The organism is Rhodococcus sp. C26F (assembly GCF_053345925.1).
The window spans coordinates 519,178-575,815 of record NZ_JBKFBA010000001.1 but is presented as its reverse complement, the minus strand read 5'-3'; the positions used below and the strand labels follow the sequence as shown (position 1 = coordinate 575,815).

The following is a 56,638-nucleotide window of genomic DNA, read 5'->3' as shown; positions in this document are numbered from 1 at the left end:
CGAATCGCGCAGCGCCCCGATCCAGATCGGCGGGTGGGGCTCCTGCCACGGCCGGATGTGGGTCCGGACGTCGTCGAGTTTCCAGAACCGGCCGTGAAAGGTCACCTCGTCCCGGGTCCACAGCAGGCGCACGATCTGCAGGGCCTCGTCCATCATCGCGAACCTCTGATCGAAATCCACTCCGAACGCGGCGAACTCCTCGCGACGGTATCCCGCACCTACTCCGACGACCAGTCGACCGCGGGTGAGGATGTCGAGGGTGGCCAGTTCCTCGGCGAGCGCCACCGGATGGAACAGCGGCGCCTGCACGACCATGGTGCCGATCCGCACCCCCGGATCCAACTCGGCGGCAATCCGAGCCAGCGTCGGAATCGGCTGCAACCAGCGCAGATTCCCGTACAGGTAGTGGTGCCCCATCACGATGTACCGCACCCCGTTACGTTGCGCTGCATCGACCTGTCTCAACAGGCCGTCGAGATGCTCGCGTGGTGACAGCGTGGTGTGCACGTCCCCGAGGATCACGCCGAGTTCCATATCGCTCCTCTATCTCGCAGGTGCCTCCACCTCGTCGGCCAACCGGGCACGCAGCCGCGCCTTGGCGATCTTGTTCAGCGTCGAACGCGGCAGCTCGTCGACGAACAGGACCCTTCGTGGCCGTTTGAAGTCCGCCAGCATGCGGACGCACATCGCGTCGATGTCGGATGCGAGGCGGCTCTCGTCTTCCGATCCGGCGGCGATGACGAAGGCGACCGGCACTTCACCGAGCATGCGATCCGGTGCCGCGACCACCGCGACCTCCCGCACCCCGAGCACCGTCGCCACAACACGCTCGACCTCCGCCGCAGCGACGTTCTCGCCACCGACCTTCAGCATGTCCTTGGCCCGCTCGACGTACCGGAACCGGCCGGTGCGGTCCTGACACACCCGGTCACCGGTGCGGAACCAGCCGGACTCGGTGAACGCATCGCGGGTGGCCTCGTCGTTCCGGTAGTACCCGGCGAACAGCGACACCCCTGCCACACCGCGGACCCACAGCTCCCCGACCGCGCCGGGAGGAACAGGTCGCCCATCCTCGTCGACCACCGCCACCGCATATTCGGGTGCCTGAACCCCCATCGTGCCGTCCGGGTCCGGGTGGGCGAGTTCGCTCACCACAGGATGCGACACCGTCTCGGTCATCCCGAACCAGCCGGTCGTGCGGATGCCCGTCGGCCCCCACGACACGGCGGCGCTGCCCGACCAGTGACGGTAGCGGTGCTCGTCCGGAACGGGTCGATCGACGAGGGCGCGCAGCATGAACGACACGACCGACACCCATGTGCAGCCGTGACGCACCGACACGTCCCAGAAGCGCGACACCGAGAAACCCGGAGTGAGGACGATGCTCGCACCCACCCACAGCAACCCGAGGAACGAATAACCCAGTGCATTCGTGTGGAACAACGGCAGCGTGATCAATCCGGTGTCGTCGGAACGCAATCCCGCATGGGCCGCATTGGTCCGCGCCGCCCACAGACAGTTCGTGTGTGTCCACACCACCGCCTTGGGCCGAGCCGTGGTGCCCGAGGTGTACTGGATCGTCGCCGGGGCCATCGGGTCGATGCTCACCGGGGTCAAGGTCTCCGCGACGGTGGTGAGTTCACCCAGCGCACCGTCGCGGCTGTCCCCGAATGCATCGGTTCCGGTGCTCGACACCGTCCACGACAGACCGGGCATGGCCGTAGCGACCGTTTCCGCGAATCCGGCGCCGACCAGAGCGGCGCGCGGTGTGGCGTGTTCGTCGAAGTAGGTGAGCTCGTCGGCGCTGCTACGCGTGTTCAGGCAGACCGCGACCGCCCCGATCGAGACGATCGCCGACCAGCAGGCCAGGAAGTCGGGACAGTTGTCCATCAGCAACACGACGCGTTCACCGGGGGTGATTCCACGCGCCTGCAGGCCGGCAGCGAGCCTGTCCACGACGACGCCGAACTCCTCGTACGTCCACGATCGGGCCGCGACCCCCGTGTGAGGTTCCCAGGTCAGGAACACCTTGTCGGGAACGGCGGTACGGTACCGGTCCAGCAACCACGGCACGGTGCGGTCCCCGAACGACGCGCGGATCCCGTCGCCGTCCGTTCCCCCGATGATGATCGGATATGGCGGAGCCACAGCGGGGTTCACGACGACACCTGCCAGTTCAGGTGCTTGATCCGGAAGAACTCCGCGAACCCGTCCTCCCCCATCTCGACACCTGTTCCGCTGCTCTTGGACCCGCCCCAGGGCACATCGGGGCGCATCGGCCCACCACCGTTGATCGCGACGGTGCCGCTGTCGAGGCGTTCGGCCACGGCCGATGCTTCGTCGTGATCACCGAACACACTTGCATTGAGCCCGTACGGCGAATCATTGGCGATGGCGACGGCCTCGTCGACGGTTCGATACGGCAGGACCACCGCGACGGGAGCGAACAGTTCGTCGCGGCAGATCTCGGCGTCGTTGCAGACCCCGGTGACGAGTGTCGGCGGTAGGAACCAGCCGGGCCCTGCAGGGCGATCCCCGGTCACCGCGACACGCCCTCCTGCCGCGACGGTCCGATCGAGGTAGCCGCGAACCCTCATGAGATGTTCCGCCGAAATGAGCGGACCGACCTCGGTGCGCTCGTCGAAAGGGTCTCCGGTGGGCACGAATTCGTCGATGAAGGTGGCTGCCCGAGCCAGGAAGTCGTCGAGCCGATCTTCCGGCACCAGGATCCGGGTGGTGGCACCGCACCCCTGACCTGCATTGCGGCAGAAGCGCAGCACCGAGGGCCCGACCGCCGCGTCGAGATCCGCGGACGGCAGCAGGATGTTCGGCGACTTGCCGCCGAGCTCGAGCACCACCTTCTTGTGTGTTGCCGCCGCCTGCGCCATCACTGCGGAACCGACCGCCGACGAACCGGTGAAGCTCACCATGTCGACATCGGGGTGCGAGCTCAGCACGGCGCCGGCCTCGGGGCCCCCGAGGACCAGACCGAGCACGCCCGGAGGCAGGCCGGATTCGTCGGCGATTCTCATGAACTCGAGAGCGGTGAGCGCCCCTCGCGGCGAGGGTAGGAGCACGACGCTGCACCCGGCCGCCAGAGCCGGCGCGACCTTCCAGGAGACCATGTTCAGCGGGTAGTTGTACGGCACGATCGCCGAGACCACCCCGATCGGTTCGCGCACCAGCACACTCTCCGACGAGACCGGACCGCGGATCCCCGGCAGTCGTTCGCGGTACCCGCCCCGGGGGCCGCGCTCGGCGGCATCCGCGAACCACCGGAAGTTCACAGCAGGCTGTCCGACCTGCAGAGCCCGCGTGAGAGTGATCGGCGAACCGACCTCCCGCACCACGAGGTCGGCGAGGTCGTCGGCCCGCTCGTCGATCAGATCGGCGATCCGGCGCAGCACCTCGGCACGCCGAGCGGGCGCGGTCGCCCGCCACACTCCCGAGTCGAAGCTGCGCCGGGCCGCTGTCACGGCCGCGACGACCTGGTCGGTGTCGGCCTGATTCCACCGGGCGAGCAACGTCTCGGTGGCAGGATCGACCGAGTCGACAGGCTCACCTCGGCCGATGTCCCATCGACCGTCGATGTACACCGATGCGACGGTCATGAGCGCGCCTGCCTCTCCGGCAGGTCGATGGCGAGGATCAGGGACTGATAGGCCTTGCCGTGAGGATCGACCCGCAGGGACATGGACACACCCCCGGCCAGAGCTTCGGTGAGAACGAAGTTGAGGCAGCAGTTGACCGGGACCTCGTAGCGCGTCACGGTGCCTGCCACGAGGTCCCCGAAGGCCTTCGCGACCACCTCTGCGGTGAGCACCTCCCGCAACCACTCGTAGTCACCGTCGTCGTGGGGAAAGACACAGATGTTGCTGACATCGCCCTTGTCCCCGGAGCGGCTGTACGCCACCTCGCGCAGTTTCATGCCGAGATCACCTCCACCGACAGCGGCACCTCGCTGCGCGGCAACAGTGCCGGGGTGACCACGATCGCGGGCACGACCGAGGTCACCACGCCACCGCCGCCCGCCGGCCCGAAATACAGATATTCGATTTCGTAGGCCGCAGCCTTGGCGACGTCGGGGTCGAGGGCACGAGCGGCGAGCCGCAGCCGTACTTCCGCGGGTTCTCCTGCGGGCATCCGGTCACCGAACAGAGTGTTCACACCGTGCAGTTCGATGCGCAGTTCGTCGATGCAGTCCCGGATCGGCTCGAGCCTTCTTCGCACGACCTCCTCGGCTCGACGCGCCCGATCGACACATCCCGGTCCGCCGTAGGAGATCTCGGCGACGGCCTTGTAGCCGAGGTCCACTCCGACGAGCACCTTCAACGTCTCGGGCCGGTGCGTGCCGCGTGCGCCGGACAGACGCACCCGATCGGATCCGACCTCCTCGATCCGTACACCACTGAAGTCGGCAGTGACGTCCGGGGTGAGATATCGAGTCGGATCGTGTATTTCGTAGTAGAGCTGTGTGCGGGTAGTGCGTACGTCCACCGCACCGCCGGTGCCGTCGAGTTTGGTGACGACCAGTTCTTCGTCGTCGATCTCGGCGAGCGGGAAACTCAGGTGGTGGGGGTCCGGCACCGTCCGGTACGGAGGATCCTCGAAATTGCCACCGGTGCTGTGCACTCCGCACTCCAGTAGGTGCCCGGCGAGGGTGGCGACGGCGACCCGGTCCCAGTCGTCGAGCGACCATCCGAGTTCGTGGCAGATCGGTCCTACGAACAGCGATGGATCCGCCAGACGACCGCCGAGGACGATCTGTGCGTCCTGCTGCAGACATTCCACGACCGGGTCGGCCCCGATGTAGGCGTTGGCGGAGACGATCCGCTCCCCGAGCGCACGACTGGTGGTACCCAGCTCGGGCAGGTCGAGATCGTGCGCGAGCACGGTATCGCGGACGTCGTCCCCGCGGATGATGCCGATCCGGGTACCGGTGATACCGAGGTGAGTGAGACCGGTAGCGAAATCCGCTGCGGCCGCATCGGGGTTGGCCGCACCGAAGTTGCCGACCACCCTGCCACCGGAGACGAGGAAGTCCTTCAGGACGGGGACCAGGGCGCCGATCCGCTCGTCCTGACCGGAGTCCGGGTCGCGCATCCGACGGATCTGGGCGAGGGCCATGGTGCGTTCGGCGAGGCAGTCGAACCCCATGTAGGTGACGCGTCCGCTGTCCGCCATCGCTGCTGCGGTGTCGAGTCGGTCGTTGGCGTAGGCCGATCCCGATCCGATGTTCAGGCGCATCTTCCTACCTTCCTGGTGCGGCGGCTACTGCATCGGGGCACGTTCGAGTACCGGGNCGACCCGGCGTTCGATGTGCGGCGCGCTACGGTGCGCTGATCACCTCGGCTGCGGCGAGCGCAGTGAGGTCGTCGGTGGTCAGGCCGAGACGCTCGGCGAGTACCTGGTGGGTGTGCTCCCCGATGGTGGGCACACCGTCGTAGGTCGGCCCGTCGTAGCTCTCCAGATGCAGGACCGGACCGGGCATGAGCGCGCCCTTCATGATCTCGTTGCCCGTGATCTCGACGAGGGTGCGTTCCCGGAAGTGAGGATCGGCGATCACATCGGCGGCGTCGTTGACGGGCGCCGAGACCACCTCGAACTTCTCGAGGGTTTCCAGCACACTCGCGCGCGGCATCGAACCGACCCACTCCTCGACCAGGGCCTGGACTTCGTCGTTGTGCTCGAGTCGGGCTGCGTTGGTCGCGAACCGCGGATCGTCGATGATCTCCGGCTTGCCCATCGCCGCGAACAGGCGCTTGGCGATGCCCTGGTTCGACGCGGCGATGGACAGGAACCGTCCGTCCTGCGCCTCGTAGATCCCTCGCGGCGAAGCCGCCCCCGTCGCGTTGCCGATACGCTGCTGGATCTCCCCGAGGGCGGTGTAGCGCAGGAACATGTCACCGATGATGAACATCAGCGGTTCGTACAGGGCGACATCGACGACCTCGCCCTGCCCGGTGCGTTCCCGCTTGTACAGGGCCATCGCCACCCCCATCGCTGCCGACAGGCCGGCGATGGAATCGGCGAACCCGAACGGTGGCGAGGTGGGCGGCGAATCGGGCCAGCCGTTGACGTGTGCGAAACCGCTGGCCGTCTCCGCGACGGTCCCGAATCCGGGGAGGGTCCGGTTCGGTCCCGTCTGGCCGAAGCCCGACACCCGGGCGAGGACGAGACCGGGGTTCTCGGCGCTGAGCACCTCGTAACCCAGGTCCCATTCCTCGAGCCGGCCGGGTCGGAACGATTCGACGACGACGTCGACCTCCGCCGCGAGCTTGCGCACCAACTCCCGCCCCTGCTGCGAGCGCAGGTCGATACCGAGTGACTTCTTGCCGGCGTTGAGTCGCGAGAAGCCCAGCGACAGGCCTTCCTTCTGCGGAACCCACTGGCGGGCGAAGTCACCGGTCGTCGGGTCTTCGACCTTGACGACCTCCGCACCGAAGTCGCGCAGCATGCGCCCTGCGGTGGGTGCCGCGTACATCGTTCCCAGCTCGAGCACCTTGATGCCCGCGAGCGGGCCCACACCGGATGCGTTCATGGTCGTCTCCCAGCCTTCTCGTCGACTGTCGTCTCGGTGTCCGTCGTCGACTGTCGTCTCAGCGTCGAATGATGTTCGGACGGATCAGATCCGCCACTGGATGTGCTTGACCTCGAGGTACTCACGCATACCCCACTCCCCGAGTTCGCGGCCCACGCCGGACTTGCCGTAGCCACCGAAGGGAGCATCCGGACGCATTGCGCCGCCCCCGTTGATCCACACCGTGCCGGCGCGGATGCGCTCGGCGACCCGACGCGCCTCGACCGGGTCGTCGCACCACACGTTCGCGGCGAGACCGTACGCGGTGTCGTTGGCGAGACGGATGGCTTCCTCGGTGTCCTTGAACGGCAGGATCACCGCGACCGGACCGAAGATCTCCTCCTGGACGGCACGCGCGTCGTGCGGGAGATTCCCCAGCAGAACGGGATTGACGAACCAACCTCGCTCGGGCAACGGCTTTGCGACCTCGAGCAACTTCTTGCCGCCCTCTGCGATCGAACCGTCGATGTAGCCCTGCACCCGCGCCTGATGATCGGGACGGATCATCGGACCGATGTTCGTGGCACGATCCCACGGGTCACCGACCACCATCTGGTCGAAGGCGGATGCGCCGGCCTCGAGGAATTCGTCGTAGACGGCCTCGTGGACGAGCAGCCGCGCCAGGGCCGCGCAGCCCTGGCCGCCGTTGCGAGACCAACGCAGGTGCATCTCGACGGCGATCTTCTGCACGTCCACACCGGGCAACACGATGTTCGGCGACTTTCCACCCAGCTCCAGGGTCACACCCGCGAGGTTCGCAGCAGCCTGCTCCATGATCTTCGCACCCACTCCGTCGGAGCCGGTGAACGAGACCCGGTCGACACCGGGATGCGACGACAACCGCTTACCCACGTCTGCGCCACCGATGACGACGTTCATCACGCCTGGAGGCAGGCCCGCTTCACGGATGAGATCCCCGAGGAACAGGGTGGTCAGCGGTGTGCGCGGGGACGGCAACAGCACCACCGTGCATCCGGCGGCAAGGGCAGCGCCGAACTTGAAGATCGCCAGGTTGAGCGGGTAGTTGTAGCCGGTGATCGCCGCGACGACCCCGACAGGTTCGTACACCACGTCGCTCATCGTGGGGACCGGCTTGTCGTATTCACCGAGGTGGATGGTGCGGTCGGTCTTCGCCGCTTCCGCCGCCCACCGCAGATGCTCGTCGACAGCCATCTTGACCTGGAGATATTCGGCCAGGGAGACGGGGGTGCCGACCTCGTTGACGATCGAGGGCAGCAGCCGGTCGGCGGCCTTCTCGAGTACGTCCGCGAAACGGTGGATGTACCGGGATCGTTCCTCGCCGCTCAGCGCCGACCAGGCCGGGAAGGCTTCCCGCGCAGCGGCGACCGCCTCGTCCACCTGATCGAGGGAAGCGCCGCCGACGGTGGCGATGACCTGCTCGGTGGCCGGGTTGTACACGTCCCAGGTCTCACCGGCGGGTTCGACCTCGCGATCGCCGACGAGCAGGGTACGGGTCTCGGGAACCCAGTCCTTCAAAGGGAATTCGGTCTCGGCTGCTGCAGTCATCTCAGGCACCTTCCTCGGTGGTGGGGCGCTTCATCATCAGCCCGACACGTTCGAGCAGGCAGACGAGTTCGTCGCGCTGGTTGAATCCCTTGTGTTCGAACCACACGATTCCGCTGTCGCTGCGGCTCTCGGATTCGCGCTTCTTCAAGATCGTGGTCTCGGCACGGAGCGTGTCGCCGTGGAAGACCGGATTGGGGAACTTCACCTTGTCGTAGCCGAGATTGCCCAGGGTGGTTCCCATGGTCAGCTCGGGCACGTGGAACGCACCGATCAGAGCGACGGTGAACAGGCTGTTGACCACGCGCTGCTTGTGGATGGTGGTCTTGCAGAACTCCTCGTCGAGGTGCAAGGGCTGGATGTTCATCGTCAACGACGTGAACATCACATTGTCCATCTCGGTGACGGTGCGGGTCATCGCATGCTTGTAATGCTTCCCCACTTCGAACTCCTCGAAGTACAACCCGCGCATCAGCGTTCACCCTTTCTCAGGATTGCCTCGGCCCGCTCGAGCCATTGGATTGCCTTGTCGTAATGGGCCTTGTCGATGTGGAGTCCGCGATAGCGGAGCGCGCCGACGCCCTCGGCTTCGGCCTTCTCGTAGGCCTCGACCATCCCCCGGTAGAACTCGAGATCCTCACGTGACGGGCTGAACACGTCGTTGACGGTCGCCACATGTGTCGGATGAATTGCGATCATCCCACGGAATCCGAGTTGTCTTCCACGAACCGCGAATTCACGCAGACCGTCGAGATTCTCGAGGTCCTCCCACAGTCCGGTCAACGCGTGGATGCCCGCTGCGCGGCAGGCCAGCAGCACTCGGCTGCGCAGGTACAGGGTTTCGAGCCCCTCGGGGGTCCACTCGTAGCCGACCTCACGGGCGATGTCGGCGTGTTCGGCGGACGGACCGATCATGGCGCCGACCCGCGGGGACGCCGACGCGATCTTCCGGCTGTTCTGGATCGCCCTGACCGTTTCGACCGGCACGATGTACTCGAGCCCCTCGACCCCGTTGCGCATCTCGAAGTGGTCGAGCAGCGCATCGTATTGCAGAACGTCGGTGGCCCGTTCGATCTTGGGAGCGAAGATCCCCGTCAACCCCGGAACGACGACGGATTCGAGGTCCGCACCGGTCAGGCGGGTCGCGAGCGGATTGACCCGCACGAACAAGCCGACCTCGCCGTTCGTCTCACGCACGCGGGTGATGGATTCCGCCACGGTGGTCCTGGCCGTTTCCTTCTCCGCGGCCGGCACCGAATCCTCGAGGTCGAGAACCACGCAGTCGGCTCCTGCCGCGATGGCCTTGTCCACCCAACGTGGCCGGTGTCCCGGCACGAACAGGATCGAACGATAGGGCTGCACGAGTTCCTCCTAGTAGCTGCGGGGCAGGCCGAGCACGTGTTCGGCGGTGTAGTTGAGAACCATTTCCTGGCTGATCGGGGCGATCCGCATCAACCTCGCCTCCCGGAAGTACCGTTCGACGTGGAACTCCTTGCCGTAACCGAAACCGCCGTGCGTCTGCAGGGCGACATCGGCGGCGTAGAAACCGGCCTCGGCGCAGAGGAACTTCGCGGCGTTCGCCTCGCGGCCGCACGGCAGTCCCTGATCGACCATCCAGGTCGCCTTGTCCAGCACCGCCTGGGCGGCGTCCAGACGGATCCGTGCCTCCGCCAGCTGGAAGGCGATCCCCTGGTTCTGTCCGATCGGTCGGCCGAAGACCTCGCGTTGCTTGGCGTAGTCGACCCCCCGACGCAATGCTGCTTCGCCGATGCCGAGGGCGGCGTTCGCGGAGATGACCCGTTCGGCGTTGAGACCGCCGAGGATGGTGCGGAAGCCGTGGCCGACCTCGCCGACGACGTCCTCGTCGGCGACGAACAACTCGTCGATGAACAACTCGTTGGTGTCGACCGCGTTGCGTCCCATCTTCGGGATCGGTCGGATCTGCACCTTGCTGCGGTCCATCTCGGCGAACATGAGGGTCATGCCGGCGGTGCGCTTGGCGTTCTCGTCGCGCGGGCTGGTGCGGCACAACAGGAGCATGCGCTCGGCCTCCTGCGCCTTCGTGATCCACACCTTCTTGCCGGAGACGAGCCATCCACCGTCGACCTTCTTCGCGAAGGTGCGGATGTTGGTGGTGTCGGTACCGGCATCCGGTTCGGTGACGGCGAAGGAGGTGTGCAGCTCGCCGGTGACGACGCGCGGCAGGTACTTGCGCTTCATCTCTTCGGAGCCGTGGTGGATGATCGGCTCGAAGCCGAAGATGCCGATGTGGACTGCGCTGCAGCCGCCCATGCCTGCGCCCGAGGCCGCGATCTCCCGTTCGACGATGGCGGCTTCGGTGACACCGAGTCCGCCACCGCCGTATTCCTCCGGCACGGTCAGGCCCATCCAGCCGCCGTCGGCCATCGCGTTGTAGAACTCCCAGGGGAATTCATGGGATTCGTCGTGTTCGGCCCAGTACTCGTCGGGGAATCGCTTGCACAGATCGCGGATTCCCTGTCGGATCTCGTCGTGGGTCTCGTCGGTGGTGAAATCCATCGATAACGCCTTCCTCGGCTCTCAGACCGCCGGCACCGTGGCGCGGTGGGTGTCGCGAATCGCGGTGCGGTCGTAGGTGTCGGGGGTAATCCCCTCCTCGCGGAGGGCGGCCTTGCGCACCTTCTCCGACGGCGTCTTGGGCAGTTCGTCCACGAATCGCAGATAGCGGGGGATGGCGAAGGCCGGCACCCTGCCGTCGCACCATGCGAGGATCTCCTCCGGGTCCGGGGTCCCACCACCGTTGCACACGACGGCGGCGAGCACCTCGTCCTCACCACCTTCGACGTCGGCGGGCACACCGATCACCGCACACTCGACCACCGCGGGGTGCCCCAGGACCGCCTGTTCGATCTCGTAGGAGCTGATGTTCTCTCCCCGGCGTCGCAACGCGTCCTTGTAGCGGTCCACGAAGTAGAACCAGCCGTGTTCGTCCTTCTTCAGCGCATCGCCCGTATGGAACCAGAGGTTGCGCCACGCCTCGAGCGTCTTCTCGGGCATGTTGTAGTAGCCCATGCTGCAGGTCCAGGGCTGAACCGGACGGACCACCAGTTCACCGACCTCTCCGACCTCGACCTCCCGGTCGTTCTCGGGATCGACCAGGCGGATGTCGAACCATTGTGACGCGGCCAGGCCGGCGGCGCCCGGCGGGCGCGGGACGCCGTAGGGGGCGATGATGGGGGCGCACGTCTCTGTCAGCCCGAAAGCGTCGACGAATGCTTCGATTCCGTAGCGCTTCTTGAAATCCTCGACGATCGAGCTCGCCGTCGGCGCGGCGTAGACACAACGCAACCGGTTGTCGAGGTCGTTGTCACGCGGCGGTTGCTTCCAGGCGAAGTCCATCATCACACCGACGAAATTGGTGACGGTGACATCGTCGTCACGCACGTGGTCGATCCACCGGCTCGCACTGAACTTGGGACGCACCACGGCGCGGGCACCGGCGATCAGTGCCGGGTAGACCGCCATGAACTGGGCGTTGCCATGGAACAGCGGGGTCGTGGTCAGGTATGTGTCGTCCTTCGTCAGCCGCGTGAAGCAGACGACCTCCTGCGCGAAGAAGTAGAGCTGGGAGTGCGGCATGGCCACGCCCTTGGACGGACCGGTGGTGCCCGAGGTGAAGAAGATGGCACCGAGCTCTTCGGGTGTCGCTTTCGGCAGCTCGAGGATCTCCCCGACTTCGAGATCTTCCCACTCGTCGGCCTCCCAACCGTGAGATCGAAGCAGTTCGATTGCTTCCGTGCGGTTTCCGCTATCGCCGTCGATCACCCAGAACTTCTCGACGCCGCGCGCATGCTCGGCGATCGCCACGAATCGTCGGGCGTACGCGGCGTCGATGACGGCCCACCGCGGCTCGACGGTGACGACCTGATGACGCAGGAACTCCCCTTCGTAGTTCGTGTTGATGGGCACCTCGACCAGGTTGCCGACCGCAGCGGCGAACCAGGTCCGCACCAGCTCCGAGGAGTTCTGTGCCATGATCACGACTCGGTCGCCTGCCTCGGCGCCATATCGGTACCAACTGCTGGCGATCGTCTCGGCGGAGGTGAGGATCTGTGAGTAGGTGAACCGGCGGTCTTCTTCCGGGGTGACCAAGAACTCCGAATCCGGTTGGGCTGCAGCATACGTCCTCAGAACATGATCGAGAGTCCATGTCTGCGGATCCGGGAAGGTGGGGTGGAGATCGGCGTAGGTCTGCATCATGTCAACTCTCGGTTCGGTGCGATCGCAGTGATCGAGGGGACCACGTCCTTGCCGAGGCGCGCGATGGCGGCGATCGTTTCGTCCGCATCCATAGTCGGCCACTGCGGTCGCATCAGCAACGGATCGACGGGAAGGGTGGTCACGAGGTCGGTGAGCTGCGCGACGACCTGTTCGGGATCGCCGACGACGGCATGCCCCGACACAGCCTTCGCGAACTCGTTCTCGAGGTCCGTCCCCTTCATGACGTCGAGGCCCTTGTTCATGTAGGTCAGATAACGACCCTGCGCCACCCGCGCGTACTCCTGCATCGCCTGGTCTCGGGTGTCCGCGACGAGGACGTTGCGGCGCAGCGGCTGCGGCCCGAACTCCTTGCCGCGCTCTGCGAACAGATCACGTACCACGCGGAAGCGTTCGAGGACTTCCTCTTTCGGGGTCTCCGGCGGAGTCGCGTAGGCGTCGCCGTACTTCCCTGCGCGACGCACACCGGCCATCGCGTGTGCTCCGATCCAGATGGGCGGATGCGGATCCTGCACCGGACGCAGATGTGGTTTGACGCCCTCGAGTCGGAAGTACTTGCCTTCGAATGTGACGTCGTCCTCGGTCCACAACTTCTTCATGACCTGGAGGGATTCGTCGAACCGGCCGGCCCGTTCCTTGAACGGGATTCCGAGATAGTCGAATTCCTCGGGGCGGTATCCCAGACCGGCACCGAAGATCAGACGCCCTTCCGTGACCACGTCGAGGGTGGCGATCTCCTCGGCGAGCATCACCGGGTGATACAGCGGCGCGATCATGATCTGGGTGACGAGCTTGACGTCCGGCTCGACGTGCGCGGCCAGTCGCGCCAGCAGGGGGACGGGTTGCAGCCATCGCAGGTCTCCGTAGAGGAAGTGCTGGCCGATGGCGATGTAGGTGAACCCGTTCTCCTGTGCCGCGTCGACGATGCGCAACACATCCTTGAACTGCTGGGCAGGACTGACCGATTTCGGTACGTCGCTGAGCAGTAATCCGACCTGAACCATTGTGCAGCTCCTCCCGTTGGACCAGCGTTACTGTGCGGTGAGTCCGCCGTCGACCGGGATGGTCGTGCCGGTGATGTAACTGGCGTCGTCACTGTTGAGGAAGGCGATCACCGAAGCGATCTCCTCCGGTTGGGCACCACGTCCGAGCGGGATGGTCGCAACGAAATCCTTCGTGAGGGCCGAGACGTCCGCGCCGGGTTCACGACCGAAGAACTGCGACAGCATCGGGGTGACCACCTGCCCCGGGCAGATGACGTTCACACGGATTCCGTCCTTGGCTCCGACCAGCGCCAGCGAGCGGGCGAACGGAACGAGGGAACCCTTCGTCATCGAGTAGATGGGGCTGAACGGGGAGCCGATGAGCGCCGAGGTCGACGACGTCAGCGTGATCGAGCCCTTGCCGTCGGCCTTCTTCAGCAGATCGAAACCGAGAGTCGTGGAGTAGTAGGCGCTTTTGACGTTGACCGCGATGTTCTTCTCCCATTCCGCGTCGTCCACGTCGATTCCGCCGGGCCCGGGCATACCGACCTGGGCGTGCAGCGCATGCAGTACGCCGTGTTCGGCCTCGATCTTGCCGAACAGAGCGCGCAGGTCGTCCTTGTTCGTGGCGTCGACCCGGATGGGTGTGGCCGCTCCGCCGTCGGAACGGATCTCCTCGGCGACGGTGTTCGCGCCCTCTTCGGACAGGTCGGCGACGTAGACGTGACCGCCTTCCTGTGCGATCCGGTGGCTGATCGCCCGGCCCATTCCCGAACCGCCACCGATGATTGCGGCGATGCGTCCTTCGTATCGACCCAACATGTCGTTCACCTCGTTCTTCCAAGAAGTTCGGAATTGTGTGTGCGTTCTCAGGCGCGCTGATCGAATGTGCGGCCGAGCAGTTCGGAGACGATCCGGGTGCGCTGCATGGTCGGAGTTCCGCCGGCGAGCGCCCAACCGTGCGAATCCCGGTGCAGGCGTTCGATTCCGAATTCCTCGGTGTACCCGTTACCGCCGTGCAGCTGGATGGCCGTGTCCGTCACACGCTTGGCCATCTCGTTGGCCGTGCACTTCGCGAGGGAGACCTCGAGCGGATCGGGCAGTCCATCGACGATGTTGGCCACCGCCCGGTCGCGGAGCAGACGTGCGGCTTCGACCTGCAGGACCATGTCCGCCAACATCATCTGGACGGATTGGAATTCGACCAGCGGCTTGCCGAACTGGTACCGCTCCTGCACGTAGGAGACGGTACGGTCGAGTGCTTCCTGTCCGATCGCCAGGCTCATGGTCGTGTTGCCGAGGCGTTCGATGGTGAAGGCACCGAACAACTTCCTGAACGCGCCCGCCTCGGCGACCACGTTCTCCTCGGGCACGACGACCTGGTCGTAGAAGATGTCGGCGGACGGGATACCCCGGAAACCCATGAGTTTCTCTCGTGCCCCGAAGGACATTCCGGGGCGGTCGGCTTCGACCAGGACCGCGCCGATCGCCTTCGAACCGGGGGCGTCGCTCATTCTGCAGTAGGTGAGGTAGACGTCGGCTTCGCTGCCGTTGGAGATCCAACGCTTCATGCCGTTGACCACGACACCCTCGTCGGTGCGGGTCGCCTTGGTGGTCATGTCGGTTGCAGCGGAGCCTGCATCGGGCTCGGAAATGGCGACGGCCATCGTGATCTCGCCGGCGACGATCCGGGGGAGGAAGGTCTTCTTCTGGTGTTCGGTGCCCATGAGCGCGACGACCTGAGCGGGACCGGTATTGGATTCGAAGATCTGGAAGGCGGCGGGCCGGCAGACCTTGGCGAACTCCTCGATCACCGCGAGGGCATGCGACAGCGGTGCTCCCGAACCTCCGTACTCCTCGGGCAATGCGATACCGAGGTAGCCGAGCTCTCCGAGGAAACGGCGCTCTTCGTGCGGAAACGCAGTGCGATCAAGGTCCCACTGTGCCGCTTTCGGCGCGTAACGCTCACGTGCCACTCGGGCGGCGGCCTCACGAATTTCGCGGAGTTCGTCCTCCACTCCCGGATTCCCCATGACGCCACCTTTCCTGTTCATCATTAACCTAGAGATGCGGGTCGGTGTGGTCAAGGTCACTCACTCCGACGGGTGAATAGTAACCATGATAATGATTAGTCCGCAATTGCTAGGCTGTCGGCGTGTCATCCGCGACAGCTCGTCGCATCAGTACCCAGTTTCGGAGGCCTCATGCCGATCGACATCGACCCCGATCGTCTCGACACGCTCACCCGTCGCCTGGCGCGACTCGAGGATCGAGCCCGGATCCAGGACCTGATCGCCGCCTATGCGATCGCAGTCGACGACCGAGATCTCGACGCCGTGGTCTCGATGTTCACCGAGGACGGCGAATTCGTCCGCTCCGGCGTCACATCACGAGGCCGAGACACCATCCGCGCCTTCTACCGCGGTGCCATGGATCGATACATCCTCACACTGCACCAGCCACTGAGCGATCTGATCAGCCTCGACGGTGATCACGCCCGGGGGTTGCTCACCGGACGCGCCGAACTCGCACTCGACGGCACACTGGTGCTGGCGTCCTACAGGTACGCCGACGAGTACGTCCGACGCGGTGAGGATTGGCTCTTCGCCCGCCGCGACCTGCGTTTCCACTATGCAGTCCCCGTCGGCGAGCTGAACGACGGTGTTTGTGCGGACGAACGCATCCGCTGGCCCGGCACTCCCCCACGTGTCGGAGACCTGCCCTAGAGGCGGTGGCGCTATCCCCTTTGTGACCGGCGCCATATCGAGGCACGATCTGATCTATAGTAACCATCATCATTGATTCCCACTCCGGGAGGCTCCCCATGAATCGTGCCGTGATCGTCGACGCCGTCCGATCCCCTGTCTGCAAGGGCAAGACCACCGGTGCCCTTGCGGGCGTCCATCCGAACGACCTGCTCGCCGCCGTCCTCTCCGGTCTCGTCTCCCGCAACGACCTCGACCCCGGATCGATCGACGACGTGATCGTCGGCTGCGTCAACCAATCCGGCGAACAGTCGGCGACCCCGGGCCGACAGGCACTGCTGGCCGCCGGCTTCCCGGAACAAGTTCCCTCCGTAACCGTCGAACGCAAGTGTGGGTCCGGTCAGCAAGCCGTGGACTTCGCCGTGCAGGGCATCGAATCCGGCGCATACGACATCGTGGTCGCCGCCGGCATCGAATCGATGAGTCGTGTCCCCATGGGGTCCGCCGCCCTGGGGAAGGATGTCCACGGCAACGGCATGCGCAAGCGTTTTCCCGGCCTGGTACCGCAAGGGATCGCGGCGGAACTCGTCGCCCACAAGTGGGCACTGAGCCGCGCAGAACTGGACGACTATTCCGCCCGCTCCCACGAACGGGCGGCCCACGCGCAACGCGAGGGGTGGTTCGACTCCGAGATCGTTCCCGTCGCCACTCCCGACGGGACCGTCACGGCGGACGAGACCATTCGCGAAGGCACCACCGCCGATGCCCTCGCGGGTCTGCGCCCGGCATTCGCCACGGAGGAATGGCGCTCCCGGTTCCCGGATCTCGACTGGAAGATCACCGCCGGAAACTCCTCACAGATCTCCGACGGTGCAGCGGCCCTGCTCATCATGTCGGAAGACCGCGCCCGCGCACTCGGACTACGTCCACGCGCAGTGGTCCGCGCCGGCGCTGTCGTCGGAGACGACCCGACCCTGATGCTCACCGGCCCCGTCCCCGCCACCGAGAAGGTGCTGCACCGAGCCGGACTGTCGTTGCGGGACATCGATGCCTTCGAGGTCAACGAGGCCTTCGCCTCGGTTCCCCTCGCCTGGCAGCGGGAGATGGGTGTCCCGGACGAAGTACTCAATCCCGCGGGCGGCGCCATCGCGCTCGGCCATCCCCTCGGCGCGTCCGGGGCGCGCCTGATGACATCGCTACTCGCACACCTGGAACGAATCGACGGACGCTACGGCCTTCAGACCATGTGCGAGGCGGGCGGAATGGCCAACGCCACGATTCTCGAACGAATCCGATAACCGGAACAGACAGGAGCAATCATGGACATGACGCAGGGATCCGCCGTCGTCACCGGAGGAGCCTCCGGCCTCGGCCGGGCCACGGTCGAACGTTTCGTCGCGCAGGGCACACCCACGGTGATCGTCGATCTGCCGACCTCCGACGGGGAGGTGGTCGCGAAAGCACTCGGCGACCTCGCGATGTTCGCACCCGCCGACGTCACCGACCCGGAAGCGGTCGATCGCGCCCTCGACGCCGCCGAAGCGCTCGCTCCGATCCGGGCCGTGGTGCACTGCGCCGGTCGCGGCGGCACCGTCCGGGTCGTCGAGAAGGACGGCACCCCCGGCTCCCTCGACCTCTACGAGAACCTCGTCCGGATCAATCTCGTCGGTTCGTTCAACGTCCTTCGCCTGGCGGCCGCCCGCATGGTGCGCAACGAACCCGTGGACGGCGAACGCGGTGTCGTGATCCTCACTGCTTCCGTAGCGGCTTGGGAAGGTCAGATCGGCCAGATCCCCTACGCCTCCGCCAAGGCCGGCGTGGTCGGCATGACCCTGGTCGCAGCCCGCGACCTGTCGCGAAAATTGGTTCGCGTCAACAGCATCGCGCCGGGAACGTTCGACACACCGATCCTCTCCCGGTTCTCCCAGGAGATCCGAGACGGCCTCGCTGCCCAGACACCGCATCCGGCACGGCTGGGACAGCCCGACGAGTACGCCAAGCTCGCACTGTCGATCGTCGACAACGCCATGATCAACGGCGAGACGATCCGCATCGACGGTGCCATCCGCATGCAACCACGATAGGAACGACCATGAACACACCGGTCCATGTCGAACAGTCCGACGGTGTCCAGATCATCACGATCAACCGCCCCGAAATCCGCAACGCGATCGACACCGAGACGGCCGTGGCCATCGCAGCCGCGCTCGACGAACTCGACGACCGTGACGATCTCGTCGCCGGAGTCATCACCGGAGCCGGCAGGACCTTCTGCACGGGAATGGATCTCAAGGCCTTCCTGGCAGGAGAACGCCCCTCTGTCGAGGGGAGGGGATTCGCCGGCATCACCGAGAAGTCGCCCGCCAAGCCACTGATCGCAGCGGTGGAAGGACATGCCGTCGCCGGCGGTTTCGAGATCGTGCTGGCGTGCGATCTCATCGTCGCCTCCGAAACCGCGGTCTTCGGGCTACCGGAGGTCAAGCGTGGCCTGCTCGCCGGCGGCGGTGGTCTGTTGCGTCTGCCACGCCGCGTCCCCCACCAACTCGCCGTCGAATGGTGCCTTACGGGCGAGTTCGTCTCCGCCACCACCGCCTACGACGCGAAGTTGCTCAACCGCCTCGTACCCGAGGGCACGGCGTTGGAGGAAGCTCTGCAGCTGGCGCGGACCATCGCGAAGAACGGTCCGCTCGCACTACGTGCGACCAAGGAGATCATCGCTCAGGCGCGGGACTGGTCGAACGCCGAGGAATTCGACAGGATGCGCGAGATCTACGAGCCGGTACGTTCCTCACAGGACGCCCAGGAAGGTGCACGCGCCTTCAAGGAGAAGCGCGAACCGGTCTGGCAAGGACGCTGATCCGACGGTCCACCGACAACGAAAGGTCCCCCGAGAATCTCCTCGGGGGACCTTTCCGATGCAGTCGCTCAGGTCTTGGCGGGCTCCATCAGCACCACCTCACGGGTGCCGTCCCACTCGACCAGCACACCCGCGGTGCGCATGTCGTGGCCTTCGAAACCGATCGATCCCTGAGCACCCTCGAAGCCGTTCTCGAGGACGACTTCGAGACCACGCTGGATGTCCTGCCGTGAAGCACCACCCGCCGCCTTGATCGCGTGCGCAATCATCCATGCCGCGTCGTAACCTTCGGCTGCATAGTTCACGGGATCCTCGCCGTACTTCGCGCGATAGGCGGAGACGAACGCCTGAGAGGACGGGAACGGCTGGTCCACTGTGAAGTTCGTGGTCCAGAACATGCCGGCCCCGTCCGCGCCGGCCGGAGCGAGATTGCCGGTACCCGCCCCGGTCTGTCCGAGAACGGGGCCGTCGTATCCGGCCTGCCGCAGCTGGCGCATCGCGGTGGCGTTCTGCGCACCCACGATCAGCATCGCAACCGCATCCGGTTTCTCCGCAGCGATCTTCGACGCGGACGTGGCGAAGTCCTGGGTGGAGTTCTGCACCGCGGTGGCCGAGACGATCTCGAAACCGTACTCGTCCTGGCCTTCGACAAGGTTCTTCTCGGCCATCTCCGTCAAGGCCGGATTACCGGCGTTGTACAACACACTCAGCCGTCGGACACCGAGCTGCTGCAGGTGCGCCATCGAGGTCGCGACATGCGTCGTCTGCGGCGGCGTGGCGCGGAAGGTGTAGTCACCGATCAGCACCCCGTCGCTCGCCGACTGTGTGTAGATCGTCGGTAGTCCCGAGCGCTCCGCGAGGGGCGAGATCGCCGTGGCCTGTGCGCTGGAGATACCCCCGATCATGGCGCTGACGGAACGATCGGCGGTGGCCTCCACGGCCTGACTCACCGCGGTCTGGGTGTCGCTCGCAGCGTCTCGGCTGCGCAAGGAGATCCGCGAACCGTCGAGATAGTCCTGCTCGTTGATCTGCTCGACGGCCAACTCGATTCCGCGGAACTGTGGTTGTCCCCCGAACGCCGTCAACCCCGTCTTGTCCGTGACGGACACGATCTCGATCTCGGCGGGCATCTCACCGTCGGCGACCGGACCGCCACCGGAACCACACGCCGTGGTGAGGACGAGACCGGCGAGCGCGGCAACCGCGACCGGCAGATGTTTCTTCATGATCTTCAGCTCTCGACTCCGCTGTCCGACCCGGTCAGTGCAGCCTCTCCGAGGAAGGCCGACACGACCGAGGAATGTATCCGTGCTTCCTCGGCGGGTCCCGAATAGACCGACTCACCTCGATTGACCACGACGACGTCGTCCGCGATCTTCATGCCCGCTTCGGCGTTCTGCTCGACCATGAGCACACCGATACCTCGGTCCGCGATGGCGCGGACGCTGTCCATGACGCGGTCGACCACCGCAGGTGCCAATCCCATGGACGGCTCGTCCATCAGGATGTAGGAGGGTTGGGACATGAGGCTGCGCCCGAACGCGAGCATCTGCTGTTCGCCGCCGCTGAGCAGACCGGCGGGACCATCCTGTCGTTCCTCGAGGATGGGAAACATCTCGAACGCCCGGCGCATCGACTCCTCGCGGTCCTTCTTCGAAGCGATCAGACCACCGACCTTGAGGTTCTCCCCCACGGTCAGCGACGAGAAGACCCGGCGTCCCTCCGGCACCAGTGACACTCCGCGGGCGAGGATCCGGTGCGCCGGCCACCCTACGACGGACTTCCCGTCGACCAGGATCTCTCCGGAGGTGGGGGCATTCAGTCCGGCGACCGTGCGCAGAGTGGTGGTCTTGCCGGCCCCGTTCGCCCCGAGCACCAGGGTGACACGGCCGGGATGTGCGGTCACCGACACACCGCGGACCGCACTGACCTTGCCGTAGTCGACATGGAGATCACGAATCTCGATCATCGTTGTCCTGCTTTCCGAGATAGGCCTCGCGCACCGCCGGATCACGCACGACATCCGAGGGTGTGCCCGACGCGATCAAGCGTCCGGAGTTCATGGCGAAGAGGTGGTCACAGACGTCGACCATCATCTGCACGTCGTGTTCGACGATGAGCTGGGTGAGTCCCTCGGCCCGTAGATCGGCCATCAACTCCCCGATCTCCTCCCGTTCGAAACGGTTCATGCCCGCTGTGGGTTCATCGAGCAGGAGCAGCTTCGGTGACATCACGATTGCTCGGGCGATCTCGACGCGTCGTTGCAGACCGTAGGACAGCTGTCCCGGCCGTAGAGCCTCCTTGCCGGCCAGTCCGGTCCGTTCGAGTGCCGTCGCCACCGCGGCGTCGGTGGTCTCGCGGTCCGCCTTACCGGGACGGCGCCACCACGGCCGCGCCCCGGCGATCAGATCGTGTCCGAGTTGGACGTTCTCCCGAACCGTGAGGTCCTCGAGCAGCCGGACGGTCTGGAACGTCCGGCCGATACCGAGTCGCGCGACAGCTTCCGGCCGGACCCGCGAGTACTCGTGCCCTTCGAAACGAAGCGTTCCGCGGGTGAGTGGGGTCAGACGTGTGATCGCGCCGAGCAGGGTGCTCTTACCGGATCCGTTCGGGCCGAGGATGCCCGAGATCCGGCCGCGCGCCAATCCCAGAGTGATTCCGTCGACGGCCTTGATCCCTCCGAAGTGGACGGCGAGATCGTCCAGCGTCAGTACTTCGACCGCATCGGGACCCGAGTGGTCCGGTTGTGGTCGAACGAGTTCGGTGGTCATCGGGACCCTCCTGACGGGGTTGTGGACGACGCAAGCTCGGCCTGGAGTTCCGCGGCCTCTGCGGCATCTTCCTCGGCCGCGCGGGCTTCGAGTCGTTGCTCCGATTCGAGGGCGTCGGCGTTCGACCGAGCGGACCGGCGACGGTACAGATCCGTGACGATTCCGGTGATACCGCCGGGCATGAAGATCGCGGCGATGGCGACGATCACGCCGTAGACGATGCTCTGGTACGTTCCGACCTGTTCGAGTACGACGGGCAACCAGGTGAAGATCAGAGCACCGATGAGAACCCCGATCCACGAACGGGAACCACCGACGATGATGATCGTCAGGGCCAGCACGATCAGCGGGAAGCCGATGTTCTCCGGAGCGATCGCGGTCATCATGAGGATGTTCAGTCCCCCACCCAGCGCCCCGAGGACACCGCTGAGGACGAACGACATCTTGCGGTAGCGGGCGACGTTGATACCCATGGCGGAGGCCAGCTCTGGGTCTTCGCGGACCGCTTCGATCCGACGTCCCATCGCGCCGCGCTCGCTGACGATCATCGCCGCGACCACGACCGCGCACACCGCGAGGAGATGCGGGACGGAGATCTCCACCGGGGTGAGTACACCGAACAATCCGACCGAACCACCGGTGAGAGTGCCGCCGTTGTGGGCGACCACCGTCACGATCATCACGAACGCGACGGTCGCCATCGCCAGATAGAGGCCGTTGAGCCGCTGTACGACGAGGGAGAGCAGATACCCGACCACGGCGCAGATCACGACGATCGTCGCGAGTGCGGAGAATGCCCCGAAGTCGTAGTGCAGAACGAGGATTGCGACTCCGTACGAGCCCATCCCGTAGAACGCCGCGCCGGCGAACGAGAACACTCCCATCCGGAACTGGATCTGGATGCTCAGAGCGAGGAGCAGCACCGTGAACGTGCTCTGGATGAGCACGATGTTGGAGAAGTAGAAGTCACTCATACCCGTCGCACCTCCTTCTTTCCGAAGATTCCCTGCGGGCGCAGGAGCAGCACGACCAGGATCAGACCGAAGCCGACGGCGTCGACCCATCCGCCGCCGGTGTACCGCAGGACGAGGACCTCGGAGAAGGCCAGGATCATGGCACCGAGGGCAGCTCCGCCGGTGCTGCCGACTCCTCCGAGGATGATGATGGCGAATGCCTTGATCAGCAGCGTCTCGCCGCTCTCGGCGGTGATGGCTCCGAGGTTGAAGGTGAGCAGCGCGCCGGCGAGTCCGGCGAGGCCACCCGAGATCCCCATGGTCAGCAACGACAACTGCCGACGTTTGACGCCCATGAGCTCGGCGGTTTCAGGATCGACACCGATGGCTCGCAGTGCGAGTCCGTGACTGGTGTTCTTGAGCCAGTACGCGATCGAGGCGGTCAACACGAGTGCGCAGCCGAGCACGACCAACCCGGTGCTGGACAGTCGCATCCCGCCGAAGCTGTGCACCGTGGTCTCGTAGGTGCTGCGCAGAAATCCGAAAGGTTCGCTGAGAGTGTAGAACTGAACGATCGCGACCGGAATGGTCCCGATGCCGATACCACCGATGAGAATCTGGAGTTCGGCGGTCCGTTGGTTCTTCGCCCTTCGGAGGATGGGCTGGAAGGCCAGCACATCGATCGCCGCCGACACCACCGCACCGACCACCGCCGAGATGACACAGATCGCGACCAGTCCCAGTTCGACGTGCGAAACGATCTGCGAGGCCACGAACGCGGAGAACATGAAGATCCCGCCGTGGGCGAAGTTCAGGATGTCGATCGTGCCCCAGGAGATGCTCATTCCCAGGCAGAACAACAGATAGATGGACCCGAGTACGAGCGCATCGATCACCAGTTGAGACATGGCGCCGCTTCCTTCGATCTCATTGACGCTGAATTCTTCTCGGAACGCGTGCGCACCGGCTGCACGCAGTCGACCTGCACGGTTCCGACATCGTCACTCGGCGACATCGGATTCCTCGACGAGAACTTCCTCGCTGCCTGTCCACTCGACCAGCACGCCTTCGACTCGCATGTCATTGCCTTCGAACGTCACCGGGCCGAGCGCACCGTCGAATCCCTCGCTGACGACCTGCTCGAGTCCGCGCTGGATGTCCTCGCGGGAGGCTCCGCCGGAGTTCTTCACCGCATGAGCCAACATCCAGGTCGCGTCGTAGCCCTCGGCGGCGTAGTTGAGCGGGTTCTCGCCGTTGTACTTCGCGCGATAGGCCTCGACGAAGGCTTCCGACGACGGCGCGGTCTGATGGAAGCTGAAGTCGGTTGCCCAGTACATTCCCGCACCGGCAGCGCCTGCGGGCGCAAGGTTTCCGGCGCCTGCGGCAGGGTTCCCGACGACCGGGCCGGTATAACCGGCCTGCCGGAGCTGGGACATGGCGGTGGAGTTGCCTGCACCCACCAGCAGCACGATAACCGCGTCGGGATTTTCTCCGGCGATACGTGTTGCGGTGGTGCTGAAGTCCTGGGTGCTGGCCTGGACGGCGGTGTTCGAGAGGACCTCGTATCCGTACTCGTCCTGCCCCTCCGGGATGGTGTGTTCCCCGAGTCCGGCCAGGGTGACGTTGCCGGCGTTGTACAGCACGCTCACGGTACGGGCGCCTTGGTCGCGCAAGCGCTCGAGGGCCTTGACGAAGTACGTTTCCATCGGTGCCGTCGCTCGATAGGTGTAGTCGCCGATGACGACTCCTTCGCTACCGGACTGGGTGAAGACGGTCGGCAGTTTCGCACGTTCGACGAGGGGCGCGATCGCGACCGCGTGAGCGCTGAGAACCGGACCGAGCAGGGCGCTGACGTTCCGGTCCGTCAGCGCCTCCGTGGCCTGACTGACGGCGGTCTGGGTATCACTGGCGGAATCCCGCTTCTCCAGGACGAATTCGGTATCGCCGAGGTAATCCTGCGAGTTGATTTCGTCGATGGCGAGGTCGATACCTTTGAGCTGGCTGCTACCGACGTATGCGGTAGTTCCGGTCTGGTCGGTGACGGACACGACCTTGACCTGGTCCGGCAGATCGCCGTCCGCGAGCGATCCCCCTCCGCCCGAACCACACCCTGCGAGGACGAGCGCAGCGGCTCCGATGGTGGCGAGGATCCGAACACGACATCCACGGTCGACTCGACTCATGACTCCCCTTTCGGGACGAATGATGTGCATCATTATTCGTGATTGGCATCACAGTATGGTCATGAATCCGAAATGTCCAGAGGAAGGCGTGAATCGGGCGCCTATCTGGATTCGACGGCCAGAACGTCCGGGAGCGCGGCAACGGAGGCCGACCTCCAGTAACTGCGCCCGAAGACGAGGACCGCACCACAGAAGACCGAGAACAGAAGGACCATGGCAGCGGTTCCGCGCACATAGCCCAGACCGGACGACAGCGCTCCGGCCAGAAGGATCATCGATGCCGCGAATCCGTAGGAAACGCACGCATACAAAGACGTGGCCCTCCCCTGCTGCACCGGCGTCGACCCCCTCGTCAGGAGCGCAAGCCCTTTCGCGTAGGCGAATCCCTGCCCGATTCCCCAGAACAGACAGCCGACGAGAACCAGGACGAGTCGGCCGGACAGAACGCCCGCCACGAGAACGACACCACCGGAGCCCAGCAGGACGAGCGAACGAGGGGCGGACAGAGTGCGATGCGCGGCTCTCGCCACATGCGGCGCGATCCAGGCCGCCACCAGCAGCACGATTCCACCGAGAACCCCAGCGACGAGCAGGTCCGATTGCAGACTGCTCCGGAGCGTCGTCGGGAGCACGCCCACCGCGATCCCGCCGACCGTCCACCCCGCCGCACCGAGGCCGTACGCGGCGAGCCTGCCGGGCGCGGCCATCCCTCGAGGCTGTCCGCCACCGTTGTCGATCACGGTCGGCTTCACGGGGGTCGCGACGCGTATTCGTGCCCGATTCCACCACAGCACCACGATGAGAAGAACCTCGCACACCAGAAGTGCCGCGGCATGGAGGCGGTAGATCAGCACCGTCGGATCGGCGAAGATCTCGGCCACGACGGCCGCCGAGAGAAGACCGATCAGGGAGCCACCGATCGCTCCGGTCGCCGCGAGCGTCCGGCCGGCCTCCCCGCGAGCGGTCACGGCGAGGGTCGCCGCGGAGCCGGTGGCGGCGCCGACACAGATTCCGGTCAGTGCCCGGCCGAGGAAGAGAAGCGGAGAGAAGTCGCTCCCGAGCCACAGGGCGACGTCACCGAGTATCCCGACGAGCACGGACCCCGGAAGAACGAGATGCACGTGGCGGCCTGCCCTCGTACGGTTCATCACGAGAAACATCGAGATCAAGGCGGCGAAGTACGTTGCGAACAGTGCCGCGAGCACGAACGGGGACATCCCGAGCCGTTCCTCGTAGAGCGGTAGGAGCGGCCCCGGAATGTTCGAACCGACCACGGTGAACGCGAAGGTGAGTGCAACGACGAGACCCAATGCGGTCGCGGCCCGCCCTCCGGTTCGGTCGGAATGCGCGATCACGCCCGAACAGGACGCGATTTCACCAGGGGAGGATCGAAATCGGTGGGTCCGACCTTCGACGCTCCGCCCGGTGACCCGATCTCGACGAAGAACTCGTGATTGGCAGCAATGTAGGCCGAATGCTCCTCGGGCACGTCCTCTTCGAAGAAGATGGCTTCGACCGGACACACCGGCTCGCACGCGCCGCAGTCGACACATTCCTCCGCATTGATGTACATCATCCGTCCGCCCTCGTAGATGCAGTCGACCGGACATTCCTCGATGCAGGCCTTGTCGAGGATGTCCACGCAGGGTTCGGTCACGATGTAGGTCATGCAACCCTCCAATCAATGAGTTAAGTCATAATCATATTCATCGATTAAGTGGTGTCAACGAGAATGGTCGAAAACCGATCGATCGAGGACATCTCCGTGCCTCCGGCGGCGATAGCTCCTCGACCACGGCATCCGAACACGGTCGAGGGCCTTTCGGCCCTCCGCCCAGGGGTCCTAGGTATCCCTAGGCATTTGCCTGGTGTGACCGCAGCCACAGGCTGTCATCGTGGAGATATCGCCGGACACATCGCGTCGAGCCGGACCGGAGAAAGACCCCGGTCACCACGAATCTTCAGTACAGGCTCGGCCGCGTCGGACACCGCCCCGTCCGTCCCGGGAACGAAGCCGATACCTGGAGGATCCCATGACCGACATCGTGGAGCACGTGCGCACTCGCCTCGACGGCGCACTCGTCGAAGACCCGAGCACCGGGCGGTACCAGATCCGCCGTGACGTCTTCACCGACGAGGAGATCTTCGAACTCGAGATGAAGCACATCTTCGAGGGCAACTGGGTGTACCTCGCCCACGAGAGCCAGGTCCCGAACGTCGGTGATTACTTCACCACGTACATCGGCCGCCAGCCCGTCGTCATCAGCCGCGACAAGGAAGGCGAGCTGCACTGCCTGATCAACGCGTGCAGCCACCGCGGTGCGATGCTGTGCCGTCGCAAGACCGACAACCGCACCACCTTCACGTGCCCCTTCCACGGCTGGACGTTCCGCAACAACGGAAAGCTGCTGAAGGTCAAGGATCCCCGCGACGCCGGCTATCCCGAGCAGTTCAACACCGACGGCAGCCACGACCTGCGGAAGGTCGCTCGTTTCGAGAGCTACCGCGGTTTCCTGTTCGGCAGCCTGAATCCCGACGTCAAGTCGCTCGAGGACCACCTCGGTGACACCACGAAGATGATCGACATGCTCGTCGACCAGTCCCCCGAGGGCCTCGAGGTGCTGCGCGGTTCGTCCACCTATACCTACGACGGCAACTGGAAGCTGCAGGCCGAGAACGGCGCCGACGGTTACCACGTCTCGGCCACCCACTGGAACTATGCCGCGACCACCGCGCGCCGCACTGCCGGTGAGTCCAGCAACGAGACCAAGGCGATGGACGCCGGCACCTGGGGCAAGCAGGGCGGCGGCTACTACTCGTTCGACCACGGCCACCTGCTGCTGTGGATGTGGTGGGGCAACCCCGAGGACCGTCCGCTGTACCCGCGCAAGGACGAACTCGCGAAGGAGTTCGGCGAGAAGAAGGCCGAGTTCATGGTCGGCGCGTCGCGCAACCTGTGCCTGTACCCGAACGTGTACATCATGGACCAGTTCTCCTCGCAGATCCGGCACTTCCGCCCGATCTCCGTGGACAAGACCGAGGTGACGATCTACTGCATCGCACCGAAGGGTGAGAGCGCCGAGTCCCGCGCCAACCGGATCCGTCAGTACGAGGACTTCTTCAACGCGACCGGCATGGCCACCCCGGATGATCTCGAGGAGTTCCGCTCCTGCCAGAAGACCTACCTCGCATCGGCTGCGCCCTGGAACGACATGAGCCGCGGTGCAACCCACATCCTCAACGGACCCGACGAGGTCGCTCAGGATCTCGGCATGACGAAGGTGCTGTCGAGCGGTGTGAAGACCGAGGACGAAGGCCTGTACCCGATCCAGCACGGCTACTGGCTCGAAGCGATGCGCGAGGCCATCGCCGCCGAGAGTTCCGCCGCCGACCCGTCCGCGCTCTGAGAGGAACCGGAATCATGACTGCCGTACACGAATTCACGCAGACCGACATCGAACAGTTCCTCTACCGTGAGGCCCGGCTGCTCGACGACCGCGAGTTCGAGCAGTGGCTCGAGTGCTACCACTCCGATGCCGAGTACTGGATGCCGGCCTGGGACGACGCCGGTGCTCTCACCGAGAACCCGCAGACCGAGATCTCGCTGATCTACTACCCGAATCGCGGCGGCCTCGAGGACCGGGTGTTCCGCATCCGCACCGACCGTTCGTCGGCGACCTCGCTGCCCGAACCCCGCACAGGACACAACATCACCAACGTCGAGATCCTCGAGCGTCGCGGCACCGAGATCGACCTGCGGCACAACTGGTTCTCGTTGTACTTCCGCTACAACACCACCGACACCTACTTCGGGACCACCTTCCTCACCCTCGATGTCTCGGGCGCACAGCCGGTGATCAAGAAGAAGAAGATCGTCCTGAAGAACGACTACATCCACCACATCGTCGACGTCTACGTCGTCTAGTTCCACCCCGATCACGAAAGGAGGCACGTGCCATGGCTTACCAGGTGGCATTGAGCTTCGAGGACGGGGTCACCCGCTTCATCAAGGTCAACCCGAACGAGACCGTCGCCGACGCCTCGTACAAGGCACGCATCAACATTCCGCTCGACTGCCGTGACGGCGCGTGCGGAACCTGCAAGGCCTTCTGCGAATCGGGCAGCTACGACGGCGGCGACTACATCGAGGACGCCCTCACCGACGAAGAGGCCGAGCAGGGTTACTGCCTGCCGTGCCAGATGATGCCGGAATCCGATCTGGTGGTGCAGATCGCGAGCACCTCCGATGTCGCGAAGACCGCGGCCGCCTCGTACAGCGCGACCATCACGGATCTGCGCCGCTACTCCGAGAGCGTCGTCGGTTTCACCGTCGAGATCGACAACCGTGACGATCTGGTGTTCCTTCCCGGTCAGTACGTCAACATCGGTGTGCCCGGCAGCGACGACGGCACCGGCAAGCCGGCGACCCGCTCGTACTCGTTCAGCACCGGCCCGCACGAGAATTCACTCGCGTTCCTGGTGAAGATCACCGAGGGCGGTCTGATGTCGGAGTACCTGCGCGACCGCGCGCAGGTCGGCGACACCCTGGAGTTCACCGGCCCGTTCGGCAGCTTCTTCCTGCGCGAGCGCAAGCGTCCGTCGCTGCTGCTCGCCGGCGGTACCGGCCTGGCGCCGCTGCTGTCGATCCTGTCGAAGATCGAGGCCGACGGCTCGGACCAGCCGGTGCACCTGATCTACGGCGTCACCTTCGATCACGATCTCGTCGAACTCGACACGCTCGAGGAGTACACGAAGCGGCTGCCGAACTTCACGTTCGACTACTGCGTCGCCGACGAGGCGTCGTCCGCTCCGAACAAGGGTTACGTGACGGGTCTGTTCGAGCCGTCGCATCTCAACGAGGGCGATGTGGACATCTACCTGTGCGGCCCGCCGCCCATGGTGGAGGCAGTGCGTAACCACCTGTCCGAGAACGGTATCGAGCCGACGAACTTCTACTTCGAGAAGTTCAACACCTCGGCCACCCCGGGTGGGGCAACCGCACCCGCTGCCACCGACGCCGAGAAGGCCGCGGCGGAGAAGGCTGCCGCCGAGACCGGTCGTCCGGTGGTGCTCCAGAACCCCGAGCCCGGCAATTACGAGATCGGCGAGGAGCATCCGCCCGTCGCCGAATCGGACGAGCAGTTCGACGCCCGCATGGCCCTCGAACTCGGCGTCGTCGAACTCACGATCGGCCGGCTCACGCCGGAGCAGCTCGTCGAGTTCCGCATCCTCGCCGAGGCGTCCGGTGCGTCAGTCGAAGGCAACCACTTCACCGACGCCGCGGCGTTCACCGACACCAACGCGGCCTTCCACGAATTCCTCTTCCGCTGCTGCACCAACCCGGTGCTGCTCGAGGCCTACAACAAGCTCGAGGTCACCCGGTTGATGAAGCAGGTCCTGCGCGACGCGCAGTGGATCGAGGAGCACATCGTCGACGAGCACCTCCAGCTGGTCGAGGCGTTCGAGAAGGGCGACAAGGCCGCCGCGCGCGACCTGATCGTCGTCCACTCGCAGCACGCCAAGGAGACGATGCGCCGCGCCATCGCCAGCGGTGCCCCGGCAGGTGCCTCCTCATGACCGAGACGAAGATCTTCCCGGGCCGGTTCGACGGCCGGTGCCTGACGATCACCGGCGCCGCGCAGGGCATCGGTCTCACGGTGGCGACCCGCATCGCCGCCGAGGGCGGTGAGGTCGTGCTCGTCGACCGCGCGGATCTCGTCCACGAGGTGGCCGAGCAACTGCGCGAGGCCGGCGGCAAGGCGCATTCGGTGACGGCGGATCTCGAGACCTTCGAGGGCGCGGAGGAGGCGATCTCCCACGCCGTCCGCACCACCGGCCGCATCGACGTGCTGATCAACGTCGTCGGCGGCACGATCTGGGCCAAGCCGTACGAGCACTATGCGCCGGAGGAGATCGAGAAGGAGATCCGGCGGTCGCTGTTCCCCACTCTGTGGACGTGTCGCGCCGCCGCTCCCCATCTGATCGAGCGACGCGCCGGCACGATCGTGAACGTCTCGTCGGTCGCGACCCGCGGCGTCAACCGCGTGCCGTATTCGGCGGCGAAGGGTGGGGTCAACGCGATCACCGCGTCGCTGGCCCTCGAACTCGCCCCCTACGGGGTTCGCGTGGTGGCGACCGCCCCGGGCGGCACCGTCGCCCCGGAGCGACGGATCGCGCGCGGTCCCTCGCCGCAGTCCGAGCAGGAGAAGGCCTGGTACCAGCAGATCGTGGACCAGACCGTCGATTCCTCCCTGCTCAAGCGGTACGGCACGCTCGACGAGCAGGCCGCCGCGATCTGTTTCCTGGCCTCCGAGGAGGCCTCCTACATCACCGGCACGGTTCTTCCCGTCGCCGGCGGCGATCTGGGCTGACCGCCCCTCGCTCGGCCTCACCGGAGGCGCCCNGTGAGGCCACTTTTCTCCCCGAATTCGCTTGTGACTCCACTCACAGACCGGAGCAACGCATGACCCACGCCACGCAGACCTGGGCCAGTCCACAACATCGGCGCAGCGTCATCTGGATCGTCGCGCTCGCCACCCTCGCGATCATCTTCGACGGCTACGACCTCGTCGTGTACGGCACCGTCCTTCCGACCCTGATGGCCGATCCGACCCAGCTCGGGGAGATCTCCGCCCAGCAGGGTGGTGCCCTCGGCTCCTACGCGCTCATCGGCGTCATGGTCGGCGCGCTGCTGACCGGTGCGTTCGGTGACCGCGTCGGCCGCCGGAAGATGATGTTGATCAACATCGTCTGGTTCTCCGTCGGCATGGGTGCGGCGGCCTTCTCCACGAGCATCACGATGTTCGGCGCGCTCCGCTTCTTCACCGGCATCGGCGTCGGCGGTCTCGTCGCCACCGCCGGAGCCGTGGTCGCCGAGTTCGCTCCGCCCGGCAAGCGCAACCTGTTCAACGCCATCGTCTACAGCGGTGTCCCCGCGGGTGGTGTGATGGCCTCGCTGCTCGCGATCCTGCTGCGCGACGCGATCGGCTGGCGCGGCCTGTTCCTCATCGGCGCGTTGCCGCTGATCATCCTGCTCCCGCTGGCACTGATGAAACTTCCCGAGTCGCCGGCCTGGCTGCAGTCGCGGGGACGCTCCGACGAGGCGCAGCAGGTGTGCGAGAAGTTCGGTTTCCCGCTGCCGTCCGCAGCACCTGTCGCCTCCACCGAGAAGATCGGTTTCGCGGCACTCGCGACCCGCAAGTACGCCCTCGGTACGGGACTGCTCGGCATGATGAGCTTCGCCGGTCTGCTACTCACCTACGGCCTCAACACCTGGCTGCCGAAGATCATGGCCGACGCCGGGTACAACGCCAACGGCTCGCTCGCCTTCCTGCTCGTCCTCAACGGCGGCGCCATCATCGGCGGCCTGCTCGCCTCGAAGGTCGCCGACGGCCGCGGACCGCAGTCCGTCATCGTCACCACCTTCTTCCTCGCGGCCGTGGCCCTCGTGCTGCTCACGCTCGGTTTCCCGCTGCCGGTGCTGCTCACCGCCGTCGCGATCGCCGGTACGGGCACGATCGGCACCCAGGTGCTCATCTACGGGTTCGTGTCCAACTACTACGACACCCCCGCCCGCGCCGCAGGTGTGGCGTGGTGCGCCGGCTTCGGTCGCCTCGGCGGCATCGTCGGCCCGGTCATCGGAGGTCTGCTCATCGGCGCGGGCTTCGCGAACAACGTGAACTTCTACATCTTCGCGGGTATCGCGCTCGCCGGTGGTCTGGTCACGTGGTTCGTGCCCCGTCCGGCCGGCACCGTCTCGCCGGTCCGCAGTTCCGACCGCTCCGCGCCGACTACCGTGGATGTGTGACGGACAACAGTGTGCTGATCGGCCGGAACTCCGAGTTGATGCAACTCGAACGCCTCCTCGACGAAGCCCGCGCGGGTGTTCCCTCGCTGGTCCTCGTCGAGGGGCCGTCCGGCGTCGGAAAATCCTCCCTCGTCTCGTATTTCGTCGCTCGCCACGACGACCTCGTCGTCCATGACGCCACCGGAGCACGCTGGGAGGCCGACCATCCCTGGTCCGTGCTCGAACAGCTACTCGGTGAGACCGTCACGGCCGGCGACCCGGTGGAGGCGGCACGCACGCTCCTCGACCGGATCGACGACGCGACGGTGATCGTCGTCGACGACGCGCACTACGCGGATGTCGAGTCGCTGCAGTCGCTGTCGTCGTCGCTGAGGCGAGCGCACGGACGTCCCCTGCTCATGATCTGGATCGTGCCCGACGTGCTTCCCGACGACGTTGCTCCGGCGACCGCAGACCTCCTCTCGAACAGCCACCGTGTGGACACCCTCCACGTCGGCGCTTTGGCGCCACCGGATGTCGCGCAACTCGCACTGCATCGCATCGGCGTCGCCCTGTCCGCGTGGACGGCGCGTCGCCTGCAGGAACACACGCTCGGGAACACCCGCTCGATCCTGCAGCTCCTCGACGAGATCCCTCGCGACGAATGGCACCGCTGGCAGGCACGTTTCCCAGCACCGAGACAACACGCGGGGAAAGTGGGTCGCATCCTTGCCCGGTGTTCACCGGACACGCGCGCGCTCGTCGAATCGGTCGCCGTCCTGGACACCGCCGCGACACGGGGAGCCACCGAATCCCTCGCGCTCGTCGCCGAACTCGCCGAGGTCGGCGACACGACCGGGCCGCTCGACGAGGCTCACCGGCTCGGTCTGCTCACGATGCGTGAACAGCGGGGCGTGGTGTCGTTGTCGTTCCCCGATCCCATGACCCGCGCCGCCGTGGCCGACGAGATCGGCCCGGCGCGCCGGCACAGCCTGCACGCGCGGGCCGCTTCGCTCGTCGACGACGAGGGCGCCCGGTTGTTCCACCTGGTGTCCGCGACACCGACCGGAAACGAGGAACTCGCCGCCGACCTCGACGCTTACGCCCGGCGATGCGCCGCCGACGGCGCCTGGTCCCAAGCAGCCGAAGCGCTCATCACCGCGAGCCGCATCACTCTCGACCGAGAACTACGGACCCGCAGGATGATCCGCGGTGTCGATGCGCTGACCGGTGCGGCGGACCTGCCCCAGGCCCAGACGTTCGTCCCCGAGATCGAGAGCGTGCCGAGTGGACCGATGCGCAACGCCGTGCTCGGCTATCTCGCGATCCAGCGGGGGCGGGCCGCGGAAGCGCACCACCTTCTCACCGAAGCGTGGTCGATGCTCGACGATCCGGAATCCGAACCCGAACTCGCCGCGACGATCTCGCAACGCATGGTGTTGCATTCGTTGGCACGGCTGCGCGGCGACGATCTTGTCCTGTGGGCCGATCGCGCCGCGGACACCCTTCCCGAGACGGCTCCACCCGTCGTCGAGTCCCGGGCCATCCGCGGACTCGGGCTGGCGATGACCGGTCGCGTCGACGAGGCCGTCGAGTCGTATTCGGCTCTGTCCGACGTCATCCGGCTCGGAGCGCAGAGCCAGCGCATCCGCATGGCCGAGGGGTGGCTCGCATTGGTGCTCGACCGGCCCGATCTCGCCCGGACCGAACTCGAGGCGGCCGAACCGACCACCTTCCGCGGCGGGTCGCTGCGCATCTCGCTGTGGGCGCAGGCCTGGCTCGCGCGAACACAATTCGCGCTCGGTGCGTGGTCCGACGCGCTGCGCACCGTCGATCGCGCGGCGGCGCAGCTCGACGCGACACAACTCGATCTGCTCCGACCGCTCGTCCACTGGACCGGCGCCCAGGTCCAGGCGCTGCGCGGGAACTGGACCGCTGCACGGGAACACGCCCACCGTGCCCGCGCCGGGAACAACGACTACCCGCTCATGCTCGTACCGGCCTGCCTGTGCCTGGCGCAGTGCGCCGAGGTGGTCTCCGACTACACGAGCGTGTTGCGCTATCTGCAACCGATCGTCACTATGCGCGAGCGGGGCGCGGTCGGCGAACCCGGCCACTGGCCGTGGCCGGATCTCTACGGCAACGCCCTCGTGATCACCGGACGCGTCGACGAAGCGGACGAATTCCTGCGGCCGCACGAGGAACTCGCCGCCGAACGCGGTCACCGCTCCGCCAAGGCCCGCCTCGGTTACGTGCGCGGTCGCATCCTCGGAGCCCGCGGCGACATCGACGCCGCCCGCGACGCTTTCGAACGCGCACTCGACGAGATCGACACGCTGCCACTGCCCTACGACCGTGCACGCATCAACTTCGCGTACGGCCAGACGATGCGCCGCGCGGGGCGTCGCCGCGACGCCGACGCGGTGATCCGCACCGCCCGCGAGCTGTACTCGTCGCTCGGCGCCGTCTCGTACGTGGAACGTTGCGACCGGGAACTCAAGGCCGGTGGTCTTCGTACCGGCGACGGCGAGACCGAGACCCCGCGTTCGGATTTCACGACCCTCACTCCGCAGGAACGCGCCGTGGCCACACTCGTCGCGTCGGGCCGCACCAACAAGGAAGTCGCCGGTGAGCTGTTCCTGTCCGTCAAGACCGTGCAGTACCACCTGACCCGCGTGTACTCGAAGTTCGGCATCCGCTCGCGCAGCGAGCTCGCCGCGAAGTTCCGACAACAGGATCGAGGTTGACCATTGACCGCCGTGGACGATCGCCCCACCGCCGAGACCGATCTGTTCGAACGCCCCGTGCGTCCCGTCGTCGGACCGCGCGGGATACTCCGGGATCTCGGCCCACGATACGCCGCGAACGGCTTGATCGGGCTCATCTTCTCGTGCACCGGACCGGTCGCGGTGATCCTCGCCGCCGGCGCCGCGGGCGGGCTGAGCGCACCGCAGTTGGCGTCGTGGATCTTCGGGGTGTTCGTCCTCAACGGGCTGCTCACCATCGTGATGAGCGTCGCTTACCGGCAACCGCTCGGGTTCTTCTGGACCATCCCCGGCACCGTGCTGGTCGGCGGGTCGCTCACCCATCTGAGCTGGGCGGAGGTGGTCGGCGCGTTCTTCGTGACAGCGGCCCTCGTGACGGTGCTGGGGGCCTCGGGACTGGTGCGCCGGGTGATGGAAGCATTGCCGATGCCCATCGTCATGGCGATGGTCGCGGGGGTGTTCCTGAAGTTCGGCATCGATCTGGTTTCGGCGCTCGGTTCCGACGTCGCGATCGCCGCACCGATGGTGATCGTCTTCCTCCTGCTCAGTTCCGTTGCGGTCCTCGGTAAGTGGATGCCTCCCATCCTCGGCGCCCTGCTCGCCGGGGTGGGCGCGGTCGCGCTGTCGGGCCGGTTCTCACCGTCCGGGACCGACAGCGCGGTCTTCGCCGCACCGGTGTTCACCGCCCCGCAGTTCACGTGGTCGGCGATCCTCGAACTCGTCGTACCGCTCGCGATCACCGTGCTGGTCGTGCAGAACGGGCAGGGCATCGCGGTGCTGCGCTCGGCCGGGCACAACCCGCCCGTCAACGTCTCGGCGATCGCGTGCGGACTGTGGTCCTTCCCTGCCGCGTGCGTCGGCGCCGTGTCGACCTGTCTGACCGGACCGACCAACGCGCTGCTCGTGTCGTCGGGCGAACGGTCCCGTCAGTACACCGCGGCGATCACATGCGGGACGCTGGCGATCGTCTTCGGACTGTTCGCGCCGCTGTTCGTCCGGTGGATGATCGCCGCGCCCGCCTCGTTCGTCGCGACCCTCGGCGGCCTGGCGATGCTCAAGGCGTTGCAGGGCGCCTTCGTGGCCGGGTTCGCGAGCAAGCACACCATGGGTGCGCTCGTCGCGTTCGTGGTCACCGCCTCGAACATCACCGTCTGGAACATCGGCGCGGCGTTCTGGGGGCTCGTCGCGGGTGTGGCCGTGTCGTGGCTGATGGAGCGTCCGGACTTCAGCCGCTGACCCCGACCCCGACGTACTCGGCGAGGTGCTCGCCGGTGAGCGTCGACCGCTCCTCCACCAGTTCGCTGGGGGTGCCCTCGAAGACGATGCGTCCGCCGTCGTGGCCTGCGCCGGGACCGAGGTCGATGATCCAGTCGGCGTGGGCCATCACGGCCTGGTGGTGTTCGATGACGATCACCGACTTGCCGGACTCGACGAGTCGGTCGAGCAGACCGAGCAGCTGTTCGACGTCGGCGAGGTGCAGGCCCGTGGTGGGTTCGTCGAGGATGTAGGTCTCCCCCTTCTCGGCCATCGCGGTAGCGAGCTTGAGCCGCTGCCGCTCACCACCCGACAGGGTGGTCAGGGGCTGGCCGAGCCTCAGATAGCCGAGGCCGACGTCGGACAGTCGCTGCAGGATCTTCGACGCCGCCGGGGTGCGTGCCTCGCCGTCGGTGAAGTACTCCTGGGCCTGCGCGACGGACATGCCGAGCACCTCGGCGATGTTCTTCCCCGCCAGGGTGTACTCGAGCACCGCGGTCTGGAAGCGCTTGCCCTCGCAGTCCTCGCAGACCGATTCGACGGTGGCCATCACCCCGAGGTCGGTGTAGACGACGCCGGCGCCGTTGCAGGTCGGGCAGGCACCCTCGGAGTTGGAACTGAACAGGGCCGGCTTCACACCGTTGGCCTTCGCGAACGCCTTGCGGATCGGTTCGAGCAGACCCGTGTAGGTCGCGGGGTTGCTGCGACGCGAACCCTTGATGGGGCTCTGGTCGATAGTGACCACACCGTCGCGGTCGGCCACCGAACCGTGGATCAGCGAGCTCTTGCCCGAACCGGCCACGCCGGTCACCACGACGAGCACGCCGAGCGGGATGTCGACGTCGACATTCTGCAGGTTGTGCGTGTCGGCGCCGCGGACCTCCAGGGCGCCGTTCGGGGTGCGCACCGTCGGTTTCAGCGTCGCCCGGTCGTCGAGGTGGCGACCGGTGAGGGTGTCGGCACGACGCAGTTCGTCGACGGTGCCCTCGAAGACCACCTGCCCGCCCTCGGTGCCGGCGCGCGGGCCGAGATCGACGATGTGGTCGGCGATCGCGATGGCCTCGGGCTTGTGTTCGACGACGAGCACGGTGTTGCCCTTGTCGCGCAGCTGCAGCAGCAGGTTGTTCATCCGCGCGATGTCGTGCGGGTGCATGCCGATCGTCGGTTCGTCGAAGACGTAGGTGATATCGGTCAGCGACGATCCGAGATGGCGGATCATCTTGATGCGCTGCGATTCTCCGCCGGACAGGGTGCCGGTGGGGCGATCCAGCGACAGATATCCCAGCCCGATGTCCGCGAAGGAGTCGAGCAGATGACGAAGGTTCTTCAGCAGCGGGGCAACCTGCGGAAGATCCAGTCCGCGCACCCATTCGGCGAGATCGCTGATCTGCATCGCGCACACGTCCGCGATGCTCCTGCCGTCGATCTTCGACGACCGCGCCTCGGGGGCGAGACGCGTCCCTTCACAGTCCGGGCATGTGGAGAAGACGACGGCCTTCTCGACGAACGCACGGATGTGCGGTTGCATCGCGTCGAGATCCTTGGACAGGAACGACTTCTGGATCTTCGGGATCAGACCCTCGAAGGTGACGTTGACGCCCTCCACCTTGATCTTGGTGGGTTCCTTGTAGAGCAGGTCGTGGAGTTGCCGCTTGGTGAACTTCGCGATCGGCTTGTCGGGATCGAAGAAGCCGCACCCGCGGTAGATCCGGCCGTACCAGCCGTCCATGCTGTAGCCGGGGATCTTCAGGGCGCCCTCGTTGAGGGAGAGACCGTCGTCGTAGAGCACGGTCAGGTCGAAATCGGAGATGTTGCCCTTGCCCTCGCATCGCGGGCACATGCCACCGAGCCGGTTGAAGGTCACCTTCTCGGCCTGGGTCTTCCCCGCGCCCCTCTCCACCGTCACCGCACCGCTGGCCCGCACCGACGGCACGTTGAACGAGTAGGCGTTGGGCGGACCGACGTGCGGCTCCGCAACCCGGCTGAACAGGATGCGGAGCATCGCGTTGGCATCGGTGGCGGTGCCCACCGTCGAGCGCGGATTCGATCCCATCCGTTCCTGGCCGACGATGATCGCCGCGGTGATGCCGTCGAGCACGTCGACGTCCGGGCGGGCCAGGGTCGGCATGAATCCCTGCACGAACGCGCTGTACGTCTCGTTGATCAGACGCTGCGACTCGGCGGCGATCGTGCTGAACACCAGCGAACTCTTGCCCGAGCCGGACACACCGGTGAACACCGTCAATCGCCGCTTGGGGATCTCCACGCTGATGTCGCGGAGGTTGTTCACGCGCGCTCCGTGGACCCGGATCGCGTCGTGGGTGTCGGCGACGTGCGCTGCGTGTGCCGGTGTGTCCTTCGTCGAGGTCATGTTCGAAGACTCCAGTGGTCGTATGGATGCGGGCGGAACGGGTGCGACGATCGGAGAGTAAGGCCGATCGCGGGATCGGTCAGCGCAATTGCTGGATGCGGACCATGTTTCCCGCGGGGTCGCGGAGAGCGCAGTCGCGGACGCCGTACGGCTGGTCGGTGGGTTCCTGGACGATCTCGGTGTCGCCGGCCTGCAGTTGCTCGAACGCCCCGTCGAGATCCTTCGTCGCGAGGATGATCGACGCGAAGGTGCCCTTGGCCATCATCTCGGCGATGGTGGCGTTCTCCTCCTCCGTGATGCCGGGGTCGGCGTCCGGCGGGTACAGCACCAGGGACGTGCCGGGAGTGTCGCTGCGGCCGAGGGTGATCCATCGCTTCCCGGCGTAGCCGACATCGTTGAGGACCTCGAAGCCGAGGGTGTCGCGGTAGAACGCGAGGGACGCCTCGGGATCGGTGTGCGGAAGGAATGTCTGGTGAATGGTGATGTCCATGCCGATCACGGTATGACCGGCGGACCCGTCCGCGCTTCTCGATTCCTGATCGGTCTGGTGACATTCTTCGCCACGCACGACGGGATGCCGTTCGTCTCCTCGGCCGCCTGCTTGCGGTACACGCTCGGGGGCACGCCGACGAGTTCCGTGAACCGGGTACTGAAGGTGCCGAGCGACGAACAGCCCACCTCGAAGCACACCTCGGTGACGGTGAGGTCGCCGCGTCGCAGCAACGTCATGGCCCGCTCGATGCGCCGGGTCATGAGATACGAATAGGGCGACTCGCCGTACGCGAGCCTGAACTGGCGGCTGAGATGGCCGGCCGACATGTTCACGCCGCGGGCGAGGGCCTCGACGTCGAGGGGCTGGGCGTACTCGCGGTCGATGCGGTCGCGGACGCGGCGCAGCAACGCGAGGTCGCGCAGACGCTGATCGGTGACGGGTTTACCGGGCACGGGTCCGATCGTGCCACGATGCGCCGCCTCGATCCTGTCGTCGTGCGCCTCCACAGCACATCCGCCCCGCGAGGATCCCGGGACCACAAACCGGACCCGCCGGGACCGGAAAACTGACACTCTGTCGATACCTGCCCGTACGGACGAAAGGTCACCGATGGCTCGTGCGGTTCGCGTCGTCGTTCTCGGATCGGGATCGTGGGGAACCACGATCGCGTCGTTGGCCGCACGCAACACCCCGACGACGTTGTGGGCCCGCAACGACGACATCGCGCGTGAGATCGACACCGAGCACCGCAACCGTCGATATCTCGGCGAACGGCCACTGCCGCAGGGCCTGCGCGCGACCTCCGATCTCGAAGAGGCCGCCCGCGAAGCCGACGTCCTGGTGGTCGGTGTGCCGTCGCATGCAGTGCGCAAGACACTCGAGCAGGTCGTCGACGAGATCCGCGCGTGGGTCCCGGTCGTCTCGCTCGTGAAGGGCCTCGAGCCGGGCACCCGCCTGCGGCCCACCGAGGTGATCGCCGATTGCCTTCCGGGGCACCCCGTCGGGCTGCTCGCGGGTCCGAACATCGCCGGGGAGATCGCCGACGGCATGGCCGCCGCGTCGGTGGTCGCGATGCAGGACGAAGCGGTGAGCGCGGCGCTGCAACCGCTGTTCGCCACGTCGCTGTTCCGCGTCTATCGCAACACCGACGTGCTCGGCTGCGAACTGGGCGGGATCCTCAAGAACATCGTGGCGATCGCGGCCGGCATGGCCGAAGGGCTCAGCGTCGGCGACAACACCCGCGTGATGGTCCTCTCCCGCGGGCTGGCGGAGATGACGCGTCTCGGTGAGGCCATGGGTGCGGATCCGCGCACGTTCGCGGGCCTCACGGGGATGGGTGATCTCATCGCGACGTGCACGAGTCCGTCGTCGCGGAACCGCCGGGTCGGTGAGGCGCTGGCGCGCGGGCTCAGCATCGACGAGGCCGTCGAGGCACTTGGGCAGGTCGCCGAAGGGGTGAAGACCGCGCCGACAGTCATGGAACTCGCCCGCGAGTACGGGGTGGAGATGCCGATCGCCGCCGAGGTCGCGGCCGTGGTGACCGGGAAGAGCACCCCCACCGATGCCTATCGGGGGCTGCGCCGGGTCACACCCGGCGACGAGAGGGACATCGTCTGACCTTCTCTACCGCTTTCTCGGGCGGATCGTAGAAAGCCGAATATTCGCCTGTCGTGTGCTCGCGACCGGCTGAACGAACGCTCGGTGAAGTGATGTGCCATCGTGGTGCCATGACTTCTGCCGCCGACACGCTGTCGTCCCTGCTCGACACCCGTTTCAGCTGCCGCGCCTTCCTGACGAAACAGGTCCCGCGCGAGGACATCGAACGCATGCTGCAGATGGGTCAGCGCACCGCGTCCTGGTGCAACTCCCAGCCCTGGCAGGTGCACATCGTCAGCGGCGACGCCACCGAGCGCCTGCGCGACGCCGTCTACGCGCAGGCCACCTCGGGGAACATGGATCCCGACATCCCGGGACCCGCCGAATACCGCGGAGCCTATGCCGAGCGTCGCCGCGGCGCCGGCTACGCCCTGTACAACGCATTGGGCATCGCGCGCGACGACTACCAGCGCCGCACCGAGCAGATGCTCGAGAACTACCGCTTCTTCGGCGCACCGCACGTCGCGATCATCACCTCCGACAAGGCCCTCGGCGTGTACGGCGCCGTCGACTGCGGTGGTTACGTCTCGACGCTGCTGCTCGCCGCCGAGTCGCTCGGCATCGCCGCCGTCCCACAGGCAGCCGTCGCGATGACGGCCACCGCGCTGCGACGCGAACTGAACATCGGCGACGACCGCGACATCGTCTGCGCCATCTCGTTCGGTTACGCCGACGAGGCGCACCCGGCCAATGCGTGTCGCACGGATCGCGCGTCGCTCGACGAGACCGTCGAGTGGGTCGACTGAACTTTCGATCGCCCCGGCTGTCGGTCAGTCGTTCTGGGCGCGCAGGTAGCGCCCGAAGTGCGGAACGGTGAACCCGATGAACCCGCGCTCGGCGGAGTAGATCAGGCCCTTCTTGATCAATCCGTCGCGCGCGGGTGACAGGGAAGTCGGCTTCCGTCCGAGCTCGACGGCGATCTTCGAGGTCGCGACGGGCCCGTCGTCGCCCGCCAGATCCGCCATGGCCCGCATGTATTCGCGTTCGGCGGGTGTCGCCCGTTCGTAGCGGGAGCCGAAGAAGCCGACGGCGAGTTCCTCTTCCGCCGTGGGTGCCGCGACCCGCACGTCGTCGGCGGTGATCGGTGAATCCGCTGCGACGTCCCAGGTCGCCTTGCCGTAGGCCTGCACGAAATACGGGTAGCCGTCGGCGGTTTCATACAGCAGGTCGAGGGCGTCCTGCGTGAACTCGACGTCCTCTCGTGCCGCGGGCGCGATGAGCGCGAGATCCGCTGCCGCGCGGTCGAGCCGGTCGATGCGATGGTAGGTGAACAACCGCTCGGAGTAGGACTTCGACGCCGACAGCACAGCGGGCAGATGCGGCAGACCGGCCCCGACGACGATGAGTGGCGCGGCGTCCTGGCTCAGCTCGTGGCAGGCCCCGCAGATCGCTGAGACGTCGTCGGGGCCGAGGTCCTGCATCTCGTCGATGAACAACGCGATGCCCACGCCCACGTCGCGTGCGAGTCCGGCTGCGTCGACAAGCAGTTCGACGAGGTCGATCTCGATGTCGCCCGAGTCGGCCCGCCCTTTCACGGCCGGGGCGTCGATGCCGGGTTGCCAGCGTTCGCGCATGCCCTTGTCGGCGGTAGCCCGCAGCGCGAACGACTTGAGCACGCCGAGGAAGTACTCCACCGATTCCGGATCCGGATGCGCGGCGGCGATCTCGCGGACCGCCATGTGCAGCGCCGACGACAGGGGGCGTCGCAGTCCTTGATCGGGACGGGCTTCGATCTTGCCGGTGCCCCAGCTCTTCGCGATGGCGGCGGAGCGCAGATGGTTGAGAAGGACGGTCTTGCCGACACCGCGGAGACCGGTGAGGACGACGCTGCGTTCGGGTCGTTCCCGGGCGATCCGTTCGAGGACCACCTCGAACGCGGTGAGTTGCTTCTCGCGGCCGGCGAGCTCGGGCGGGCGCTGTCCGGCGCCCGGGGCGTACGGGTTGCGGACAGGATCCATCCGTCGATGCTAACGGCGAGCTCATCGGATTCTGAGCTCATCTAGTGCGTGTCGTAGACAGCCGTATTCGCGTATGGCCGAGCTCGAAACCGCAGTTGTTGTCGACATTTCGGCGAATTCTCGACAACAACTGCAACCTCGGCGGCCCGGAGCGGCATGCACGCATGCGCATTTCAGACTTTGACATTCATTTTCGGTAGTGACTATTTCTTTCCCCATGACAACGCTCTCCCGCTACGGCGGCGCCGCCCTCACCGTCGTCGCTGCAACCTTCGCCGCCGCATGCGGCGGCACCCCTGAAGCCGAGACCACTGCGGCCGACACCACCGAGACGACGACCACCGCCGCTGCTTCCGAAGTGGCGACGGCACAGCCGCGCCTCGCCCTGACCTACGACGGCGGCGTCCTCGTCGTCGACGAAGAAGAACTCACCGTCGTCGACGACTTCGCACTCGACGGTTTCAACCGCCTCTCCCCCGCCGGCGACGGACGCCACGTGCTGATCTCCACCGAAGGCGGATTCCGCGTGCTCGACACCGGCAGCTGGACGGAAGCCCACGGCGACCACGGCCACCACTACGCCGGCGCACCCACGCTCACCGACCTGACGTTCGCCGCCGAGAAGCCCGGGCACGTCGTGCCGCACGCCGGGGTCACCGCCCTGTTCGACGACGGCACCGGACGCATCGACGTGTTCGACCCCGCCGATCTCGCCTCGGCGACCGACCTGCCGGATCTCGACAGCCGCGCGCTCCCCGAGGCCCACCACGGCGTGGCCGTCCCGATGCCCGACGGCGGCATGCTCGTCACCCTCGGCGATTCCGAGGATCGGACCGGTGTGGCGCTGCTCGACGAGAACGGCACCGAGATCACGCGCACCGAACAGTGCCCGGGTGTGCATGGTGAGACGGTCGCGGCCGACGGGGTCGTCGCCTTCGGATGCGAGGACGCCATGGTGATCTTCCGCGACGGAACGTTCACGAAGGCGCCGGTGCCCGACCCCTACGGCCGGATCGGGAACCAGGCCGGCAGCGAGGACTCGCCCGTCGTCCTCGGCGACTACAAGACCGATCCCGACGCCGAGCTCGAGCGCCCCGAGCGCGTCGCGCTCGTGGACACCCGCACGTCGTCGGTGCGTCTCGTCGACCTCGGTACGAGTTACACCTTCCGCTCCCTCGGTCGCGGACCGGCAGGGGAAGCACTCGTTCTCGGCACCGACGGCAACCTCCACGTGATCGATCCCGACTCCGGCGAGATCGTCCGGCGGATCGAGGTGCTCGAGCCGTGGACCGAGCCCGACGAGTGGCAGGCACCTCGGCCCGCACTCGAGGTGCGGGGCGATACGGCGTTCGTCACCGATCCCGCCACCGATTCCCTGTACGCGGTGGACGTGACCTCGGGTGAGATCCGCTCTACCGAACTGCCGCACACCCCGAACGAGATCAGCGGCGTCGCCTGACCCCGCTACCGGAGTATTCGACTTTCTAGCTGTGGAGCTAGAAAGCCGAATACTCCGCTCACGTCCGGCCGGTCGAGATCTTTCCGCAACGTGATCCGCCTCACTCCCCAAGTTCGCGAAACGGATATCCCGACCAAAACGGTTGGGGAGGCGATATTCTCGTCGCCTGATCCCGAAGACAACGATTGTGTAACGTGGCGACGCACCTGTTTCCTACCGGGAGGTACCGCCCGTGCTGTTGACCGAAGTCCGTACCCGACCTGTTCGATCCTTGTTGATCGCCATCGGTCTGACGGTCTCGGCGCTGGCAGTCGCCGGATACCTGCGCGACGCGGTGAACGAGTACCTCATGGATCTCGACGTCTTCCGCGATGCCGGCTGGGCCTTCCTGCACCACACCCCGCTGTACACCGAGGGGTTCTTCAGCCATTCCGGTTTCCGGTTCATCTACCCACCCTTCGCGGCGTTCCTCTTCGCCCCGATGGCGTTGGTGGGCAGCACCGCCCTGCAGGTGTTGTGGACGATCGGACTCATCGTTCTCGTGTGGTGGGTGCTCGAGGTCGTCTACCAGCGACTCGACATGTCGCAGCCGAGCCTGATCGCAGCCGCGTCGCTCGGACCGGTGCTGTGGCTCGAGCCGTTCCGCTCCAACTTCACGTTCGGCCAGATCAACATCGTGCTCATGGCACTGGTGGTCGCCGACCTGCTCGGTGTGATCCCGAAGCGCTTCCGCGGTGTCGGCATCGCGCTGGCCGCCGCCATCAAGGTGACCCCGGCCGCCTTCGGCCTGATCTTCCTGCTGCGCCGCGACTGGCCGTCGGCATTCCGCGCGCTGAGCGCCTTTGCCGCGACCGTCGCGTTCGGCTACTGGCTGCGCCCCGATTCGACCGTCTACTTCTGGACCACGGAGTTCTTCGCGACCGACCGCGCCGGCGACCCGTCGTTCTTCCGCAACCAGGCGCTCACCGGTCTCATCGCCCGTTTCGACTTCTCCGACGGCACCGCCAAGGCGCTGTGGCTGGCCGGTGCCCTGGTCGTCGTGGCCGGTACCGCGTGGGCCGCCTACCGCTTCCTGCGTGCCGACGAGCCCGTGGTCGCGGTGGCCCTGGTGGGCCTGGCGTCGCTGCTCGCCGCTCCGATCGCCGTCACCCACCACTGGGTGTACGCGCTGTTCCTCGTGCCGCTGCTCGTCGCGCCGGCCTACCGCCGCTGGTGGCCCGTGCTGGTGCCCGCCACCGTCGTCTTCCTCATCGGACCCAACCACCTGCTGCGTGAGGCGTCCTCCGGCGGCTGGGTCGAGCAGTTGCTCCTCGAAGTGCTCGGAACCTCGCAGTGCCTGGCCGCGATCGCGGTCTTCGTCGCCGCGATGCTCGCCGCGCGCAGCCGTCGTCCCGGTGCCGAGGCCCCGGTGGAAGCCCGCCCGGTGGAGGCCCACTCGGTGGAGGCACAGGAAGCCCCCGCAGAGTCCGGCGAGAGCGCCGAGACCGCTCAGGTCCAGAACGCCGACGCGACGAGGTAGAGGCCCGTCCCGACGACGGTGCTCAGCGCGGCGTTCCGTCGCCACAGGTGCACGGCGATCGTGCCCGCGAGACCGACGGTCGCCGGGAGCCAGGTCGACTGCCCCACGTCCCGCAGCGTGTACATCACGAGGATCACCATGACCCCCGCGGGCATCGTGCGGCCGAGGAAGTCGACGAAGGCGGAGTTCTTCAGTGCCGACAACGCGAGGAACGGCGCCGCGCGCAGCGCGACCGTCACGACGAACATCACCACCAGGGCGCCGAGGACATATGCGGCGCCGGGCACCGACTCAGGCACGGGCCACCTTGTTCCGGTAGACGAACCGCGCGAACAGGCACACCACGAACAGACCGAGACCGACGAGGAGCATCTGCTCCTTCGCGACCAGCAATGCGACGAGACCGCAGACCAGCGCAATCACCGGTGCCGGCACGTCGCGGTTGGCGCGGAAGGCATCGATGGCGAGCACCGCGAACAGCGCCGTGAGCGCGAACTCGAGCCCGGCGAGTCCCTCCGGAAGCACCGCCCCGATCAACGCGCCGACCGTGCCCGACACCACCCACATCAGCTGGCACAGCACCTGGACCGTGAGGATGCGGGTGCCCGTCAGCTGCTCACGGGCCTTGGGCGCGACGATCGCGTACGACTCGTCGGTGAGCGCGTACACGCCGTAGAGACGCCCGAGCCTGCTGCGGATGCGGTGCAGCGGGAACGACAGGCCGTAGAAGACGTGCCGGAAGTTCACGAGCAACGTCGCCGCCGCGACCGACGCGAGCGGGGTGACCGCCGCGATGAGACCGATCGCGAGGAACTCCATCGACCCCGCGTAGATGACGGTGGAGAAGATCGGTGCCCACCACCAGTCGAACCCGCCCTGGGTGAGCACCACCCCGAACGCGAGGCCCAGCGGAATCAGTCCGAGACCGACGGCCCAGGAGTCCGCGACACCCGCGCGGATCTCGAGGGAGCGACGGTGGGGCATGCTCATCAGGCTATCGCCGGGCTCGCGCCTGTCGTGTCCGGCCCGAAGGAAGGTGATCTGTGTCCACCTCGTTCACGGAGGTCGTGTCCTCCGCGTGGCAGGCCGTGTCGACCGTCGACGAGCCCGCACCGACGATGGTCGTCGTCGGCACGGCGATCGTCGCACTCGTGCTCGTGACCGTGCGCCCGTTGTGGCTGAAGACCCGCCATGTCATCACGCAGGCACACGAGGGATCGCATGCGCTGGTCGCAGCGCTCGTGGGCCGCAAACTGTCGGGCATCCGCCTGCACAGCGACACCTCGGGCGTGATGGTGTCGTCCGGCAATCCGCGCGGTCCCGGCATGGTCGCAACGACCTTCGCGGGGTACACCGGCCCGGCCGTGCTCGGCTTCGCCGCGGCGACGCTGTTGACGCTGGACCGGCCCGCCGCGGTGCTGTGGTCGATCCTTGCCGCGCTCGCCGTCCTGTTGCTGCTCATCCGCAATCTGTACGGCTTCGTCTCCGTGGTGATCGCGGGAGCGCTCGTCGGTGCAGCCGCCTATCTCGGTGATCCGGTCGTTCGGTACACCGCGGCGTACCTGATCACATGGGTGCTGCTCCTCGGCGCGACCCGCCCGGTCCTCGAACTCGCCCGCACCCATTCGCGTGGTCGCGGCCGGGGTTCGGATGCCGATCAGTTGCGCTGGCTCACCCGGCTCCCGGCCGCGGTGTGGATCGCGCTGTTCGCGATCGTCACGGCGGGTACCGCCTTCTACGGCGTCACACGGATCGTGGTGACCCAGCTGTCCTGAACCGTCAGGGCGCCGGCGACACCTCGTCGTAGCGGGCGAGCAGGGCCCGGCGCAGGATCTTGCCGCTGGGCAGTCGCGGAACGTCGCCGAACTCCACGGTTCGCGGCACCTTGAAGTGCGTGAGGCGCTCGCGGGTGTACTCGACGAGTCCGGCCGCGAGAGCGTCGTTCGCCCGCACTCCGTCCACGGGTGTGACGACGGCGTGGACGCGCTGGCCCATCTCCTCGTCGGGCAGGCCGACGACGGCGACGTCGAGGACGGCGGGGTGCATCGTCAGCACGTCCTCGACCTCGACGGGGTAGATGTTGACGCCGCCGGACAGGATCAGATCGGTGCGCCGCGCCGAGAGGTACAGATAGCCGTCCTCGTCGACGTGCCCGAGATCGCCGAGGGTCGTCCAGCCCTTGTCGTTGTAGGCGGCGGCGGTCTTCGCCGGATCGCCGTGGTACTCGAAGTCCAGGCCGTCGCCGATCCACACCTGGCCGATCTCGCCGGGCCCGAGTTCGCGGCCGGACTCGTCACAGATGTGCACCTGCCCCAGGGTCGGACGGCCGACTGAACCGCGATGCTCGAGCCATTCCGGTGTGGTGATCATGAAGAATCCGTTGCCTTCGCTGCCCGCGTAGAACTCGAGGATCTTCGGTCCGAACCAGTCGATCATGCGTTCCTTGACCTCGACCGGACACGGCGCCGCCGCGTGGACCACGACGCGCAGACTCGACACGTCGTAGCGCGTGCGGGTCGGTTCGGGGAGCTCGAGCATCCGCACGAACATCGTCGGGACGAACTGCGCATGGGTGACGCCGTACCGCTCGATGGCGTCGAGTGTGCGTTCGGCGTCGAAGGTCTCCATCACCAGCGCCGTGCCCCCGTTGCGGACGGTTCCCATCGTCCAGCCGAGCGGTGCCGCGTGGTAGAGCGGTCCGGGGCTGAGATAGACGGAGTGCGGACCGAATCCGAAGGCGTCGCGCATCGTCGAATCGATGGGCAGGCCCGTGCCGAACGGGGCGCCGGTGAGCGCGGGCAGGATCCCCTTCGGACGTCCGGTGGTGCCCGACGAGTACAGCATGTAGTACCCCTCGAGTTCGTCGTCGACGGGTGTATCGGGCAGGGCCGCAACAGCCTCGGCGAGGATCTCGGCGCCGCTCGGCGAGCTGCCGCCGGTGGTGAATCGCGCCTCGAGGACGGGGTTGCCGTCGGCGACGACCGCTCCGAGGTGATCGAGACGTTCCGAGTGCACAAGAAGGCGCGCACCGCAGTTCTCGACCACGTAGGCGGCCTCGTCGTCGGACAGGTGCCAGTTGACGGGCGTGTAGAGCAGACCGGTGCGCTGCGCCGCCCACACCACGGGGAAGACGTCGAGGCAGTTCTCCATGAGGATCGCGATGTGGTCGCCGGCCCGCAGGCCGCGCTGCCGGAACAGGTGGGCGATGCGGTTGGAGGCGGATTCGAGTTCGCAGGAGGCCGTTCCCGTGACCGACGAAGTGTTGGCGACCGGATTCGACGCGCGTTCGGGAGTCGGATTCGACACTCGCGCGGGCGGTGGCCGGGCCATTCGCACCCCCAAGACCGCAGAGCTCGTCGCCCGCAAGCTCCGCCGCATGATCGTCGACGGCGAGCTGAAGGACGGCGATCACCTGCCCCACGAGGCCTCGCTCATGGAGCACTTCTCGGTGAGCCGGCCGACACTGCGCGAAGCGGTCCGCGTCCTCGAGGCCGAACGGCTCGTCGAGGTGCGCCGCGGTTCACGCTCGGGCGCGCGGATCTGCGTCCCGGGCCCCGAGGTGGTGGCGCGACCGGCGTCGCTGCTGCTCGAACTCGCCGGTGCCACCGTCGCGGACGTCTACGTCGCACGTGAGGCCGTCGAGCCCGCAGCGGCGCGGCTGCTCGCGGAGAACGGCAGCGAAGAGGCCTTCGACGAGCTCGAACGTCTGGTGGACGAGACGATTCCATCGTCCTTCGCCGACGGCACCTTCGGCCAGGCCGCGGCGATGTTCCATCTGCGGATGGTCCAGCTCGCCGGCAACTCGTCGCTGTCGCTCATCGCGGGCATGCTGCACGAGATCTACGAGCGGCACACCATGAACGTCACGCGTGAGAGCATGCAGCGCGACGCGGAGAAGTACGAGGACCACTACAAGGTGTTCGTCCGCTCGCAGCGCAAGCTCATCCGGTTGCTCCGTGCCCGCGACGGCGAAGGTGCCTTCGTACACTGGCAGAAGCACATGGCGGCCGCGCGCGAACTCGTCGTCGGTGGACGCGAGGACGTCGAGGTGCGCGACATCCTCGACTGACGGGATCCGTTGACGAAGTTCAGTTCTCGATCTGCACGGCGACGGCCCGCACCGGTGCGCCATCGATGCCGGCGAACGGGATCGGCAACAGCGAGACGAGCGGATCCGGGAAGTCGACCGCCTCGAGGTTGCGCAGGTTCTCGCAGATGATCGCGCCCGCGTCGGCGAGCACGTGGTGCGCTGCGAGCGTCTCGTCGCCCGTGGGATCCACGCTCGGCGCGTCGATTCCGACCGTGCGGACGCCGCGGTCGAGCAACCACCGGCAGGCGTCGACGCTCAGGGCCGGATGCTCGAAATAGCGGTCGGTGCCGAAATACCGCGACCAGCCGGTGAGGACGAGCGCGATGTCGCCGGAGCCGATCGTAGGCTCACCCCACATGTCGGCGGTGACGAGCGCACCGGCGCCGACGCGGGCGCGCACGTCGAGCACCACCCCGCGTCCCACGAAGTTCTCCGGCGGCACCGCATCGATCGCGGTGCCACCGCTGCGCACGTGTCGCGGCGCCTCGACGTGGGTGCCGGTCTGCGAACCCATGTCGATGCGCATCAGATCGAAACCGTCGGTCTCGACGGTGGCGTGCGGAGTGAACGTCGGTGCCGGATCCCCGGGATAGACCTGGATGTCCGGGGAGACGACGTGGGTCAGATCGACGATCCGCCGAACACGCATGACATCGCTCCTGTTCGGGTCAGCCGAAATCGACCTGCCGCTGCGCATTGGCGAGCGCGGTGACCACACCGGTGCCGAACGCACCGAGACGGTCGAACAGCACCGCCGTACCGACCGCGATGCCCTCGCTGCTGATGTGGTTGTCGGCCTCGATACCGACCTCCGGCCCCTCCGGCAGGCGGGACAGCGCCAGGGTGACATCGGAATTGATGTAGCCGACACCCTTGTCCGACCAGTTCGTCACGAACGACGTGCCCTCACCGACGGTCGCGGTGTTCACGAACGGCGACAGTTCCTCACCGACGATGATCGGTAGCTGCCGCGACCACAACCGCTTGCGATCGGAGTTCTGGTGCTCCGACCGCACCCGCGTCCACCCCGGGCCGTCGCTGCCGTACCAGGGCGAGTACTCGAGCGGTCCGGGCTGCGTCTCCAGGGAACCGGGAGGAGGCGTCGGGGACTCGCCACGCAACCACACCGACCCGGGCGGCGGGGCCGACTTGCGGAGGAAGGTGAGCGTCGCGCGCGCCGACACCTCTCCACCCTGCATCAGGTTCGCGTCGGCGACGCGGATGCGGTTGCCGTCGCGCACCCGGATGGTGGTGAAGGTGATCGGCTCGTTGCGGACCGGCCTGAAGAGATCGAGCGTGAACCGGGACGGGACGAAACCCTCGACGGCATGGTGGATCTCGAGCTCGCGTGCCACCAGACCGCTCACACACGGCCCGTTGAGCATCTTGTCCGACCACGGGCTGGACGCATACTTCGTGGGCAGGTAGACACCGTCGTCCTCGGTGAAGTAACCGCGGTTCTTGCGCTCGTGCATTCGGGAATTCTCCCAGCACCGGCCGCGGCGCGCTCATCGGGATGCCTCAAGATGGGATCGTGCACGTACACGAACCCGATGTTCCGGCCGCCCGTACCCGTCTGATCGTCGACGTCGACACCGGCATCGACGACGCTCTCGCCCTGCTCTATCTCGTCGCGAGCCCGGAAGCCGATATCGTCGCCGCCCTGTGCACGGCGGGGAACGTGCCGGTGGACCAGGTCACCGCCAACACGCTGTCGTGGCTCGAGGTGTGCGGCCGGCCCGATATCGAAGTGGCTGCCGGATCGCAGGTTCCGCTGGTCGCGCCGCTGATGACCACCGAGGACACGCACGGTCCGCAGGGAATCGGGTATGCGGAACTCCCCGTTGCGTCGCGGTCGCGGTCGTCGCGGTCGGCCGCGCAGGCGTGGGTCGACCTCACCCTCGAGCATCCGGGAGAGCTCACCGGGCTCGTCACCGGCCCGCTCACCAACCTCGCCCTCGCCCTGCGCATCGACCCGGAACTACCGTCGCGGTTGCGTCGCCTCGTGATCATGGGTGGGTGTTTCCACCATCCCGGTAATACGACGCCGACCTCGGAATGGAACGTCGCGGTGGATCCGGAGGCCGCCAAGGTCGTGTTCGACGCGTTCTCGATCGTCCCTCCGGACCGGCGGCCGATCGTGTGCCCGCTCGACGTCACGGAATCGATCGAGATGCATCCCGAGCATGTCGCGCGGATCGGGGACGTCGTCGGTGTGCCCCGATCCGGGGAGCTGTCCCCGGACGCTCCGCGCGGTACGCGGTCGACGGCCGATGTCCCTCTCGTCCGCCACATCTCCGACGCACTGCGGTTCTACATGGAATTCCACCGTGACCAGGGCCTGGGCTTCCTCGCGCACGTGCACGACCCGTTCGCCGCGGCGGTCGCGCTGGGCACGGTTCCCTACACCTCCCGGCCCGCGACGGTCGACGTCGAGCTCGACGGACGGCTCACCCGGGGCACGACGGTCGCCGATCTGTCCGGTATGTGGCAGAGGACGCCGAACGCGGATATCGTGGCGGGCGCCCGTCCGGCAGAGTTCTTCGATCATTTCGTCGAGCGGGTGGGATCGTACATTCGCGACTTGAACCTACCCCCGAGTAAGAACTAGCGTCGACAGCGCACAGTTCGGGGACAAGGAGATAAACGTGGCACAGAAAGTGCGCGTCCAATATTTCGACGATATCGACGGCCAACCGATCATGGACGGCCTGGCGCAGTCGTTCCGCATCACGGTCGACGACGACGAGTACGAAATCGACCTGCGGCCGGCGAACGCAGACAAGTTCCTGGCGGTACTCCGCCCGTGGCTGCACGAGAAGGCACCTGAGAAGCCCGCTTCGAGCACCCGCACCATCACGCCGAAGCAGACGGCAACAAAGGCCCGCACACGGACGACGGGGACTCACAAGGCGATTCCGCCCACCCGGTCGCCGGAGCAACTGGCCGCGATCCGGCACTGGGCCCGTAACAAGGGTTACGACGTCAGCTCGCGCGGCCGGATCCCGCGTCACATCCTCGAGCGGTTCGAAGCCGCTCATTCCTGAGCATCACCCCGCCGCCTCCCGCAGCAGGCCATGAACACCACCGACGACCGGTGCCCCCTCGTCACGCGACGAGATGGTGCCGGTCGTCGCGTCGGATGGTCACCGCAGCGACGATCACGCCCACGACCACGCCGATGACAGTGTCGGCGACCCGGTTGACGGCGAGGCCCGGACCCGCGTGCTGCCCGAGACCGGTGAGCAGCAACGCCATCGTCGTCACCCCGACCGAGGCGAGCCCGTAGTTCCGGGTCACCGTGAGTTCGGTGAGCGTCTGGAACAGCACGGCGGCCGCGACCACCGGCCAGTAGCCCAGGTCGAGCGCGAGCAGCACGGCAGCGATCATCGCGCCGCCGACATTTCCGATCAGACGCTGGATACCGCGCTGAACAGTGTTGCGGTAGTTCAGTCCTTGCAGCGCCGCCATGGCACCCATCGCAGCCCACAACGGATGGTCGAGCCCGATCAGTGCGGCGAACGACGCGGCGAGCAACGACGCCACGAAGATCCGGGCCGCTCCGATCAGCACGAGACGGTCGAGCAGACGACCGCATCCTTCGCGGACGAAGCCGGGCGGCGTGGGCAGCACCGGCCGCCCCTCGGCATCGACACGCGGAATCTCGATGTCGCGCCGCGCTTTCCGAAGTTCCTTCTCGAATCGGGAGAAATCGTCGCGACGTGCGCGGGAGGTGTCGTGCGACCCGCTGTCGAGAACCGTCTCGGCCGCGTCGAGCAGTGCGACCAGTTCGTGGACATGGGCGTCCGGACGTCGCGGGGCGTTCAGTGCGACGGTCTCGCGCGCCTTCCGGATGCTCTGTCGCGCAGCGGGAACGGCGTCCGCACCGCGGATCTCGACGGCGGAGACCGCCGCGAGGGCACGCGCGACCGCCAGACGAGCGGGCGTGTGGGGATGGGAGAGCGCGGGCAGCATCGCGATGACATATCCGAGCAGCGCACCGATGGTCGCCGCGGCGGTGACCAGGCCCGCGTCACCCCATCCGTCGGAGAAACCGGCGGCGCCCGCGGCGGCGAAGATGAGGATCACCGGGCCGGGGCCCATGAGTGAGAAGGCCGTGAACACCCAGTACGCGACGGCCGAGCCCAGCGAGAGCGCGACGATCTGCACCCACAGCGGGGCGCCCATCGCGCCGAGCGCAGCCCCGAAGGCGGTGTAACCGACGATGCCGAGGCCTACCCACGGAAGGCGCACGGCGAGACGCGGATACGGTTCGTATCGCAGGAAGGCACTGGTGAGTGCGCCGAGGGCGGCGAAGCCGGCCACCTGTCCGTAACCGAGCAGACCGCCGCCGACGAGGGCGAGCATCGTCGCGAACCCCACGCGCAGCGCCACGGCCACGGTCGGATCGCCGCGCCGCACTTCGAGGGCGTCCTTCCACGCGCTCGCCGACAGCGGATGCGCGAGCGCTCCCCGGGTGTGACGGAGCTGAGGGCGGTCGTCGAGTCGGCGGTCCAGCATCCGTCCACCATATTACTTCACTGGTAAAATATCTATGAAATTGTTTGTCCATTGCCGTTAGACTTGCCACATGCCCTCCGAGACAGCCCAGCCCGATTACGTCGATCGCGTACGTCTCGGATGGACCGCCCACTACCCCGACCTCGACCTCCGCCCGATCGACGTGATCGGCCGCATCACCCGCATCGGGTCGCTCGCGCTCACCTACTTCGATCGGGAACTCGAAGCGAGCGGTATCAGCCGCAGCGAGTTCGAGGTCCTCAGCGCGCTCGCCCGCAGCGACCACCCGTTACGCGCCAGCGAGGTCACCTCGATCACGGGGATCTCCGGTGCGTCGACGACGAAGCACACCGAGCGACTCGCCAAACTCGGTCTCGTCGAACGCAAACGACTCGAACGCGACGGCCGCGTCGTCCTCCTCACCCTCACCGACGACGGGCGCGCACTCGTCGAGAAGGAATTCCCGCGACGCCTGGCGCGCGAGCGGCAGATGCTCGACGGACTCGACGACGACGAAGTGCAGGTCCTGTCCGACCTGTTGCGCAAGGTCGTCCGCAACGTCGAGAACCACTACCCGGCCTGATCCCGGGAACAGCTCAGGGCATCTCCTGCGTCTCGGCCCGTTCGATCTCGCTCACGGCGCGGCGCAGATACGCCTCGGGAGCCGCGCGGCGCGCCGCGACGAGGTCGGCGACGACGAGCAGGCCCGCGGCCAGATACTGCTCGGGACGGATCCTCGGGCGTTCGGCGTCGGGATCGGACACACCGAGCGCACCCGTGAGCACGGCAACGACGGCCTCGGGTTCGAGCGACGGCAACCATCGCAGCCCGGAACGGACGGAGCGTTCGAGCACGGCCTGCACGTCCTCACCGGCGAGACCGTCGGGATGCAGTTCCTCGAGCAACTCCCGGACCATGCCCGCGTGCACGGCCGTGACCTGCTCGTAGGGCAGGTCGACCAGCACTGCGACCGCCTCGTCGAAGGGCTCGGCCGACTCGCTGCGGGCAGCGGCGAGCGCATCGGCGGTGGCCGTCGCGATCTCCCGCGGCGTTCTCGGCCAGTGGTCGGGCCACACAGCGATCTCCTGTCCTTCCTCCGGGCGCCCGCTCACAGGCGTTCCTGCAACGCGAGCGCGTCGTGCGGTGCATAGCCTTTCATGTCGTTGTCGAAGTACACGTAGACGTCCCTACCGTCGCCCAGCCATCCGCGGATCCGCTCGGCCCACACGTCGAGAACGTCGGGGGTGTACCCGCTCGCATACAGCTCCTTGTCGCCGTGCATCCGCACGTAGACGAAATCGCTCGTGACGTCGGTGAGGAACGGGAACTTTCCGGCCGTGTCGGCGACGACGAGCCCGATGTCGTGCGCGCGCAGCAACTCCACGGCCTCCGGGCTCGCGAGGTCGGGGTGCCGCACCTCCACGGCGTGCCGCAGCGGACGCTCGGCGTCCACCTCCACCCACACCCGATCGTCGGCGAGTTTGTCGGTGTGCCGACGGGCGAGTTCGCCGGCGGCCGTCGTCGTGCGGGGCAACCGGCCGAAGAAGTCCGCGAACCTGTCCTCCTCGAAACCGAGGGTCGGCGGGAGCTGCCACAGCACCGGACCGAGTTTCGGGCCGAGCGCGAGCACACCGGAGGCGAAGAAATTGGCGAGGGCGTCGTCGACACCCGCGAGCCGCTTCATGTGGGTGACGAACCGCCCGCCCTTGACGGCGTAGACGAAGTCGTCGGGTGCGGCGTCCCGCCACGCGAGATAACTGCTCGGACGCTGCAGCGAGTAGAACGAGCCGTTGATCTCGATCGAACCGAACCGCTGGGCCGCGTATTCGAGTTCCCGACGCTGGACGAGTCCTTCCGGATAGAAGTCTCCGCGCCAGCCCGGATAGCGCCATCCCGATATCCCGATCCTCGCCCCGGCCACGTTTCCGAGCGTAGCCTCGGCTTCGATTCGGC

54 protein-coding genes (1 of these 54 cut by a window edge) are annotated in these 56,638 nt (G+C 66.7%); 20 read left to right on the top strand and 34 right to left on the bottom strand.

The window, feature by feature from the left end; genetic code table 11:
• The 14 genes from ACLBYD_RS02725 to ACLBYD_RS02660 all read right to left on the bottom strand — a co-directional run.
• A protein-coding gene (locus tag ACLBYD_RS02725; protein WP_447815292.1) for an LLM class flavin-dependent oxidoreductase crosses the window boundary here: on the bottom strand, window positions 1–534 show its 5' end (the start). Its footprint begins 540 nt before the window's first position; the window shows 534 of its 1,074 coding nt (coding positions 1–534); the start codon lies at window positions 532–534; the stop codon falls past the left edge of the window.
• A 9-nt stretch (window positions 535–543) separates the two neighbouring features.
• The gene (locus tag ACLBYD_RS02720) at window positions 544–2,160 is read right to left on the bottom strand and encodes an AMP-binding protein (protein ID WP_447815291.1); all 1,617 of its coding nucleotides are present in this window, start codon (window positions 2,158–2,160) and stop codon (window positions 544–546) included.
• Window positions 2,157–3,611: an aldehyde dehydrogenase family protein gene (locus tag ACLBYD_RS02715; protein ID WP_447815290.1), complete on the bottom strand. Its 1,455-nt coding sequence runs from the start codon at window positions 3,609–3,611 to the stop codon at window positions 2,157–2,159. Before ACLBYD_RS02715 ends, ACLBYD_RS02720 begins: the two co-directional genes overlap by 4 nt.
• Window positions 3,608–3,928 carry an AtuA-related protein gene (locus tag ACLBYD_RS02710; protein WP_085469943.1) on the bottom strand — a complete coding sequence of 107 codons (321 nt, stop codon included), beginning with the start codon at window positions 3,926–3,928 and terminating at the stop codon, window positions 3,608–3,610. The genes ACLBYD_RS02715 and ACLBYD_RS02710 overlap by 4 nt, the downstream gene beginning before the upstream one ends.
• Window positions 3,925–5,247 carry an acyclic terpene utilization AtuA family protein gene (locus ACLBYD_RS02705; protein WP_447815289.1) on the bottom strand — a complete coding sequence of 441 codons (1,323 nt, stop codon included), beginning with the start codon at window positions 5,245–5,247 and terminating at the stop codon, window positions 3,925–3,927. The genes ACLBYD_RS02710 and ACLBYD_RS02705 overlap by 4 nt, the downstream gene beginning before the upstream one ends.
• 82 nt (window positions 5,248–5,329) lie before the next feature.
• Entirely contained in the window at window positions 5,330–6,541 is a 1,212-nt protein-coding gene (locus ACLBYD_RS02700) for a CaiB/BaiF CoA transferase family protein (protein ID WP_085469945.1), read from the bottom strand.
• An 84-nt stretch (window positions 6,542–6,625) separates the two neighbouring features.
• Window positions 6,626–8,107 carry an aldehyde dehydrogenase family protein gene (locus ACLBYD_RS02695; RefSeq protein WP_271036152.1) on the bottom strand — a complete coding sequence of 494 codons (1,482 nt, stop codon included), beginning with the start codon at window positions 8,105–8,107 and terminating at the stop codon, window positions 6,626–6,628.
• A gap of 1 nt (window position 8,108) precedes the next feature.
• Window positions 8,109–8,576 (bottom strand): MaoC family dehydratase, encoded by a 468-nt coding sequence (locus ACLBYD_RS02690; protein WP_094979840.1) that lies wholly within the window; start codon window positions 8,574–8,576, stop codon window positions 8,109–8,111.
• Window positions 8,576–9,466 (bottom strand): HpcH/HpaI aldolase/citrate lyase family protein, encoded by an 891-nt coding sequence (locus ACLBYD_RS02685; protein WP_447815288.1) that lies wholly within the window; start codon window positions 9,464–9,466, stop codon window positions 8,576–8,578. Before ACLBYD_RS02685 ends, ACLBYD_RS02690 begins: the two co-directional genes overlap by 1 nt.
• A gap of 9 nt (window positions 9,467–9,475) precedes the next feature.
• Window positions 9,476–10,642 (bottom strand): acyl-CoA dehydrogenase family protein, encoded by a 1,167-nt coding sequence (locus ACLBYD_RS02680; protein WP_016691773.1) that lies wholly within the window; start codon window positions 10,640–10,642, stop codon window positions 9,476–9,478.
• A 21-nt stretch (window positions 10,643–10,663) separates the two neighbouring features.
• Window positions 10,664–12,340 carry an ATP-dependent acyl-CoA ligase gene (locus ACLBYD_RS02675; RefSeq protein WP_447815287.1) on the bottom strand — a complete coding sequence of 559 codons (1,677 nt, stop codon included), beginning with the start codon at window positions 12,338–12,340 and terminating at the stop codon, window positions 10,664–10,666.
• Window positions 12,340–13,365, bottom strand: coding sequence for an LLM class flavin-dependent oxidoreductase (locus tag ACLBYD_RS02670; protein ID WP_447815286.1), 1,026 nt, complete (start codon window positions 13,363–13,365; stop codon window positions 12,340–12,342). Before ACLBYD_RS02670 ends, ACLBYD_RS02675 begins: the two co-directional genes overlap by 1 nt.
• Window positions 13,366–13,392: 27 nt before the next feature.
• On the bottom strand, window positions 13,393–14,166 hold the full coding sequence (locus tag ACLBYD_RS02665) for an SDR family NAD(P)-dependent oxidoreductase (RefSeq protein ID WP_218775631.1): 774 nt from the start codon (window positions 14,164–14,166) through the stop codon (window positions 13,393–13,395).
• Between the two features lie 47 nt (window positions 14,167–14,213).
• The gene (locus tag ACLBYD_RS02660; protein ID WP_121208805.1) at window positions 14,214–15,377 is read right to left on the bottom strand and encodes an acyl-CoA dehydrogenase family protein; all 1,164 of its coding nucleotides are present in this window, start codon (window positions 15,375–15,377) and stop codon (window positions 14,214–14,216) included.
• 171 nt (window positions 15,378–15,548) lie between these two features.
• On the opposite strand from ACLBYD_RS02660, the gene ACLBYD_RS02655 reads away from it, so the two are divergent.
• From ACLBYD_RS02655 to ACLBYD_RS02640, 4 genes are all read left to right on the top strand, one after another.
• A complete protein-coding gene (locus ACLBYD_RS02655; protein ID WP_447815285.1) occupies window positions 15,549–16,070 on the top strand; it encodes a nuclear transport factor 2 family protein in 522 nt (173 codons plus the stop codon).
• Between the two features lie 98 nt (window positions 16,071–16,168).
• A complete protein-coding gene (locus tag ACLBYD_RS02650) occupies window positions 16,169–17,347 on the top strand; it encodes a thiolase family protein (protein ID WP_447815284.1) in 1,179 nt (392 codons plus the stop codon).
• Window positions 17,348–17,368: 21 nt separating this feature from the next.
• Entirely contained in the window at window positions 17,369–18,133 is a 765-nt protein-coding gene (locus ACLBYD_RS02645; protein WP_447815283.1) for an SDR family NAD(P)-dependent oxidoreductase, read from the top strand.
• 8 nt (window positions 18,134–18,141) lie between these two features.
• Window positions 18,142–18,906: a crotonase/enoyl-CoA hydratase family protein gene (locus ACLBYD_RS02640; RefSeq protein WP_094979833.1), complete on the top strand. Its 765-nt coding sequence runs from the start codon at window positions 18,142–18,144 to the stop codon at window positions 18,904–18,906.
• 68 nt (window positions 18,907–18,974) lie between these two features.
• Here ACLBYD_RS02640 and ACLBYD_RS02635 read toward each other — a convergent pair whose 3' ends face one another.
• From ACLBYD_RS02635 to fdxA, 8 genes are all read right to left on the bottom strand, one after another.
• On the bottom strand, window positions 18,975–20,132 hold the full coding sequence (locus tag ACLBYD_RS02635; protein WP_447815281.1) for an ABC transporter substrate-binding protein: 1,158 nt from the start codon (window positions 20,130–20,132) through the stop codon (window positions 18,975–18,977).
• A 5-nt stretch (window positions 20,133–20,137) separates the two neighbouring features.
• Window positions 20,138–20,875 (bottom strand): ABC transporter ATP-binding protein, encoded by a 738-nt coding sequence (locus ACLBYD_RS02630; RefSeq protein WP_094979831.1) that lies wholly within the window; start codon window positions 20,873–20,875, stop codon window positions 20,138–20,140.
• Window positions 20,859–21,677: an ABC transporter ATP-binding protein gene (locus tag ACLBYD_RS02625; protein ID WP_094979830.1), complete on the bottom strand. Its 819-nt coding sequence runs from the start codon at window positions 21,675–21,677 to the stop codon at window positions 20,859–20,861. Before ACLBYD_RS02625 ends, ACLBYD_RS02630 begins: the two co-directional genes overlap by 17 nt.
• Window positions 21,674–22,651, bottom strand: a complete 978-nt coding sequence (locus ACLBYD_RS02620) for a branched-chain amino acid ABC transporter permease (RefSeq protein ID WP_271036141.1) — start codon at window positions 22,649–22,651, stop codon at window positions 21,674–21,676. The genes ACLBYD_RS02625 and ACLBYD_RS02620 overlap by 4 nt, the downstream gene beginning before the upstream one ends.
• Window positions 22,648–23,538: a branched-chain amino acid ABC transporter permease gene (locus tag ACLBYD_RS02615; protein ID WP_447815280.1), complete on the bottom strand. Its 891-nt coding sequence runs from the start codon at window positions 23,536–23,538 to the stop codon at window positions 22,648–22,650. Before ACLBYD_RS02615 ends, ACLBYD_RS02620 begins: the two co-directional genes overlap by 4 nt.
• Before the next feature lie 93 nt (window positions 23,539–23,631).
• Window positions 23,632–24,813 (bottom strand): ABC transporter substrate-binding protein, encoded by a 1,182-nt coding sequence (locus ACLBYD_RS02610; RefSeq protein ID WP_231413521.1) that lies wholly within the window; start codon window positions 24,811–24,813, stop codon window positions 23,632–23,634.
• 101 nt (window positions 24,814–24,914) lie between these two features.
• Window positions 24,915–26,168, bottom strand: coding sequence for an MFS transporter (locus tag ACLBYD_RS02605; protein WP_447815278.1), 1,254 nt, complete (start codon window positions 26,166–26,168; stop codon window positions 24,915–24,917).
• Window positions 26,165–26,482, bottom strand: coding sequence for a ferredoxin (gene fdxA, locus ACLBYD_RS02600; protein WP_094979825.1), 318 nt, complete (start codon window positions 26,480–26,482; stop codon window positions 26,165–26,167). Before fdxA ends, ACLBYD_RS02605 begins: the two co-directional genes overlap by 4 nt.
• Window positions 26,483–26,846: 364 nt before the next feature.
• On the opposite strand from fdxA, the gene benA reads away from it, so the two are divergent.
• From benA to ACLBYD_RS02565, 7 genes are all read left to right on the top strand, one after another.
• Window positions 26,847–28,220 carry a benzoate 1,2-dioxygenase large subunit gene (gene benA / locus ACLBYD_RS02595; RefSeq protein WP_006553156.1) on the top strand — a complete coding sequence of 458 codons (1,374 nt, stop codon included), beginning with the start codon at window positions 26,847–26,849 and terminating at the stop codon, window positions 28,218–28,220.
• 14 nt (window positions 28,221–28,234) lie between these two features.
• Entirely contained in the window at window positions 28,235–28,738 is a 504-nt protein-coding gene (gene benB, locus ACLBYD_RS02590) for a benzoate 1,2-dioxygenase small subunit (protein ID WP_447815277.1), read from the top strand.
• 32 nt (window positions 28,739–28,770) lie between these two features.
• Window positions 28,771–30,390 (top strand): benzoate 1,2-dioxygenase electron transfer component BenC, encoded by a 1,620-nt coding sequence (benC, locus tag ACLBYD_RS02585; RefSeq protein WP_447815276.1) that lies wholly within the window; start codon window positions 28,771–28,773, stop codon window positions 30,388–30,390.
• Window positions 30,387–31,184: a 1,6-dihydroxycyclohexa-2,4-diene-1-carboxylate dehydrogenase gene (locus tag ACLBYD_RS02580; RefSeq protein WP_016691752.1), complete on the top strand. Its 798-nt coding sequence runs from the start codon at window positions 30,387–30,389 to the stop codon at window positions 31,182–31,184. The genes benC and ACLBYD_RS02580 overlap by 4 nt, the downstream gene beginning before the upstream one ends.
• Before the next feature lie 92 nt (window positions 31,185–31,276).
• Window positions 31,277–32,620 carry an MFS transporter gene (locus tag ACLBYD_RS02575; RefSeq protein ID WP_447815275.1) on the top strand — a complete coding sequence of 448 codons (1,344 nt, stop codon included), beginning with the start codon at window positions 31,277–31,279 and terminating at the stop codon, window positions 32,618–32,620.
• A complete protein-coding gene (locus tag ACLBYD_RS02570) occupies window positions 32,617–35,346 on the top strand; it encodes a LuxR C-terminal-related transcriptional regulator (protein WP_447815274.1) in 2,730 nt (909 codons plus the stop codon). The genes ACLBYD_RS02575 and ACLBYD_RS02570 overlap by 4 nt, the downstream gene beginning before the upstream one ends.
• 12 nt (window positions 35,347–35,358) lie before the next feature.
• Window positions 35,359–36,600: a benzoate/H(+) symporter BenE family transporter gene (locus ACLBYD_RS02565; protein ID WP_060652624.1), complete on the top strand. Its 1,242-nt coding sequence runs from the start codon at window positions 35,359–35,361 to the stop codon at window positions 36,598–36,600.
• On the opposite strand, the gene ACLBYD_RS02560 is transcribed toward ACLBYD_RS02565, so the two are convergent.
• The 3 genes from ACLBYD_RS02560 to ACLBYD_RS02550 all read right to left on the bottom strand — a co-directional run bounded on the left by ACLBYD_RS02560 (window position 36,590) and on the right by ACLBYD_RS02550 (window position 39,934).
• On the bottom strand, window positions 36,590–38,989 hold the full coding sequence (locus ACLBYD_RS02560) for an ATP-binding cassette domain-containing protein (RefSeq protein WP_447815273.1): 2,400 nt from the start codon (window positions 38,987–38,989) through the stop codon (window positions 36,590–36,592). The genes ACLBYD_RS02565 and ACLBYD_RS02560 overlap by 11 nt on opposite strands.
• Window positions 38,990–39,068: 79 nt before the next feature.
• Window positions 39,069–39,479, bottom strand: a complete 411-nt coding sequence (locus ACLBYD_RS02555; protein WP_026061047.1) for a VOC family protein — start codon at window positions 39,477–39,479, stop codon at window positions 39,069–39,071.
• Window positions 39,480–39,484: 5 nt separating this feature from the next.
• Window positions 39,485–39,934, bottom strand: a complete 450-nt coding sequence (locus ACLBYD_RS02550; protein WP_026061046.1) for a helix-turn-helix transcriptional regulator — start codon at window positions 39,932–39,934, stop codon at window positions 39,485–39,487.
• Window positions 39,935–40,091: 157 nt separating this feature from the next.
• On the opposite strand from ACLBYD_RS02550, the gene ACLBYD_RS02545 reads away from it, so the two are divergent.
• Together ACLBYD_RS02545 and ACLBYD_RS02540 are read left to right on the top strand one after the other, a co-directional pair.
• Window positions 40,092–41,099, top strand: coding sequence for an NAD(P)H-dependent glycerol-3-phosphate dehydrogenase (locus ACLBYD_RS02545; protein ID WP_447815272.1), 1,008 nt, complete (start codon window positions 40,092–40,094; stop codon window positions 41,097–41,099).
• A 110-nt stretch (window positions 41,100–41,209) separates the two neighbouring features.
• Window positions 41,210–41,884 (top strand): nitroreductase, encoded by a 675-nt coding sequence (locus tag ACLBYD_RS02540; protein ID WP_447815271.1) that lies wholly within the window; start codon window positions 41,210–41,212, stop codon window positions 41,882–41,884.
• A gap of 24 nt (window positions 41,885–41,908) precedes the next feature.
• On the opposite strand, the gene ACLBYD_RS02535 is transcribed toward ACLBYD_RS02540, so the two are convergent.
• The gene (locus ACLBYD_RS02535; RefSeq protein WP_447815270.1) at window positions 41,909–43,096 is read right to left on the bottom strand and encodes an AAA family ATPase; all 1,188 of its coding nucleotides are present in this window, start codon (window positions 43,094–43,096) and stop codon (window positions 41,909–41,911) included.
• 217 nt (window positions 43,097–43,313) lie between these two features.
• On the opposite strand from ACLBYD_RS02535, the gene aztD reads away from it, so the two are divergent.
• Together aztD and ACLBYD_RS02525 are read left to right on the top strand one after the other, a co-directional pair.
• Window positions 43,314–44,555, top strand: a complete 1,242-nt coding sequence (gene aztD, locus ACLBYD_RS02530) for a zinc metallochaperone AztD (RefSeq protein ID WP_447815269.1) — start codon at window positions 43,314–43,316, stop codon at window positions 44,553–44,555.
• A 232-nt stretch (window positions 44,556–44,787) separates the two neighbouring features.
• Complete coding sequence (locus tag ACLBYD_RS02525) at window positions 44,788–46,074, top strand: glycosyltransferase 87 family protein (RefSeq protein ID WP_447815268.1); 1,287 nt, start codon at window positions 44,788–44,790, stop codon at window positions 46,072–46,074.
• Here the strand turns inward: ACLBYD_RS02525 and ACLBYD_RS02520 are convergent.
• On the bottom strand, window positions 46,044–46,373 hold the full coding sequence (locus tag ACLBYD_RS02520; RefSeq protein WP_447815267.1) for a branched-chain amino acid transporter permease: 330 nt from the start codon (window positions 46,371–46,373) through the stop codon (window positions 46,044–46,046). The genes ACLBYD_RS02525 and ACLBYD_RS02520 overlap by 31 nt on opposite strands.
• The gene (locus ACLBYD_RS02515) at window positions 46,366–47,064 is read right to left on the bottom strand and encodes an AzlC family ABC transporter permease (protein ID WP_447815266.1); all 699 of its coding nucleotides are present in this window, start codon (window positions 47,062–47,064) and stop codon (window positions 46,366–46,368) included. The genes ACLBYD_RS02520 and ACLBYD_RS02515 overlap by 8 nt, the downstream gene beginning before the upstream one ends.
• Before the next feature lie 53 nt (window positions 47,065–47,117).
• Here ACLBYD_RS02515 and ACLBYD_RS02510 point away from each other — a divergent pair, with 53 nt between their 5' ends.
• Entirely contained in the window at window positions 47,118–47,849 is a 732-nt protein-coding gene (locus ACLBYD_RS02510) for a M50 family metallopeptidase (protein ID WP_016691737.1), read from the top strand.
• A gap of 4 nt (window positions 47,850–47,853) precedes the next feature.
• Here the strand turns inward: ACLBYD_RS02510 and ACLBYD_RS02505 are convergent, their stop codons facing one another.
• Entirely contained in the window at window positions 47,854–49,404 is a 1,551-nt protein-coding gene (locus tag ACLBYD_RS02505) for an AMP-binding protein (protein ID WP_447815265.1), read from the bottom strand.
• On the opposite strand from ACLBYD_RS02505, the gene ACLBYD_RS02500 reads away from it, so the two are divergent.
• Window positions 49,322–50,143: a FadR/GntR family transcriptional regulator gene (locus ACLBYD_RS02500; protein WP_447815264.1), complete on the top strand. Its 822-nt coding sequence runs from the start codon at window positions 49,322–49,324 to the stop codon at window positions 50,141–50,143. The two genes, ACLBYD_RS02505 and ACLBYD_RS02500, sit on opposite strands and share 83 nt — an antisense overlap.
• Window positions 50,144–50,162: 19 nt before the next feature.
• Here ACLBYD_RS02500 and ACLBYD_RS02495 read toward each other — a convergent pair whose 3' ends face one another.
• Window positions 50,163–50,813 carry a cyclase family protein gene (locus ACLBYD_RS02495; RefSeq protein ID WP_447815263.1) on the bottom strand — a complete coding sequence of 217 codons (651 nt, stop codon included), beginning with the start codon at window positions 50,811–50,813 and terminating at the stop codon, window positions 50,163–50,165.
• Window positions 50,814–50,832: 19 nt separating this feature from the next.
• Window positions 50,833–51,639, bottom strand: a complete 807-nt coding sequence (locus ACLBYD_RS02490; protein ID WP_447815262.1) for an acyl-CoA thioesterase domain-containing protein — start codon at window positions 51,637–51,639, stop codon at window positions 50,833–50,835.
• A gap of 41 nt (window positions 51,640–51,680) precedes the next feature.
• On the opposite strand from ACLBYD_RS02490, the gene ACLBYD_RS02485 reads away from it, so the two are divergent.
• On the top strand, window positions 51,681–52,775 hold the full coding sequence (locus tag ACLBYD_RS02485) for a nucleoside hydrolase (RefSeq protein WP_447815261.1): 1,095 nt from the start codon (window positions 51,681–51,683) through the stop codon (window positions 52,773–52,775).
• 37 nt (window positions 52,776–52,812) lie between these two features.
• The gene (locus ACLBYD_RS02480; RefSeq protein WP_447815260.1) at window positions 52,813–53,211 is read left to right on the top strand and encodes a histone-like nucleoid-structuring protein Lsr2; all 399 of its coding nucleotides are present in this window, start codon (window positions 52,813–52,815) and stop codon (window positions 53,209–53,211) included.
• Window positions 53,212–53,272: 61 nt separating this feature from the next.
• Here ACLBYD_RS02480 and ACLBYD_RS02475 read toward each other — a convergent pair whose 3' ends face one another.
• A complete protein-coding gene (locus tag ACLBYD_RS02475) occupies window positions 53,273–54,685 on the bottom strand; it encodes an FUSC family protein (RefSeq protein ID WP_447815258.1) in 1,413 nt (470 codons plus the stop codon).
• Window positions 54,686–54,755: 70 nt separating this feature from the next.
• Between ACLBYD_RS02475 and ACLBYD_RS02470 the strand changes: the two genes are divergently transcribed.
• Window positions 54,756–55,268 (top strand): MarR family winged helix-turn-helix transcriptional regulator, encoded by a 513-nt coding sequence (locus tag ACLBYD_RS02470; RefSeq protein WP_447815257.1) that lies wholly within the window; start codon window positions 54,756–54,758, stop codon window positions 55,266–55,268.
• 13 nt (window positions 55,269–55,281) lie between these two features.
• Here ACLBYD_RS02470 and ACLBYD_RS02465 read toward each other — a convergent pair whose 3' ends face one another.
• Together ACLBYD_RS02465 and ACLBYD_RS02460 are read right to left on the bottom strand one after the other, a co-directional pair.
• Entirely contained in the window at window positions 55,282–55,797 is a 516-nt protein-coding gene (locus ACLBYD_RS02465; protein WP_447815256.1) for a hypothetical protein, read from the bottom strand.
• The gene (locus ACLBYD_RS02460; protein WP_447815255.1) at window positions 55,794–56,606 is read right to left on the bottom strand and encodes a DUF72 domain-containing protein; all 813 of its coding nucleotides are present in this window, start codon (window positions 56,604–56,606) and stop codon (window positions 55,794–55,796) included. Before ACLBYD_RS02460 ends, ACLBYD_RS02465 begins: the two co-directional genes overlap by 4 nt.
• Window positions 56,607–56,638: the final 32 nt, after the last annotated feature.

What these genes read in the sequence shown, in the direction of transcription:
- ACLBYD_RS02645 (WP_447815283.1), top strand. Translation starts at nt 17,369, where the DNA reads ATGGACATGACGCAGGGATCCGCCGTCGTCACCGGAGGAGCCTCCGGC.
- ACLBYD_RS02515 (WP_447815266.1), bottom strand. Translation starts at nt 47,064, where the DNA reads ATGAGCATGCCCCACCGTCGCTCCCTCGAGATCCGCGCGGGTGTCGCG.
- ACLBYD_RS02665 (WP_218775631.1), bottom strand. Translation starts at nt 14,166, where the DNA reads ATGTTGGGTCGATACGAAGGACGCATCGCCGCAATCATCGGTGGCGGT.
- ACLBYD_RS02640 (WP_094979833.1), top strand. Translation starts at nt 18,142, where the DNA reads ATGAACACACCGGTCCATGTCGAACAGTCCGACGGTGTCCAGATCATC.
- aztD (WP_447815269.1), top strand. Translation starts at nt 43,314, where the DNA reads ATGACAACGCTCTCCCGCTACGGCGGCGCCGCCCTCACCGTCGTCGCT.
- ACLBYD_RS02490 (WP_447815262.1), bottom strand. Translation starts at nt 51,639, where the DNA reads ATGCACGAGCGCAAGAACCGCGGTTACTTCACCGAGGACGACGGTGTC.
- ACLBYD_RS02660 (WP_121208805.1), bottom strand. Translation starts at nt 15,377, where the DNA reads ATGGGGAATCCGGGAGTGGAGGACGAACTCCGCGAAATTCGTGAGGCC.
- ACLBYD_RS02545 (WP_447815272.1), top strand. Translation starts at nt 40,092, where the DNA reads ATGGCTCGTGCGGTTCGCGTCGTCGTTCTCGGATCGGGATCGTGGGGA.
- ACLBYD_RS02700 (WP_085469945.1), bottom strand. Translation starts at nt 6,541, where the DNA reads ATGAACGCATCCGGTGTGGGCCCGCTCGCGGGCATCAAGGTGCTCGAG.
- ACLBYD_RS02650 (WP_447815284.1), top strand. Translation starts at nt 16,169, where the DNA reads ATGAATCGTGCCGTGATCGTCGACGCCGTCCGATCCCCTGTCTGCAAG.
- ACLBYD_RS02485 (WP_447815261.1), top strand. Translation starts at nt 51,681, where the DNA reads ATGCCTCAAGATGGGATCGTGCACGTACACGAACCCGATGTTCCGGCC.
- ACLBYD_RS02710 (WP_085469943.1), bottom strand. Translation starts at nt 3,928, where the DNA reads ATGAAACTGCGCGAGGTGGCGTACAGCCGCTCCGGGGACAAGGGCGAT.
- ACLBYD_RS02705 (WP_447815289.1), bottom strand. Translation starts at nt 5,247, where the DNA reads ATGCGCCTGAACATCGGATCGGGATCGGCCTACGCCAACGACCGACTC.
- ACLBYD_RS02715 (WP_447815290.1), bottom strand. Translation starts at nt 3,611, where the DNA reads ATGACCGTCGCATCGGTGTACATCGACGGTCGATGGGACATCGGCCGA.
- ACLBYD_RS02620 (WP_271036141.1), bottom strand. Translation starts at nt 22,651, where the DNA reads ATGAGTGACTTCTACTTCTCCAACATCGTGCTCATCCAGAGCACGTTC.
- ACLBYD_RS02635 (WP_447815281.1), bottom strand. Translation starts at nt 20,132, where the DNA reads ATGAAGAAACATCTGCCGGTCGCGGTTGCCGCGCTCGCCGGTCTCGTC.
- ACLBYD_RS02535 (WP_447815270.1), bottom strand. Translation starts at nt 43,096, where the DNA reads ATGGATCCTGTCCGCAACCCGTACGCCCCGGGCGCCGGACAGCGCCCG.
- ACLBYD_RS02540 (WP_447815271.1), top strand. Translation starts at nt 41,210, where the DNA reads ATGACTTCTGCCGCCGACACGCTGTCGTCCCTGCTCGACACCCGTTTC.
- ACLBYD_RS02670 (WP_447815286.1), bottom strand. Translation starts at nt 13,365, where the DNA reads ATGGTTCAGGTCGGATTACTGCTCAGCGACGTACCGAAATCGGTCAGT.
- ACLBYD_RS02630 (WP_094979831.1), bottom strand. Translation starts at nt 20,875, where the DNA reads ATGATCGAGATTCGTGATCTCCATGTCGACTACGGCAAGGTCAGTGCG.
- ACLBYD_RS02695 (WP_271036152.1), bottom strand. Translation starts at nt 8,107, where the DNA reads ATGACTGCAGCAGCCGAGACCGAATTCCCTTTGAAGGACTGGGTTCCC.
- ACLBYD_RS02625 (WP_094979830.1), bottom strand. Translation starts at nt 21,677, where the DNA reads ATGACCACCGAACTCGTTCGACCACAACCGGACCACTCGGGTCCCGAT.
- benA (WP_006553156.1), top strand. Translation starts at nt 26,847, where the DNA reads ATGACCGACATCGTGGAGCACGTGCGCACTCGCCTCGACGGCGCACTC.
- ACLBYD_RS02575 (WP_447815275.1), top strand. Translation starts at nt 31,277, where the DNA reads ATGACCCACGCCACGCAGACCTGGGCCAGTCCACAACATCGGCGCAGC.
- ACLBYD_RS02690 (WP_094979840.1), bottom strand. Translation starts at nt 8,576, where the DNA reads ATGCGCGGGTTGTACTTCGAGGAGTTCGAAGTGGGGAAGCATTACAAG.
- fdxA (WP_094979825.1), bottom strand. Translation starts at nt 26,482, where the DNA reads ATGACCTACATCGTGACCGAACCCTGCGTGGACATCCTCGACAAGGCC.
- ACLBYD_RS02475 (WP_447815258.1), bottom strand. Translation starts at nt 54,685, where the DNA reads ATGCTGGACCGCCGACTCGACGACCGCCCTCAGCTCCGTCACACCCGG.
- ACLBYD_RS02470 (WP_447815257.1), top strand. Translation starts at nt 54,756, where the DNA reads ATGCCCTCCGAGACAGCCCAGCCCGATTACGTCGATCGCGTACGTCTC.
- ACLBYD_RS02560 (WP_447815273.1), bottom strand. Translation starts at nt 38,989, where the DNA reads ATGACCTCGACGAAGGACACACCGGCACACGCAGCGCACGTCGCCGAC.
- ACLBYD_RS02610 (WP_231413521.1), bottom strand. Translation starts at nt 24,813, where the DNA reads ATGAGTCGAGTCGACCGTGGATGTCGTGTTCGGATCCTCGCCACCATC.
- benC (WP_447815276.1), top strand. Translation starts at nt 28,771, where the DNA reads ATGGCTTACCAGGTGGCATTGAGCTTCGAGGACGGGGTCACCCGCTTC.
- ACLBYD_RS02655 (WP_447815285.1), top strand. Translation starts at nt 15,549, where the DNA reads ATGCCGATCGACATCGACCCCGATCGTCTCGACACGCTCACCCGTCGC.
- ACLBYD_RS02555 (WP_026061047.1), bottom strand. Translation starts at nt 39,479, where the DNA reads ATGGACATCACCATTCACCAGACATTCCTTCCGCACACCGATCCCGAG.
- ACLBYD_RS02680 (WP_016691773.1), bottom strand. Translation starts at nt 10,642, where the DNA reads ATGGATTTCACCACCGACGAGACCCACGACGAGATCCGACAGGGAATC.
- ACLBYD_RS02505 (WP_447815265.1), bottom strand. Translation starts at nt 49,404, where the DNA reads ATGGCCCGGCCACCGCCCGCGCGAGTGTCGAATCCGACTCCCGAACGC.
- ACLBYD_RS02495 (WP_447815263.1), bottom strand. Translation starts at nt 50,813, where the DNA reads ATGCGTGTTCGGCGGATCGTCGATCTGACCCACGTCGTCTCCCCGGAC.
- benB (WP_447815277.1), top strand. Translation starts at nt 28,235, where the DNA reads ATGACTGCCGTACACGAATTCACGCAGACCGACATCGAACAGTTCCTC.
- ACLBYD_RS02580 (WP_016691752.1), top strand. Translation starts at nt 30,387, where the DNA reads ATGACCGAGACGAAGATCTTCCCGGGCCGGTTCGACGGCCGGTGCCTG.
- ACLBYD_RS02675 (WP_447815287.1), bottom strand. Translation starts at nt 12,340, where the DNA reads ATGCAGACCTACGCCGATCTCCACCCCACCTTCCCGGATCCGCAGACA.
- ACLBYD_RS02615 (WP_447815280.1), bottom strand. Translation starts at nt 23,538, where the DNA reads ATGTCTCAACTGGTGATCGATGCGCTCGTACTCGGGTCCATCTATCTG.